The following is a 54,868-nucleotide window of genomic DNA, read 5'->3' on the forward strand; positions in this document are numbered from 1 at the left end:
GCTTGTCGAAGCCGAACTCGCGTTCCAGCTCCTCGATGAATTCCGGTGGCAGGCCGCGGGCGCCCGCGTATTCGCTGTCGCCCACGGTTTCGAGGTCGGAGACGCCCCCGTCGCCCGAGCCCGCGAAGCCCTCGAAGACATCGCCCTGACCCTCGATCTGGGCGATGATCTGCTCGATGGGGCCGCCGGGGACGAACTGGGTGAGCGTGAAGTTGACGATCATGATCCCGAGAAGGGTGGGAATGATCAGCAACAGTCGGCGGAGGATGTAGGCGCCCATATCAGTTGATCACGCCGGCCTCGCGCAGGGCCTCTTCCTTTTCCGGGTTCACCCACCAGTAGCTGAGGTAGCCCAGGTCGTAGGGCGCGACGTCCTCGGGGTGTTCGTACATGTCGTAGTAGGCCACCCAGTGATCGGCGATGTAGCCGGTGGGAATGACGAAGAACTCGTGGCGCAGCGCGCGGTCCAGCGCCTTGAGCGCGACGTCGGTCTCTTCCTGGCTCTCCGCGACGAAGCTGGCCTCGAGGATCGCGTCCACCAGCGGCGAGGCGAGGCCCGCCGGGTTGAAGAGGCTGAACTCGGCCTCGCGCGAGCCGTACATCTGCGTCAGCCCGCCGCCCGTCGACAGGAAGGAGCTGTAGCGGGTGGAATAGAGGATGTCGTAGTCGCGCTCACGCCGGCGCAGGGTGTACTGCGAGGGGTCGACCCGCTCGAAGCTGGCGTTGACGCCGATCTGCTCGAGGTTCTGCACGAAGGTCTCGTGCATGGACTCGACGGTGGGGTCGATGTTCGTGGGGATCAGCATGTTGACGTCGAGCGTCTGGCCGGCCTCGTTGCGGCGTATGCCGTCGTCGCCGACGGCCCAGCCGGCCTCGTCCAGCAGGCGCGAGGCGGCGCGCAGGTTGCGGCGGTCGCCGAGGCGGCTGGCGTCGGAGGAGTGCGTCATGCGCGCGGGCTCGGTCAGCAGTTCCTCGGGGACGACATCGCCCAGCGACTCGAGGAATTCCAGCTCGGCCGCCCGTCGGGCGTGCCCTCGGCCTCGACGTGGGTGCCCTCGACGAAGGAGCTGCGCGACTCGTAGAGGCCGTAGCGCAGGCTCTCGTTGGACCATTCGAAGTTGAAGGCCAGCGCGATCGCCTCGCGCACGCGCTTGTCCTCGAACTGCGGCTTGGCGAGGTTGAAGACGAAGCCGGTGGGGTTCGGCGGGCTGCCGTCGGGGATCTCCTCGGTCACGACGGTGCCGTTCTGGACCTTGGGGAAGTCGTAGGAGGTGGCCCAGAGCCGCGGATCGCTTTCGACGCGGAAGAGGTATTCACCGGCCTTGAAGGCCTCGAAGGAGGCGGTCTGGTCGGCGAAATACTCGACGCGGATCTCGTCGTAGTTGTTGCGGCCGGCGTTGAAGGGCAGGTCGGCGCCCCAGTAGTCCTCGCGCCGGGTGTAGCTGATGCGGCGGTTCACCTCGTAGCTGTCGAGCTTGTAGGGGCCCGAGCCCACGGCGACTTCCATGCGCGGCTCGTCGAGGCGGCGGTTCTCGGGGTCCTCCTCGAACCAGTCCTTGGAGAAGACCGGGGTCGAGCCCACGGTCTCGATCCGCGAGCGCTTGGACTCCTCGGGGTTGAAGGTGAACTTGACGGTGTGCTCGTCGAGCGCCTCGGCGCTGTCGACCATGCGGTCGACGGCCTGCGCGTAGGAGGGCAGGCCCTGCGTGATGAAGAGCGTGTGGGAGTAGACCACGTCCTCGGCCGTCACCGGGGTGCCGTCCCAGAAGGTCGCCTCGGGGCGCATGTGGAAGATCACCCAGTCCTTGCTCTCGGCGTACTCGATGCTTTCGCAGAGGACGCAGTAGTATTCGCCGACCTGGTCCTCGACGGTCTCGATCCGCTGGTCGTACTGCACCGTGGTCAGCGCGCCGGCGCGGCCCTTGCGCGAGTAGGGGTTCAGGCTGTCGAAGGTGCCCGAGGAGGCCACCACGAGACTGCCGCCCTTGGGTGCGTCGGGGTTCACGAAGTCGAAATGCTCGTAGTCGGCCGGGTAGGCGAGTTCGCCGAAGTAGGAATAGCCGTGCGAGGTGATGACCTCTTCGCCCTCGCTGGCCGAGGCCTCGGTCGCGCTCTCCTGCGCCGCGGCGGAGAAGGCCGCGACGCCCAGGCCGAGCGCGGCGAGGGCGGCGATCAGGGGGCCGTGCAGGGCGTGTCGTGTGGCGGCTGCGGTTGTCGTCGCGGCGGCGCGGGGCGTCGTCCGGATCATGTGCTCTCCCCTCATGGTCGGCGTCGTCTGCCGTTGGACGTAAGCTAAGTGGGCCGGTTGACCATGTTCAAGTTGAGATTGCGTGAGGCCCGCGCGATCCGGCCGGGCGCCGCCTGCCGCGCGGGGGGCGGGATGAAAAAAGGGCCGCGGCGTCGTGCCGCGGCCCCTGGTCCGGTTCCCGTGTCGCGACGGCGATCAGCCGTCGAGCGAATCCAGGTAGGCGATGAGGTTCACGCGATCCTCGGCGTCGCGCAGGCCCGCGAAGCTCATGGAGGTTCCCGACGCGAAACCGCTCGGGTTCTCGAGGAAGTGGAAGAGGTTCTCCTGCGACCAGGTATCGGCCGCCTCGCTGAGGGCGCCCGAGTAGCTGAAGCCGTCGACCGCGGCCACGTCGCGTCCGACCACGCCGTCGAGGTGCGGGCCGGTGGCGTTGGTGCCGTCGATCTTGTGGCAGGCGCGGCACTTGCCGAAGACGCGCTCGCCGGCGCCGGCGTCGGCCGATGCCATCAGCGTCTCGAAGTCCTGTTCCGGCTCTTCTTCGCCGCCGCCGCCCTCTTCGACCTCGATCACGTAGGCCGCCACCTCTTCGCCGTGGCCGCCGCCAACGTGGTAGAGCGTTTCGGCGACCCAGCCGCCGAGGAGGTAGATGAGGAAGGCGCCACAGACGCCGCCCACAACCTTTGTCATCGTCATCGTGTCAGGCATTGCTCGCGTGTCCCAAAGATAGCTGTCGGCGGGCTGTCTACGGCTTCCATTGCCTTGTGGCAAGGTATAGAAGCCGCGACCAAACGCCCGCAGGGTGAAAAGAATATGTGAAGATCACGAAAACGGACGGGCACGCGGCCATGACCAATCGCATCGCATTCCAGGGAGAACCCGGTGCCTATTCGCACCAGGCGTGCCACGAGGCGCGCCCCGACATGGAGGCGATGCCCTGCCGGACCTTCGAGGATGCGATCGAGGCGGTGCGTTCGGGCGAGGCGGACCTGGCCATGCTGCCGGTCGAGAATTCGACCTACGGGCGGGTGGCCGACATCCACTCGCTGCTGCCCGAATCCGGCCTGCACATCATCGGCGAGAGCTTCGTGCGGGTGCACATCAACCTGCTGGCGCAGCCGGGCACGACGCTCGACCAGGTCGAGACGGCGATGAGCCACACGGTGCTGCTGGGCCAGTGCCGCGGCTTCCTGACCGAGCACGGCATCCACCGCCGCGTGGGCGCCGACACCGCCGGGTCGGCGCGTTACGTCGCCGAGGTGGGCGAGCCTTCGCTGGCGGCGCTGGCCTCGGAACTCGCGGGCGAGATCTACGGGCTCGAGGTGCTGGCGCGCCACATCGAGGATCACAGCCGCAACACCACGCGCTTCCTGACCATGTCGCGCGAGGCGAATCACGCGCGGCGGGGCGAGCACGGGATGATGACCAGCTTCGTCTTCCAGGTGCGCAACATCCCGGCGGCGCTCTACAAGGCGATGGGTGGCTTCGCGACGAACGGCGTCAACATGACCAAGCTGGAAAGCTACATGGTGGGCGGCTCGTTCACCGCGACGCAGTTCTATGCCGATATCGAGGGCCACCCCGAGGATCCGGCGGTGATGCGGGCGCTGGACGAGCTGGACTACTTCACCGAGAAACTTGAAATCCTGGGCGTCTATCCCCGCGATCCGCGGCGCGACTGACGCCCCCGGCGGGGGCGATATGAGCGAACCAGAAGAACTGATGCGGGCCGGCGCGACGCTGCCCCGCCGCGTGATCGGCACGGGCACCATGGCCGGGCTGGGGCTGCTGCTGCTGTGGCTTGTGATCGACAAGCCGCCCGAGGCGGTGATCTGGCAGGTCTTCCTGATCGTCTTCGGCGCGGGTGCGCTCTGGCTCGCGCAGATCATGTGGCGGGCGACCGGGCGCCAGCTGATCCTGACCGACGCCGCGCTCGAGGACAGCAGCGGCGCGGTGCTGGTCCGGGTCGAGAACGTGGAAAAGGTCGACCGCTCGATGTTCGCGATGAAGCCCTCGAACGGCTTTCTCGTGCTGCTCAAGGAGCCGCAGCCGCGGGCCTGGCAGCCGGGGCTGTGGTGGCGCAGCGGACGCCGGGTCGCCATCGGCGGCGTGACCGCCGCGCGCGACACCAAGCCCATGGCCGACGCGCTGTCGATGCTGGTGATGCGCCACCGCGGCGAGCTGCCGGACATGTCCGACCTGATGGGCACGGCCGATGACGAGACCCCGAAGGACGACACCCGCAAGGAAGAGGCGCCCGGCGACGGTGCCCCGAAGGACGACGGCCACGCGGACGACAGCTCCGGGGACGGCGGCAGGAAGGACTGACCGGACCGCCGGGGCCCGGCCTCTTCGGTCTCAGTCGGCCCAGAGCACCTGCGGCGCGTAGCGCGGGTGGGTGAAGCTGTAGGTCTTGATCTCGAAGGCATCGAGACCGACGCGGAACAGCGGCTTGTAGGCGTCGCTGGTTTCCACCAGCACGGTCTGGCCGTTGTCCTGCATCTCGGGGAGGCGGGTCCTGTAGCCGGTCAGGTCGGCGGTGGTCAGCTCCGGGAAATCGCCGCGCGCGGCCGACCACATCACCTCGTAGCTGTCATTGTCGGCGTCGTGGCTCACCACGGTGATCCGCAGGTCGGCCGGGTACGCCTCCGGCGCCTCGTCGAGGTTGACGTCGGTCCTGGTCAGCAGCCCCAGCAGGCGGAAGGCGTTGTCGACGTAGGTGTCGTCGATCGGATCGGTCTCGCGCGAGACCATGTCGCCGATGGCGTAATTGGCCTTCTGGTTGATCGACTGCTGGTGAAAGACGTCGAAATAGACCCAGGCGGCGGCGAAGATCATCAGCAGCGCGGGCAGGACGATCATCGCCTCGACGGTGATGTAGCCGTCGGTTTCGGTCGCGAAGCGACGCAGGCGGCGCGGGAGGGAGAAAGGTCTCATGGGATCTGTCCTCACAGCGGTTCGGAGACGTAGACGGCGGTCGAGACCAGCGCGGTGTAGCCCTCGGCGTCGGTGGCGAGGTCGCTGCTGAGGTAGCCGGCCGGGCTGATCGGGCGGTACTTGTAGCAGGCGCGCAGCAGCATCAGGTCGTGTTCCTGGCCGAACTCGAAGGCGCGCTGCGGCGTCACGGGCTGGGCGGTGTCGACGCAGTTGGCGTCGTGCGGCGGCTCGGTCCAGTCGCGCGGGTCGAGGCGCAGCATCTCGAGCTGCAGCGTGTTCTCGCAATCGGGCAGCGTTCCGGCGCGCGCGCAGATCTTGCTCTTGAGCAAGGCGTGGTCGTAGGTCGAGCCGGTCGCGAGCTTGATGCCACGCACGCTCTGGTCCAGGGCGCGTTCCAGCACGGTCTGGCGCAGGGTGACCGTGCCCAGCTCGATGGTGGACAGCACGAGGCCGATGAAGAGCGGCGTCCAGAGGGCGAAGGGCACGACCATCGAGCCGTCTTCCCGGTCGCGGAACCGGCACAGGGCCGTCTTGATGAAGCGGATCATTGCGTGAGCCTCAGCTGGTTGAGCGTATGCGCGATGGTCGAGAAGGCATCCTCGATCTCGACCCCTTCGACGCGGAAGAAGTGCGCGGGCGACGAGGCGCAGTTGCGCATCACGTCGGCGCCGTGGTCGGACACCTCGAAGCCGATGCCCCAGACGATGATGCCCTGTTCCTTGGCGGCGTCGCAGATGTTGTCGAGCAGCCGGTCGCCCGTCGATGCGTTGTATTTCTGGTAGTAGAACTGGCTGTGCTGGTACGAATTGACGTAGCGGCGCAGGTAGTACCACAGGTTGTAGCGTTCCCAGTGGGCGTACTCGGACTCGGAGTTGTAGGCCCAGTCCTGGATCCGGTTGGAGCGGTCGTGCTGGCCATCGGTCATCAGGACCACGGTCTTGAGCACCTCCTGGTCGTCGTAGTCGACGGGGCGCCCCTCGAAGACGGCATCCACGGTGCCGTCGGCGATCATCCCGCTGGCGATCTGGCGGGTCGAGGGGTCGAGCAGGGCTGTGGCCCATTTCATGCCCATGAAGATCGAGGTGCCGGCGCGCGGCTGGAACTTCGAGATCTGCGACTTGAGCGCGGTGCCGTCCTGGCTGAAGGCCGTGATGCGCTCGTAGTCGTAGCGCGGGCAGACGGTGTCGGAGCGGTCGTTGCTGTACCCGTTGTAGTTCCACTGGAAGTGCTGCATCTGGTCGTACTCGATCGAGTAGTCCAGCGCGGCCTCGTCGAAGATCGGGTCAGGCATTTCGATGCAATGCGAGTAGCCGTGGCGCCAGTTCACGTCGAGATAGCTCAGGATCTCGGGACCGGCGTTCACATGCTCGGAGTAGGGCACGAGGCTGATCGAGACGAGATCCTCGGTGCTGTCGTTGAGCAGCGTGTCGATGAAGGTGCCGGCGGCGGATTTCAGCCGCGCCATCTTCTGGTTGGACTCCATCGAGCCCGAGATGTCGAGCACCATCGATATCTCGACCTTGTTGAAGCGCTCGGTCGCCTGCGCGAGGCCGTCGGCCTGCAGGGTGTCGACGCCGATCAGTTTCATGAAGTTGGACGGCATGGCCATTCTGCCGTCGGCCGTCACGATGCGGTAGTTGAGGCCCTCGTCGACCGAGACCGAGGTGAGCGAGCCGCCCATGCCCATCTTGTCCATGAAGTCGGTGACGACGCCCTCGGGGTCGAGCTCCTGGTCGAGGTCGGCCGCCGCGAGCACGGCGCGGTCCAGCGTGTTCTGAAGCTTGGTGCGCTCGAGCTCGGTGTGGATCAGGTCGATGCCGATCCCGCCGAAGACCATCATGACGAGCGAACAGGCGACGGCCATGTAGGACATGCTGCCGTCTTCGTCGCGGCCGAAGCGGACGGCCGAGTTCGCGAGAGTGGAGGCGACCGTCGGGGAACGCAGCGAACGGCCATGGCAGTGGCCCGTGTTCTTCCTTTTCATCCCGATTCCTTTCATCCGGAGCAGCCCGGAACACCCCCACGTGACCCACGTTGCAATGCGGCCCTTATCGCGCGATAAAGTGTCCGAAATTGGGCGAATGCGCCGGCATTTCCTGAAAATATGCTTTAAGATCAATTACAAACTGGGGCGTTCGGCCGCTCTGTTTCCGCCACATTTACAATGGCTGCCCGGCCCCGACTCGGTGAGGCGGGGCATTCGTATAAATTCGGGCGAGAAATGGATATCTTCCGGCGCCGACGGGCGTTAACCTCTGCGTTACAGGACGGGCATAAGGGTGAGGCTCCGACAGAGTGCCAGACCCGCGACGCCCGTGGAGGGAGGATTGATGTCAGCCGCACCGGCCAACGAGCCGACGTTCCGCGAGAGCGTCGACCTGATGTTCAACCGCGCCGTGGCGCTGATGGACCTGCCCCCGGGACTCGAGGAAAAGATCCGCGTCTGCAACGCCACCTACACGGTGCGGTTCGGCGTGCGCCTGCGCGGCCAGATCCACACCTTCACCGGCTACCGCTCGGTCCACTCCGAGCACATGGAGCCGGTCAAGGGCGGCATCCGCTTCGCCTCGGCGGTGAACCAGGACGAGGTCGAGGCGCTGGCGGCGCTCATGACCTACAAGTGCGCGCTGGTCGAGACGCCCTTCGGCGGCTCCAAGGGCGGGCTCTGCCTGAACCCGCGCGACTACGACGAATACGAGCTCGAGCAGATCACGCGCCGCTTCGCCTACGAGCTGGCCAAGCGCGACCTGATCCACCCCAGCCAGAACGTGCCGGCGCCCGACATGGGCACTTCCGAGCGCGAGATGGCCTGGATCGCGGACCAGTACGCGCGGATGAACACCACGGACATCAACGCCCGCGCCTGCGTGACCGGCAAACCGCTGAACGCCGGCGGCATCGCCGGCCGGGTCGAGGCGACGGGGCGGGGCGTCCAGTACGCGCTGCGCGAGTTCTTCCGCCACCCCGAGGACGTGGCCGTGGCCGGGCTCTCGGGAGATCTCCAGGGCAAGCGGATCGTGGTGCAGGGGCTGGGCAACGTGGGCTACCACGCCGCCAAGTTCCTGTCGGAGGGCGACGGCGCGAAGATCACCGGCATCATCGAGCGCGACGGCGCGCTCTACGATCCCGACGGCCTGAACGTCGAGAAGGTGCGCGAGTGGCTGATCCGGCACGGCGGGCTCAAGGGCTACCCCGACGCCAACCACACGGCCGAGGGCGGGGCGGTGCTCGAGCACGAGTGCGACATCCTGATCCCCGCCGCGCTGGAAGGGGTCATCAACCTGTCGAACGCCCACAGGATCCAGGCGCCGCTCATCATCGAGGCCGCGAACGGCCCGATCACGGCGGGCGCCGACGATATCCTTCGCGCGGCCGGCAAGGTCATCATCCCCGACCTCTATGCCAACGCGGGCGGTGTCACGGTGTCCTATTTCGAGTGGGTCAAGAACCTGAGCCACATCCGCTTCGGCCGGCTGCAGCGCCGGCAGGAGGAGGCGCGGCACGAGCTGGTCCTGCGCGAGCTGGAGCGGCTGGACGAGGCGCTGGGCGACGCGTGGAACATCGATCCGGGCTTCAAGGAGAAGTACCTCAAGGGCGCCGACGAGCTGGAACTCGTGCGCTCGGGGCTCGACGACACCATGCGCACGGCCTACCAGTCGATGCGCGAGGTCTGGCACGGACGCGAGGACGTGACGGACCTGCGAACGGCCGGTTTCATCGTCGCGATCGACCGTGTCGCGTCGAGCTACCGGGCGAAAGGGCTCTGAGCCGAACCAAATATCGCAAAATTTGAAGACGCCAAGTCTCTAGAATTCTGGAGATATTTTGCGCCTGCCCAAAAGTGGCCGTATTCTCGCGCGAATTCTCCGGATTTTGCCCCTCAGTCGCCCTATTGGGCCGTCATGTTCACCCTGACCGCGAGATTCTCGTGGAATCAGGGAAGTTGAAACATGCGACTACGTAGCCTGCCGGGTCGCCCGGCAACCCGATTTGTGAAAGAGGAAGACGGCAACGTCACGGTCTTTTCCGTGTTCATGCTCGTCCTCATCATCATGATCACCGGGGCCGCCGTCGACATCATGCGGTTCGAGGCCGTCCGCACCTCCATGCAGAACACGATGGACCGCGCGGTGCTGGCGGCCGCCGACCTCGACCAGAAACAGGACCCCACCGAGGTGGTGCGGGACTACCTGCTGAAATCGGGGATCACCAAGGTCAAACCCGGCGTGACCGTCAACGAGGGGTTCAACTACCGCACCGTGAAGGCGAGCGGCGTGTCGGACATCGACACCATCTTCCTGAAGATGTCGGGCTTCGACACGCTCTACGCCCCGGCGCTCAGCGCCGCCGACGAGAAGATCGCCAACGTCGAGATTTCCCTGGTTCTCGATATCTCGGGCTCGATGCGCTGGAACAGCCGGATGGACCGCCTGCGCCCGGCCGCCAAGCATTTCGTCGACAAGGTCATGAACGAGGAAAGCGTCGGCGTGACCACGCTCAACCTCATTCCCTTCGCCGGCCACGTGAACCCCGGCGACATCATGTTCGATTACTTCCGCGGCGAGCGGCCCAACGTGCCGGTGATCGAGCCCGAGGAGCCGGGCGATTTCTTTGCACCCTGGGAGCAGGCGATCTCGAACATCGTCATGTACTTCGACCTCGACGGCGACGAGATCTTCGACCGCGCCCACAAGATCGAGGGGTTCCCGGAAAACGCCCCGCGTGACGCGGACGAGTTCATCGCCGGGGCCGTGGGCTATGTCTCGCAGCACGACAGCCGGATCGATGCGAACGCCACCTTCCTTGGCGCCTCGATCAAGGGCGGGCGGCAGTCGACCCGGTACTTCACGGTCTACGGCGACTCGAACGGACCGGAATCGGACCTTGGTCCGACCAAGAACAGGGGCAAGATCCCCGGCTCGACCTACCAGTACGGCAGCATCGATTTCGAATACTACGCCCAGTACTACACGGGCGGCGGCGACACCGTGACGGACCGCAACGTCAACATGCCGTCGTCTTGCATCGAGATCTACGACGCGGAATTCTCGACCACCGCGCTGCCCTCCTCGGACGACTACGTGCCGCACTTCCACCACTGGGAGATCGACGACGCGGTGATGGATTGGGGCTGGTGCCCCGAGGACGACACGGCGATCCAGTACTACTCGTCGAACGCGACGCAACTGAAGGCCTTCATCGACGACATCCGCCTGCATGACGGCACCGGCGCGCAGTACGGCATGAAATATGCCCTTGCCCTGCTGGACCCCGCCACGCGCGCGGCGGTCAGCCACCTGATCGCCGAGAACGTCATCGACGCGAGCTTCGAGGGCCGCCCGATCGACTGGGACGACTACGAGACCGAGAAATACATCGTCATCATGACCGACGGCATCGTCACCGAGCAGGTGCGCCCGACCGATCCCTATGCCGCCATCAACGGCGAGGTCGTTCTGACCGAGCAGGATGGCAGCGCGCGCTACGAGTTCTCGGCGCGGAACAAGAACGTCACCAACCTCTACAGCCAGTGCGACCTGGCCAAGGAGAAGGGCGTGACGGTGTTCTCGATCGCCTTCGAGACCGACACGGCCTCGGCGCAGGAGATGAAGAACTGCGCCTCCTCGGAGAGCCACTTCTTCCATGTGCAGGGTCAGGAGATCTACGAGGCCTTCGACACGATCGCACGCCAGATCAACAACCTGAGGCTCGTCCAATGATCCGCGCCGTCCTGTCCCGCCTGCGCCGGTTCCGGTCCGATGAAGCCGGTTCGGCCACCGTCGAATTCGCGATCTACGCGACGCTGCTCTTCGTGGTGCTCGCCGTGGGGGTGGAGTTCGCCTACATGAACCTGCGCCACGCCATGCTGGAACGCGCCCTGGACCTCGTGGTGCGCGACATCCGGCTGGGCACCGGCAACGCGCCCAGCTACGAGACCGTGCGCGGCAAGATCTGCAAGGAGACCGCGATCGCCGAGGACTGCGACGGCAACCTGCGGCTCGAGATGATGCAGGTCGATCCGCGCGCCTTCGTCGGGCTGCCGGCCGACGCCGACTGCGCCAACATCGAGGAAGACCCGCGGCCGGTGCGCCACTTCCAGCCCGGCCTCGACAACGACCTGATGCTGATCCGGGCCTGCCTGAAGTTCCAGCCGATGTTCCCGACCACCGGGTTCGGCGGCCAACTCCACAAGGACGCCGAGGGCTACGCCCAGCTTGTCGCGACATCCGCATTCGTCCAGGAGCCACGCTGATGCCAGCCATGATTTCCGCTCTCAGGTCCCGACTGGCCCGCTTCCTGCGGGCCGACGACGGGAACACGACGCTCGAGGTGGTGATCTTCGTCCCCCTCATGCTGACCATCATGGCCGCGACCTTCTCGCTCTACGACGCCTTCCGTTACAAGAGCCTGAACAACAAGGCGGCCTACACGATCTCGGATGCGCTCTCGCGCGAAACCGACCCGGTGGACGACGCCTATCTCGACGGCATGCTGGAGGTGCTGAAGTTCCTCACGCGCTCGGACGGGGTCTACTCGATGCGGGTCTCGATGGTGCGCTACAACGGCACCGACAACGTCTACGAGGCCGAGTGGTCGGCCGTGCGCGGCGGCTTCGACCTGCTGACCAGCGCCGACCTGCCGAACTTTTCCGACCGGTTGCCGCAGTTGCTGCACAACGAGCGCGTGATCGTGGTCGAGACATCGACCATGTACGCGCCGCCTTTCACCTTCGACGCGCTGCCCTCGCAGGAATTCTACAACTTCGTCACGACCCGGCCGCGCTTCGCGCCCAAGCTGGTGCTCGCGGGGACCTGACCGGCGCGCGCCATCAGGTCGCGTGACATCGGGCCGGGGGCGGGCTACATCCCAAGGGACAACCGGATAGGGAGTGACTCGGGTGACGCGCGCAACAGGTTTTCTGCTCATCGCATTGCTGTCGGCCGGAGCGGCCTCGGCGCAATCGACCAAGGAAGAGCGCTGCGAGGCATCGGCCGCCGTCGTGATGGAGGCGGTGCAGGCGCGTCTCGACGGCATGCAGAAGTCGCGCGTCCGGCGGGCCCTGATCCGGGAACTCGACCGCACCGCCGGCGAGATGCTCGCCGACTGGATCTACGGCCTGCCCGAGTCGGAGCTGACCCCTCAGGTGGGCGAGACCTGGAAGGCCCAGTGCCTCTCGCAATGAACTGATCCCGCATCGTCCCGCGCCGCAACCGGCGCGGGTGCTTTCAACCTGTCGACCACGACCGACCGGGCGCTGGACTCGGGGCGGACGCGTGGCGATGATGGAGAGACCATGAGTCTGCCGCCCGGGTTCCTAGACGAGCTGCGCAGCCGCACGAGCCTGTCACAGGTCGTGGGGCGCAAGGTCATGTGGGACAACCGCAAGTCCAACCAGGCCAAGGGCGACATGTGGGCGCCGTGCCCCTTCCACCAGGAAAAGAGCGCCTCGTTCCACGTCGACGACCGCAAGGGGTTCTACTACTGCTTCGGCTGCCAGGCGAAGGGCGACGCGATTTCCTTCGTGAAGGACAGCGAGAACGTGGGCTTCATGGAGGCGGTCGAGATCCTCGCGCGCGAGGCCGGGATGCAGATGCCCGCCCGCGACCCGCAGGCGCAGGAGAAGGCCGACCGCCGCGACGAGCTTGCACAGGTCATGGAGCAGGCGCTGCGCTGGTTCCGCATGCAGTTGCGCACCGGCGCCGCCACCGCGGCGCGGGCCTACCTCGAGCGGCGCGGCCTGAGCGAGCCGGTGCAGGATCGCTTCGAGCTGGGCTTCGCGCCGGAGGGCTGGCAGAACCTGCGCGACCACCTCGCGGGGCAGGGGGTGCGCGACGAGCTGATCATCGGCGCGGGGCTGGCGCGGACCTCGGACAAGGGGCGGGCGCCCTACGATGTCTTCCGCAACCGGATCATCTTTCCCATCCGCGACGGACGCGGCCGGGCCATCGCCTTCGGCGGCCGGGCGATGGACCCGAACGACAACGCGAAATACCTCAACTCGCCCGAGACCGAGCTCTTCGACAAGGGCCGCAACCTCTACAACCACGCACCCGCGCGCGAGGCGGCCGGCAAGGGCCAGCCGCTGATCGTGGCCGAGGGCTACATGGACGTCATCGCGCTCAGCGAGGCGGGGTTCGAGGCCTCGGTCGCGCCGCTGGGCACGGCGGTGACCGAGAACCAGCTCGCGCTGCTGTGGCGCATCGCGGACGAGCCGGTGATCGCGCTCGACGGCGACAAGGCGGGGCTGCGCGCGGCCTACCGGGTGATCGACCTCGCGCTGCCGCTGCTGAGCGCGGGAAAATCGCTGCGCTTCGCGCTGATGCCCGAGGGCAAGGACCCAGACGACCTGCTGCGGGCGCAGGGCGCGCAGGCGGTGCGCAAGGTGGTCGAGCAGGCGCTGCCCATGGTGCGCCTGCTGTGGCGGCGCGAGACCGAGGGCAAGGTCTTCGACAGCCCCGAGCGGAAGGCCGCGCTCGACGCCGCGCTGCGCGAGCACCTGCGCCGCATCCAGGACCCGGGGCTGCGCCGGCACTACGGCGACGAGATCAAGGAGATGCGCTACCAGCTCTTCCGCCCGCAGCGCACGTCCTACCGGAAGGGCCCCCGCCGGCCCTGGGACGCGCCGCCGCCGCCCAGTCCCTCGGCCAAGTCCTCGCTGCTGGTGGCGGCGGGCGACGAGGGGCAGGTGCAACTGCGCGAGGCGGTGATCCTCTCGGTGCTGCTGACCACGCCCGACATCCTGCCCGAGTTCGAGGCGCAGCTCGAGGGTCTGGAGTGCGCCGACCCGCTGCACGCGCGCCTGCGCGACGCGCTGCTGGCCCACATGGAGGCCGGTTCCGAGGCGCTTCGGGAGCATTGTGAGCATGCAACGGGAAAAGAAGCCCTTGAAACCCTGCTCGCGGCACGCCATCTCCGCGTCGTGCCCTGCCTGCGCAATCCGGGCGATACCGAGGCGGCCCGACTGACCGTCGCCGAGGAACTGGCCAAGATCGCCGCGCAGCGCGGGCTGGAGGCCGAGATCGCCGAAGCGGAGGAGGATCTGGCCGATCTCGCGGACGAGGCGCTGACCTGGCGTCTCGGACAGGCGGCGCAGGCCAAGAACCAGGCGGTGCGACGCAAGGACGAGAACGAGACGGAATACGATCTCGGGCCCAACGGGGCCCGAATCGACAGGTCGGAACGCAGCGCGCTCGACGCGTTGATGCAACAGATTCGATTTTCGAAGGGCCAGAGCTAGTCTTCAGGCCGAGGAAAGCGGGATAAAAAGAGGTATGCGGGTGGCCGAATCAATTGATTCCCTCCACGATTCGTCGCAACGAATCATGTGATCGCGCGTACTGGGTCCGATGAGGGCCTTCTCCCAGAGACGGAGCACTTCATGGCAGCCAAAGACAACGACGACGCCAAGCCGGAAACTCAGGAAGACGCGCACAGCCTCGACATGAGCCAGGCCGCGGTCAAGAAGATGATCACGGAGGCGCGTGAACGCGGCTACATCACCTACGATCAGCTCAACCAGGTGCTCCCGCCCGACCAGGTCAGCTCGGACCAGATCGAGGACGTGATGTCGATGCTCTCGGAAATGGGCATCCAGGTCACCGAAGAGGAAGAGACCGAGGAAACGGACGACAACAAGGGCTCGACCGAGCTGGTCGACGCCGCGAAGGGGCGGGGCGACGTCGCCGTCTCCTCGGGCCAGAGCGAGAAGCTCGACCGCACCGACGACCCGGTGCGCATGTACCTGCGCGAGATGGGCTCGGTCGAACTGCTGAGCCGCGAGGGCGAGATCGCCATCGCCAAGCGCATCGAGGCCGGCCGCAACACCATGATCGCGGGCCTCTGCGAGAGCCCGCTGACCTTCCAGGCGATCACGATCTGGCGCGAGGAACTCCTCAGCGAGGAGATCCTGCTGCGCGACGTGATCGACCTCGAGACGACCTTCTCGGGCCAGATGGACGAGGACGGCGAGATCGCCGAGCCGGTCGTCGACACCACCGAGGCCGAGACCGAGAAGAAGGAAACCGAGCAGCCCGAGTACGACGCCGACGGCAACCCCATCGCCAAGGACGACGACGAGGACGAGGACGAGCAGGCCAACATGTCGCTCGCCGCGATGGAGGCCGCTCTCAAGCCGCGCGTGCTCGAGACGCTCGACCGCATCGCGCAGGACTACGAGGAGCTGGCCGCGATGCAGGACGCGCGGATCAGCGCGACCCTGAACGAGGACGCCTCGTTCTCCGAGGCCGACGAGAAGCTCTACCAGAAGCTCCGCTCGGAGATCGTCGAGCTGGTGAACGGGTTGCACCTGCACAACAACCGCATCGAGGCGCTGATCGACCAGCTCTACGGCATCAACCGCCGCATCATGTCGATCGACAGCTCGATGGTGAAGCTCGCCGACCAGGCCCGCATCAACCGGCGCGAGTTCATCGACGAGTATCGCGGCTACGAGCTCGACCCCAACTGGATGGAGCGCATGGCCGGAAAGCCCGGTCGTGGCTGGCAGATGTTCAACGAGCGGTTCGCCGACCGCGTCGAGGGGCTGCGCGCCGACATGGCGCAGGTCGGCCAGTACGTCGGTCTCGACATCAGCGAGTTCCGCCGCATCGTCGGCCAGGTGCAGAAGGGCGAGAAGGAGGCCCGCGCGGCCAAGAAGGAGATGGTCGAGGCGAACCTGCGTCTCGTGATCTCGATCGCCAAGAAGTACACCAACCGCGGCCTGCAGTTCCTGGACCTTATTCAGGAGGGCAACATCGGCCTGATGAAGGCCGTCGACAAGTTCGAGTATCGCCGCGGCTACAAGTTCTCGACCTACGCGACCTGGTGGATCCGCCAGGCGATCACCCGGTCCATCGCGGACCAGGCGCGCACGATCCGCATCCCGGTCCACATGATCGAGACGATCAACAAGCTGGTCCGGACGGGGCGCCAGATGCTGCACGAGATCGGCCGCGAGCCGACCCCGGAAGAGCTGGCGGAAAAGCTGCAGATGCCGCTCGAGAAGGTCCGCAAGGTGATGAAGATCGCCAAGGAGCCGATCTCGCTCGAGACGCCCATCGGCGACGAGGAAGACAGCCAGCTCGGCGATTTCATCGAGGACAAGAACGCCGTGCTGCCGCTCGATGCGGCGATCCAGGACAACCTCAAGGAAACCACGACGCGGGTGCTCTCGTCGCTCACGCCGCGCGAGGAACGCGTGCTGCGGATGCGCTTCGGCATCGGCATGAACACCGACCACACCCTCGAGGAGGTCGGCCAGCAGTTCAGCGTGACCCGCGAGCGGATCCGCCAGATCGAGGCCAAGGCGCTGCGCAAGCTCAAGCACCCCTCGCGGTCGCGCAAGCTGCGGTCCTTCCTCGACCAGTAAGGAGCGCGTCATGTCCTTCCTGAAACGGCTCTTCGGCGGCGGCGGCGGCGGCGAGACCCCCGCGCCCAAGGGCGAGACGATCGAATACAAGGGCTTTCGCATCACGCCCGAGCCCATGCCCGCCGACGGCCAGTTCCGCATCGCGGCGCTGATCGAGGGCGAGGTCGGCGGCGAGACGAAGTCGCACCACCTGATCCGCGCCGACGTGATGCGCGATCACGAGCAGGCGGTCGAAGCCTCGCTGCGCAAGGCCCGGCAGATGATCGACGAGCAGGGCGAGCGGCTTTTCGGCTGAGACCGTCCTGTATTGCGTGCCGAACATGAAAATGCCGCCCTCCAGGGGGCGGCATTTCGCGTTTCCTGCCTTGGCAAGCCGGCTCAGTTCACCGGCATCACGAAAACCTCCCGCACGTTGGCGCGCGGGTCGGCGCCGAGGGCGAAGATGACCGAGCGGGCCACGTCCTCGGGCTTGAGCTTGTCGGGCTTGGCCTCCTCGAAGAAGGGCGTGTCGACCATGCCGGGCGCGATCACGGTGACGCGGGCGCCCCATTCGCGGAACTCCTCGGCGAGGTTGCCGGCGTAGCCGTGCACGAACCACTTGCTCGCCGAATAGACCGAACCCTTGATGTGCGTGCGCCCGGCGGCGGAGCCGGTCAGCAGAAGGTGGCCGCGGTTCTTGACGAAATAGGCCGAGGCCGCCTTGGCCGTCCAGAGCACGCCCATCACGTTGAGCCGGATCATCGCCTCCCATTCCTCGGGGTCGCCCTGGCGGGTGCCGGCGGCGCTGAGCCCCGTGCCCGCGTTGGCGAAGGCCGCGTCCACGTCGCCGAAATGCTCGGCAAGGCGTGCCATCGCGGTTTCCTGGTCCTCGAGCGAGGTGGCATCGCCCGGCAGCGCGAGGGCGTGAGCGCCCAGTTCGTCGCAGAGCGTGGCGAGCTTGTCCTCGGAGCGGGCGAAGAGGCCCACGTTCCAGCCATGCTCGACCGCGGCACGGGCGGTGGCGGCGCCGATGCCTGTCGAGGCGCCGGTGATGAAGAGCGTCTTGCGGGTCATGGGGGTCTCCTTCCTCGGGGTCTTGCGGGTGCCGATGCGCGGCACCTGCTGCGTTCCCGGCAGAGGTAGTGCGCCGGCGGCCCGGGGTAAGGGCGGGAACCGGCCGGGCCGACGCCGCGTTTTGTCGCCAATCGAGGAGAACGGAATGACCCGCCTGATCGCCCTGACCACCGCCGCCGCCTGCGCTGCGGCCGCCGCCTTTGCCGCAACCGAGACGTTGTCGCAGCGTCCCGGTGACGTCATCGAGATCGAGGTCGCACCCGAGCGGCTGGCCGAGTGCCGCGAGACCCTGCAGCAGGTCGCGCAGCGCCCCGCCGTGACCGACGACGGCAGCCCGATCCTCGTGGACACGACCGAGGATCTGCCCGGCGTGGTCTGCGTGGCCGTGCCCGAGGCTTGATGCGCGCCTCGCCGGGCATGGCATCCCGCCGCGCCCGGCGCTATGCATGGGGGTGAGCCCGAGGGGAGGCCGGCCATGCAGACGATCTTCGACATTTCCACCGACGGCGCGGGGCTCTACGAGTTCACCCGCGACGTGAAGGGCTGGCTGCGAGAGGCCGCGTCCGGCGACGGTTTGCTGACGCTCTTCATCCGGCACACCTCTGCCTCGCTGCTGATCCAGGAAAACGCCGACCCCGACGTTCAGATCGACCTCGCGGCCTATTTCCATCGGCTCGTGCCACCCGCGCACGATCCCTCGATGGATTACCTGCGCCACCGGCAGGAAGGCCCCGACGACATGCCCGCGCATATCAAGGCGGCGATGATGCCGGTCTCGCTCTCGATCCCGGTGAGCGAGGGGCGCATGATGCTCGGCACCTGGCAGGGCATCTACGTCTTCGAGCACCGCGACCGTCCGCACCGGCGGCAGGTCGTCGCGCACCTGTCCCGCTGAGCCTGCACCGGAGTCCGCCGCCCATGTCATACGATCGCGCCCTCCTGACCGCCGACGCCCTGATCGCCGCCCGGTCGGACGAGCTGTCGCAATGGTGCGCCACGATCTTCGATTTCGCCGAGCCGGCCTGGCGCGAGTACCGCTCGGCCGCCTGGTACGTCGAGCGGCTGCGCGCCGAGGGCTTCACGGTCGAGGAGGGCTCGGGCGGGATGCCCACGGCCTTCTGCGCCGAGTGGTCCAACGGCGATGGCCCTGCGGTCGGCATGTATGCCGAGTACGACGCGGTGCCGGGCAACAACCAGGCGGCCCGGCCCGAGCGCGCGCTGCGCGAGGGGCTCGGCGCCATGGCGGCGGGGCACACCGATCCGCATTCGGCACTGGGCATCGGCAGCCTCGCGGGGCTGCTGGCGACCAAGGCGGCGATGCAGACGCTGGGCATTCGCGGCCGGCTGCGCTTCACCGGAGAGCCCGCCGAGAAGGTGCGCGGCTCCAAGCCGATCCACGCCGCCAAGGGCTACTACGACGGGCTCGCGGGGATGCTGAGCTTTCATCCCTTCTACATGCTGCCGCTCTGCAACACGGTCCGCTGGGACACGCATTGCGGGGCGGCCTATTCCTTTGTCTATCGCTTCGTCTGCGATGCGCCGCAGGACTGGGGGGCGCGGGACGGGGCGCCGATCCCGCAGTCGCATTCCGACATCCGCGCGCCCGGGGCCAACGACGCGCTGGTGATGATGTACCAGCAAGGGCGGATGCTGCGCGACGCCATGGCGCCGCATCGCGGGGGCTGGTCGATTTCGGAGGCGATCCTGTCGACGGGGCAGGCCACCGCCGACAACCTGCCCGCGCTGCGGGCGGACCTGCAGTACATGATGCGCGTGCCCGACCTGCAGATGGCCGAGCAGGTGACCGCGCAGCTGGACGGGCTGGCCGAGCACTGCGCGGCGATGACCGGCTGCCGGGTGGAAAAGCACTGGGTGTCGAAGTCGCGCCCGGGTCTCGCCAACCTTGCCATGTCAAAGATCGTCTGGCGGGCGCTGGAAGAGGTCGGCCCGCCGGTCTGGGACGACGAAGGCCTGGATCTCGCGCGGCAGGTGCAGCGCGCCTGCGGCGGGACGGGCGAGGGCGATCCGCTGATCCCCGAGTGCCACGCACTCATCGCGCCGGAGCGGGCCGAGGCGATCCTGCGGCAGGACCTGCCGCCCGCGCAGGCCAACAGCACCTCGGACGATTACACCGACATGACCTGGCATGCGCCGACCGCGCGGTTCTACATCGCGCGGCCCGCGCTGCGCGGCGGGCCTTACCCGCCCTGGGCGATGAACGCGCTGGGCGGCATGCCCGCCTGCATCGACCCCACGGTGCGCACCGCCGGCCGCGTGCTGGCGCGCGCGGCGCTGCGGCTGCTCATGGATCCCGCCGCGCGCGAGGCCGCCGCCGAGGAACTGCAGCGCCGCCGTGCCGAGGCCGGGGGCATCCCGCCGCTGGCGGATTACCCGGCGCCGGTGGACCTGCCCTGGCCGGAATACGTCGAGACGCCGCGCGGGCGGGACTGGCACATCCCGGGCTGATCACGGTTTGGGCGCCTGCCTGTGGTCCGCAGGACTCGCATGCGGTCCCCTATGTTGCGGCACGAAATCTACCCTACCCAATCTGTGGCCGCCCGCCTATAGTGGCTGTGGACAAGTGGGGCCGAACCCCACGGCCCGAGGCAGAGACGAACGGATAGGGGGACGGCCATGCGCTGCCCGTTTTGCGGAAACATCGACACGCAGGTCAAGGACTCGCGCCCGGCCGAGGATCACGTCGCGATCCGGCGGCGGCGGTTCTGCCCGGCCTGCGGCGGCCGTTTCACGACCTACGAGCGGGTGCAGCTGCGCGACCTCGTGGTGATCAAGACCAGCGGCCGGCGCGAGGATTTCGACCGCGACAAGCTGGAACGCTCGATCCGCATCGCGCTGCAGAAGCGCCCGATCGACCCCGAGCGCGTCGACCAGATGATCTCGGGGATCGTGCGGCGGCTCGAGAGCATGGGCGAGACCGACATTCCCTCGAAGCAGATCGGCGAGATCGTCATGGAGACGCTGGCGCGGATCGACACCGTGGCCTACGTGCGCTTCGCCTCGGTCTACAAGAATTTCCAGGCCGCGGACGACTTCGACCGGTTCGTGAGCGAGCTGCGTCCCGAAGGCGCTCCGGCCGAGAAGTGAGCGGGACGGACGCAGGCCACATGGCCCACGCCCTGCGGCTGGGCCGGCGGGGCGATGGGGCGGTGGCTGGCCGAACCCCGCCGTCCGGCTGCGTGATCGTGAAGGACGGCCGCGTCGTCGGCCGCGGGCGCACGCAGGACGGCGGCCGCCCCCATGCCGAGGTCGTGGCGCTGGCCGAGGCCGGCAAGGCCGCCTTCGGCGCCACCGCCTATGTCACGCTGGAACCCTGTGCCCATCACGGCAAGACCCCGCCCTGCGCCGAGGCGCTGGTCCGGGCCGGCGTGGCGCGCGTGGTGGCGCCCATGCCCGACCCCGACACCCGCGTTGCGGGCAAGGGGTTCGACCGGCTGCGCAAGGCCGGGATCGAGGTCACGACCGGCGTTCTGGCCGAGGAGGCGGCGCGCGATCACGCGGGCTTCGTCCTTCGGGTCACCAAAGGCCGCCCCATGGTGACGCTGAAGCTCGCGTCGAGCTTCGACGGGCGCATCGCCACGGCGACGGGCGAGAGCCAGTGGATCACCGGCCCCGAGGCGCGCCGCGCGGTGCACGGGCTGCGCGCGTGCCACGACGCCGTCATGGTCGGCGCGGGAACGGCACGGGCCGATGATCCCTCGCTGACCGTGCGCGGCTGGGGCGATGTCCCGCAGCCGGTGCGCGTCGTGGTCTCGCGGCTGATCGACGTGCCGCTGATGAGCAAGCTCGCCTCGAGCGCGCGCGAGGTTCCGGTCTGGGTCGTGCATGGCTCGGACGCCGCGCCCACGATCCGCAAGGCCTGGGACAGCTGCGGTGCGCGGTTGGTGCCGGGCACGGTCAAGGGCGGGCGCATCGAGCCCGAGACCATGCTGGCGCGCCTCGGCGAGGCCGGGCTCACGCGGGTCTTCTGCGAGGGGGGCGGGCAGCTGGCCGCCTCGCTGCTTGCGGCGGATCTCGTGGACGAGCTGGTGGGCTTTACCGCCGGCATGGCGCTGGGCGCCGAGGGACGGCCGGGGATCGGGGCCATGGGCGTCGACAGTCTTGCCGAGGCGCCGCGCTTCGAGCTCGTGGAGGCGCGGCCGGTGGGCGGTGACGTCATGCACCGCTGGCGCCGGACCTGATCCCGCGGAGCGCGCCTGCGGCGCGCGCAGGTCGGATTGCGTTCGGGCCACGCGGGCCCCGGGGGAAATCCCCCGGACCCCCTTTGCGTATTTTTGAACAAGAAGAAGAGACCTGGGGTCAGCGGCGCCAGAGGTGGGCCTGCGTGGCGAAGAGGCCCTGGAGCTTCGACAGCGTGCGGTTGAGCGGGCCGGGCGCCGGTATGGGGCCGGTTTCCAGACGGTCGAGGATGACCTCGACGGGGCAGGGCAGGCCGCTGACCGGGTCGCGGTAGCGGGGGTAGGCAATGAGCGTGGCGTGGACGAGGCCCTCGAGCGTGGGTCTCGGGCCTTTCAGGCGCCGGTCGGGGACGGGGCCGAGGTCGCGCGTGAGGCCCCAGCCGGCGTAGAAGGGCGCGCCGAGCGTGGTGACGGGCACGCCGCGCAGCAGCGCCTCGAAGCCCGCGAGGGATGTGAGCGTCCAGACCTCCTGCACCTCGGGCAGCAGCGCGCCGATGTCGGTCCGGCTGAGCGTGGCGTCGGCCCATCGCTCGGGGGTCTCGACCGCGCCGGGGCGCAGGCCGGCCTCGACGTCCGGGTGCGGCTTCCAGAGGATCGTGGCACCGGGGTTCTCGGCGCGGGTGCGTTCGAGAAGTCCCGCGTTGGTGCGGATCTCGGGGCTGCCGAGGCGGATGGAGGCGTCATCCTCGACCTGGCCCGGCACGAGGATGCGATGCCCGGGGGGGAGCGCGGGGGGCGGGCGGCCGGTGTTGTACTTGGAGATGCCGCCCTGCGCGATCCGCTCGACCAGGCGCCGGGCGCGCGCGGCCTGGCCGGGGCGGAGATCGGTGGAGGCGGCGATGAGCCGTTCCAGCCGCGACGGCCCGGTCGGGTCGTAGTAGATGCCGAGATCGTCCAGCACCAGCGAGAGGGGCGGCACCAGCTCGGCGCCGAGCCCGCGCGAGCGCAGGAAGCCGTCCTCGACGCGGCAGGCTGCATCGCCGGGCGTCGCCTTGCCGGCCCAGATCATGCGGCGGCGGCCCGAGCGTGCGGCGCGTTTGCGGGCGGTATCGGGGGCCGGGGCGAAGATGACTGGGCGATGCCCGCCAAAGAAGCCCTGCAGGGGCCGGCGTTTCCAAAGCCGCATGCCCTCGGCCACCCAGCCGTGGCGGTCCTCGCGCCAGGCGCGGACCTGCGCCTCGAAGGCCGCGAGCGCGTCCTCGAAGGGGCAAAGCCGGTCGCGGCAGGGATCGTACCAGGTGGGGTAGAGGATCATTGCCGCTGCGAAGAGCTGCGCGCGGGTCAGGTTGCGGGTGCGGCGGGGCAGGGAATGCTCGTCCGTGGTGAGGCCCCAGCCCGCGTAGAAGGGCGTGCCGAAGACGCGCGGGCGGTGGCCGGCGAGGATGGCCTCGAAGCCCATCTGCGAGGAGACCGTGTAGACCGCCGTGGCGCCCTCGAGCAGGGCCTGCGGCGCGATGTCCGCGTCGCAGATCGCGATGCGGCCCTGCGCGTCGGCCGCGGTGAAATGGCCCGGGCGGTGGCCCGCGCGGGTCTCGGGGTGGGTGCGGAGCAGGACGCGCTGGCCCGGGTTCTCTTCCTGTGCCCAGTAGAGCATCTCGAGGAAGCGGTTGCGGTCGGCGCCCGAGGCGCGGACCGAGGCGTCGCCGGCGGTCTGGTCGACCACGAGGACATAGCCCGGCTCGGGCAGGGGGGCATCCGGGTCGTGGGCGGCGTATTTCGACAGCCGCGCCTCCGTGATGCGGGCCATGCCCTCGCGGGCGCGCTCGAGCAGGGCGTGATCGTCAAGCGGATGGCTGGCGAGCAGCGTCTCGAGGTCGGAGGGTGTCCGCGCGTCGAAATGCACGCCGCTGCGGTCGAGCAGCAGCCCCAGCGGCGGCTCGCCTGCGCGGCCCGGGTGCAGCGAGCGCAGGAAGGCGTCCTCGACACGCAGCAGGCCGGCTCCGGTTCGGGCGGCCAGCGCCTCGCCCCGGTGCGCGTAGGGCGACTGGCCCCAGACCCCCACGGTGTCCTGCGCGCCGGGCCGGCCGAGCGATACGCGCCAGCCCGCCAGCGCCAGGATGCGTCGCAACCGGGGCTCTCGCAGGAAGCCGGCGGTGCGGACGTAAAGACGCCGGGAGCTTTCACTCCCGGCGCCACCCTGTCCCTCGTTATGGTTATTCAGGGTTACTCTCCGCTGACCGCCGTGGCCGTCGTGGCCAGCGTGCTCACAGCCCCCAGCGAGCCGGTCAGGGCGGAGATGGTCTTGCTCCACTGAGCGTAGGGTGCCTCGGTGACGTAGAGCGTGTCCTGGTCGCGGACGACGAAGTCGCGCGCCATGAACATGCCGTTGGGCTGCGTCAGGTCGAGGACGTAGACCATGCGCTGTGCGCCGATCAGGTCGGTGCGTCCGAGGACCTGGTTGGCGATCTCGGCGGGTTCGTTGCGGAAGACGAAGACGCCGGTCGGGTCCGAGGCGGTGGGCACGAGCCCGCCGACCTGGGCGATGGCCTCGACCGCGCTCAGCGTCTGGGTCTCGAAGGGGACGCGGGCCTGGGTGCCGGTGGCACCCAGCGAGGTGAAGGCGCGGGTGTCCTGCTCGACGAGGATCCGGTCGCCGCCACGCAGCGCGATGTCATAGGAGGGATTGTCGTAGAGGTCCTGGAACCAGATCTCGCCCTGGTGGCCGCCGCGCAGCACCTTGACCTGCGCCACCTCGGGCGGGATCGTGATGCCGCCGGCGCGGGCCAGCATGGCCGAGAGCGTGCGCGTGGGCCGCTCGATGGCATAGACGCCCTGGCCGCCCACGGCGCCCACGAGGCTGACGGTCGAGCCGTCGCCGGCGAGGCGGCGCACCTCGACCTGCGGGTCGGGGGTCTGTTCCTCGAGGCGGTCGGTGATGATGCGGCGCACGGCCTCGGGCGAGTTGCCGGCGGCGCGGATGCGGCCTGCGTAGGGCACGAAGATGAAGCCCGAGCCGTCGACCTGCACCTCTTCGAGGCGGGTGGCGTTCGCCTCGCTCGCGGCGAGCAGGCCGTCGTCGACGTTTTCCCAGACGGTCAGGCCCAGCGTGTCGCCGGGATTGATCGTGTCCGAGCCCAGCACGCCGGCGCTCTGGAACTGTTCGGAAAAGCCGAGCGCGGGCACGACGGCGGTGGCGCGGGTGACGCGGTCGTTCACGGCGACGACGAAGGCGTCGCCCTCCTGCATGACCGAGCCGGAAAAGATTTCGCGTTTGTTGGGGCCCATGCGCGGCAGGCCGCAGGACGCCATGAGCGACACGGCCGCGAGAACCGCGACGGTGCGGACCCATCGCTTGCGGGGATAAATCACTGCTCGGTCTCCTCGACCTGTTCTTGTTCTGCCTCAGCTTTTTTGTCCAAGGTACCGGAATCCCGGCAATTGCGCCAGTCCCGCGGCCCCGGGGACCTAGTGGACGAGGCGCAACTGTTGCCTTGGGGCCGCGGTGCCGTGACGCAGGGCGTCGTAGGGATCGTCGGGAGAGAGCATCATGTCGACCACCAGCCGCAGCAGCTGGCGGCGCCCGCGGGCCGAGTAGAAGCCGCCCGGCACCTGGCTGGTTTCCAGCAGGTAGCGGCGGTAATCCTTGTAGGCGCGCATGTCGGGCCGGTCGGGCTGGGCAAAGAAGGCGTCGAGCGGCTGGGTCGAGACGAACTCGGGCTTGGCGTAGACCGCGGCACCGAAGACGCGCAGGGGCAGGCCCCGCCAGAGCACCTGCTGCGCCGCCGTCGAATTGACCGTCACCGCGCTGCGCGCGTCGTCGAGCAGCCGGGCGAGCTTGCCGCCCCGGACGTAGTGCACGCGATCCTCGACGCCGTGGCGCGTGGCCAGCTCGCGGATCGTGCGGCGCAGCGGCACGCGGCCGTTCTCCAGCGGGTGCGCCTTGAAGACGAGGTGGTGGTGCCCGGGCGCGCCGCGGGCAAACCCCTCGACCACCACCTCGAGGAACGCGCGCATGGAGGAAAACGGCGAGTGCTGGCGAAAGCTCGCGTCGTGCTCGAGCTGCAGCAGCGCGAGGTGGTAGGGAAAGCCGCCCAACCGGATGCGCTGGGTGGCCACCAGGCGCTCGGCCCGGTGCAGGGGCATGAGCAGCAGGCGTTGCAGGTAGAGGCGGAACTCGCGCGCGACGGTCAGGTCGCGGTGCGGGCGGAAGTTGCGGTAGGCGCTGTTCCGGAACATCACGAACCAGTGGTAGAGCGCGCCGTAGAAGATGTGATGGCGCATGTCGCCCCAGTGACCGGGCGGCAGCGGCGCCTCGAGGTCGGACTGCGCGAGGGCGGCGCGCATCCGCGCGATGTCCATCTCCATGAGCCGCGAATGCCCGTTCGCGCCGCCGCGCTCGTAGGTGACCCAGTAGGGACGCATGTAGCCTTCCTCGAAGACATGCACCGCGATGCCCCGCGCGCGGGCCTCGGTGACGGCATCGGCGTGGATCGGTCGCGTGTCGCCGTAGAGGACGATGTCGGTGACGCCCTTCTCCTCGACCAGGCAGCGCAGCCTGGCGGGCCAGTCCTCGGGCCTGCCGGCGTAGGGGATGTAGCTTGCCGGGTGGAACCAGAAGGCGCGGTCACCCGCGTTGAACCCCACGCGCCAGACCTCTGCTCCCGCCCGGCGCAGCATGGCGCCGAGGCGATGGAAGAAGGGCCCGTGCGGCCCCTGCAGGAAGAGGAAGACCCGTTGCTTGCTCATGCCGGTCCGGTGGTGGATAGTCCGGCAGAAGCGATAGCGCGCATTTGCGTCGAAAATAAGGCCCCGGACCCCGGGCGGAAGGAGTGAGCCCATGTTCACAGGCATCGTCACCGACGTCGGAGAGGTGCGCGCGCTGCGCGAGGCGGGCGACCTGACGGCGCGTATCGGCACCGCTTACGACACCGGCGGGATCGAGATCGGCGCCTCGATCGCCTGCGACGGGGTCTGCCTGACGGTGGTGGACCTCGGGCCGGACTGGTTCGACGTGACGATCAGCGCCGAGACGGTCTCCAAGACAAACCTCGACGCCTGGTCCGAAGGCCGCCGCGTCAACCTGGAACGCGCGCTCAAGGTCGGTGACGAGCTGGGCGGGCACATCGTCTCGGGGCACGTCGACGGCGTGGCCGAGGTCGTGGAACTGCGCGACGAAGGCGACAGTACCCGCGTGACCCTGCGCGCGCCCGAGGCGCTGGCGCGCTTCATCGCGCCCAAGGGATCGGTGGCGCTGAACGGCACCTCGCTCACGGTGAACGAGGTTTCGGGCCGTGATTTCGGCATCAACTTCATCCCGCACACCAAGGAGGTAACGACCTGGGGCGCGGTGCGGACAGGCGACCGGGTCAACCTCGAGATCGACACGCTGGCCCGCTACGTGGCACGGCTGCAGGAGATGTCCTGACCCGGCGCGGCGCCGCCGGCCGCTTGTGCGTATTTCAGGGAAAGATGAAGGCACGGGAGACCGGCTACAGCAGGCCTCTTCATCTTTCTCCAAATACGCAAAAGCGGTTTCGGGGCCGCGCACGGCCGGAATGGAGTCATTCCGCCGGCTGGAACCCGACGATGAGCTGCCGCAGGCCGAGGGCGGCGCCGGCGAAGATCGCGGCCATGGTCACGGGCGCCGAGATGGCCAGGACGGAAAAGGCCGAGAGGCCCTGGCCAATGGTGCAGCCCATGGCCAGCACCGCGCCCGCGCCCATCAGTACGGCGCCGAGGATCTGGCGGCGCAGCTCGCGCGGGTCCTCGCAGGCTTCCCAGCGGAAGTGCCCCTTGATGAGCGAGCCGAGGAAGGCGCCCGTCCAGACGCCGGCGACCGAGCCCACGGCGAATGAGATCGGCCGCGCCGAGCCGGTCATCCACCACAGGATGCTGTCGCCGAGCGGCGCCGCGAAGCTGTGCGAGACCACGGGGATCGGCTCGAACCCGGTGCGGGCCACCCAGGAGGTGCCGGCCCAGGCCAGCACGATGCCGACGCCCACCAGCGCGGCCCAGCCCACCTGGAGCGGGCGCGCGCGCAGCGACCGCCCGGAGAGTGCCAGGGCAAGGATCGCCGCGCCGAGCGCGATGCCGAGGGGCGCCACCGGCAGGCCGGTCCTCGTGCCGATCCAGTGGGCGATGCCGGGCAACTCGACGCCGGTCACCGGCCGCTGGGGAAAGAGCGCGTCGCGCAGCGGGGCGACCGGCCCCGAGAGCACGACGAAGGTCGAGACCCCCATGACCAGCACGATGACGAAGCTGCGCAGGTCGCCGCCGCCCAGCCGTGCCACCGCGCCGTAGCCGCAGTTGCCGGCCAGCGCCATGCCGTAGCCGAAGAGCAGGCCGCCGGCGATCGAGGCCAGCGGCATCCAGCGGATCGAGAGGTAATAGGTGTCCGCGCCCTCCAGCAGACCCGCGCCGATCAGGCCGAAGGCGCCCATGACGGCCACGCCGATGGCCACGCCCCACATGCGCAGCCGCATGTCGGAGCCGCCGTAGAGCGCGTCCTCGATCGCGCCCAGGGTGCAGAACCGCCCCAGCCGCGCCGCGAGGCCCAGCAGCAGGCCGCTGCCCAGGCCGATCAACGCGACGAGGTGATATTCGCTCAGAGAGCTCAGCATGACCGGATCTCCTCCCCTGCCAGTCGTGGGCTCAGGGGAGAGAGTATGCGGTCACATTCGGGAACATGCAAATGAAACGCTTCGGAAGCGCCTCAGCCGTCGTCCTTGCAGAACAGCTCGTAGACGCATTCCAGCATCTTCTTGGGCCGCTCGTCGGCCAGGCGGTAGTAGATTGCCTTGCCCTCGCGGCGCGGCACGACCAGCCCCTCGAGGCGCAGCCGCGAGAGCTGCTGCGAGACCGCCGCCTGCCGGGCCGAGAGCAGGTCCTCGAGCTCGGTGACGGATTTCTCGCCGGTGACGAGGTGGCACAGGATCATAAGCCGGCCCTCGTGGCTGATCGCCTTGAGGAAGGCCGAGGCCTGTGTCGCCTTGTCCGCGATGCGGTCCAGCTCGTCATCCGTCAGATCGTCGTGAAGGACCGGAAGCGCCATGTTCATCATCCACCGTCCAGTTGTCCCCGGGTCGCGCCATCGACCGTCGCGTCGTCGTAGTCCGTGTGCTGCTCGAGCATCTGCCCCAGAAGCGGCCAGAAGAAGTCCTCGCCCGGATAGCCTTCCATCCGGGCCAGTTCCGCGCCATCTTCTATCAGCACGAATGTGGGTGTGAATACCACCTTTCGATCGTACTCGATGCCCTCGGGCGGTCCCTCGCGCAGTTGCGCCCGCAAAAGCGGCGCGAAGCGGCCCTCGTCGGTCTTGGGGTAGGCGGGCGCGACCTCGGCATCCCAGGCGGCGCAGTAGGCGCAGCCGGGCTGCTCGACCATGACGAGCCGCACGTCGGCGAAGGCCGCGGTGGCCGCCAGCAGCGTCGCCGTGGCGGTGGCAAAAAAGGTCTTGCGCATCATTGCATCATCCCGATTGTCGGGGCATTATCGGACAACATAATCTGAATATGTGAATTGATCAAGGCGATCGGAGGCCCATTGCTGGACATATCCTTTGCCGGAGCCGCACTTGCCGGTTTGTTGAGCTTCTTCACACCCTGCGTCCTGCCCATGGTGCCGTTCTACCTATGCTACATGGCCGGAATTTCCATGTCCGAGCTGCGCGACGATTCCGGCATCGAGGCAGGGGCGCAACGCCGGCTGGTGCTGTCCTCGGTCTTCTTCGCCGCCGGGGTTACGACGATCTTCGTGCTGCTGGGCATGGGGGCCACGGCGGTGGGGCAGGCCTTTGCCGACTGGCGGCAGCCGCTGTCCTATGTCGCCGCCGCCGTGCTGGCGGTCTTCGGGCTGCATTTCCTGGGCGTGATCCGGGTGCCGCTGCTCTACCGCGAGGCGCGGATGGAAAGCGCGGCCGAGCCCACGACCGTCTTCGGTGCCTATGTCATGGGCCTTGCCTTCGGTTTCGGCTGGACGCCCTGCGTGGGCCCGGCGCTGGCCTCGATCCTGATGATCGCCAGCGGCATGGGCGATATCGGACGCGGCGGGCTGCTGCTGCTGGTCTACGGCGTGGGCATGACGGCGCCCTTCGTGGTGGCGGCGCTCTTCTCGGGGCCGTTCCTGACATGGACCGCGCGGCACCGGTCCAAGCTGCAGTACGCCGAAAAAGTGATGGGTGCGATGCTCATCGTCTTTGCTATCCTGATCGCGACGGACACGGTGAACGTGATTGCCCAGTGGATGATCGACGTCTTCCCGGGCTGGACGTCGCTGAGCTGAGTTGGGTTCCGAGACATGGGAGGGAGACCATGAAGACCTGGATTGCCGCCGCCTTCGCCGCGGCCCTCGCGTTGCCCGCATGGGGCGCGCAGATGGGCGACGACGGGCTCTACAAGGAGCCCTGGATGCGCGACACCTTCAAGGACCTGCGCGAGGATCTCGCCGAGGCCAATGCCGAGGGCAAGCGCCTCGTGCTCTTCGTCGAGCAGCGCGGGTGCGTCTACTGCCACAAGATGCACGAGGAGGTCTTCTCGGACCCCGAGGTGAGCGACTACATCGGCGAGAACTACTTCGTGGTGCAGATCAACCTGCACGGCGACACCGAGATCACCGACCTCGACGGGGAATCGCTGTCCGAGAAGGCGGCCACCCAGAAATGGCGCGTGCTCTTCACGCCGAACATCATCTTCCTGCCGGAAGAGGTGCCCGAGGACACCAGCGCGATCGAGGCTTCGGTTGCCGTCATGCCGGGCGCTTTTGCCAAGGGAACGACCATCGACATGTTCACCTGGGTCAACGAAAAGCGCTACCTGCTTGACAACGGTGAGGATTTCCAGCGCTATCACGCAAGACGCATCCGTGAACGCGACGACGGGAACACCGACTGACACCTCCGGTGCAGAAGGATAACAATTCATATCCGTGAATTTGTTGTTGCGTGAGACGAGCACGGTGCACTACGCTATACACCAGTCCAGCGACGCGCGGCCCCGGGAGAGGGTCGACGGCAAGGCCAAGGGAGGAAACATGAGGTTCACTGGGATGACACTGGCTGCGGCGGTTCTGGCCGCAGGCGCGGCCTACGCCGAAACGGCTCCTGACGACGTGCAGTTCGGCGAATACGGGGCGGTCGAGGCCTCGCTCACCGGGCAGGAGGGCGACCCCGAGAAGGGCCGCGAGATCTTCTCGACCAAGTCCATGGGCAACTGCGTGTCCTGCCACGCGGTGAGCGTGCTCGAGGACGTGCCCTTCCAGGGCGAGGTGGGCCCGGTGCTCGACGGCATCGGCGAGTATCGCACCACCGAGGAGCTGCGCGGCATCGTCGCCAACGCCAAGATGACCTTCGAGGGCACGGTGATGCCGGCCTTCTACAAGACCAGCGGGTTCATCCGTCCGGGCGACGGCTACACCGGCAAGGCGGCCGAGCCGCCGATCGAACCGATCCTGGCGGCCCAGGACATCGAGGACCTGGTCGCGTTCCTGACGACGCTCAAGGACGAGTGATCGGACGCGATCCCGAGACATCTGAGGAGAAAGCAATGGATTTCACACGACGCGAGACCATGGCCATCGGCGGGGCTGCCCTGCTGGTCGCCTCGCTGCCCCGCGGCGCACAGGCCGCGACGGTCGACGAGCTGATCGCGGAATTCACCGGCGGAGCCGACGTGGCCGACAGCGGCGTCGAGCTGACCGCGCCCGAGATCGCCGAGAACGGCAACACCGTTCCGATCGAGGTGAGCGCCGAGTCCGCCGAGGCCATCATGGTCCTCGCCGCCGGCAACCCCACGCCGCCGGTCGCGACCTTCACCTTCGGCCCGCTTGCCGCGTCGCACTACGCCTCGACGCGCATCCGCCTGGCCGGGACGCAGGATGTCATCGCGGTGGCGAAGCTGTCCGACGGCACCTTCGCCCGCACGTCCAAGAACGTGAAGGTCACCATCGGCGGCTGCGGCGGCTGATCCGGCGCACCCCCACAGATTTCAAGGAGACGAGACTATGGCAGAAGGTGTCAGACCCCGCGTTAAGGTCCCCAGAAGCGCCTCGGCCGGTGATGCGATCACGATCAAGACGCTCATCAGCCACCCGATGGAGTCGGGTCAGCGCAAGGACAGCGACGGCAACACGATCCCGCGTTCGATCATCAACCGCTTCACCTGCGAGTTCAACGGCGAGTCCGTCGTCGACGTGAAGATGGAGCCGGCGATTTCGACCAACCCCTACTTCGAGTTCGAGGCGACCGTCCCGGAAGCCGGCGAGTTCAAGTTCACCTGGTACGACGACGACGGTTCCGTCTACGAAGAGACCAAGGCGATCGAGGTCGGCTGACCATCGCTGCCCTGTCCCGCAGAGGTGCGGGGCAGGGTCGTTCAAGGGAGGGAACCTAAATGAAAACGAGAACGATGACGGTCGCCGCCGCACTGTTCGCGCTGTCGGCCCCCGCGCTGACGGCGGGCGGCGCCGACGACGATAATCTCACCATCAACGGCAACATCGAGATGACGACCAAGGCGGAACCGGCCGCGCATCTCGACGGTGCACTGCCCGAGGTCATTTCCGGCTGGCATTTCCGCTCCGACGAGACGCAGGAGCTGGAGATGGACGACTTCGACAACCCGGGCATGATCTTCGTCGACCAGGCACGCGAGGCCTGGAACACCGCCGAAGGCTCCGAGGGCAAGTCCTGCGCGGACTGCCACAACGAGCCCGAGAGCATGGCGGGCGTCCGCACGGTCTATCCGAAGTGGAACGAAGAGGCCGGCGAGGTCCGCACGATCCAGATGCAGATGAACGACTGCCGCGAGAACCGCATGGGTGCGGAGCCGTGGAAGTACGATGCATCGGCCGCGATCAACATGGAGGCCCTGATCTCCTCGGTGTCGCGCGGCATGCCGATGGACGTGGCCACCGACGGTCCGGCCCAGGAGACCTGGGAGCAGGGCAAGGAAATCTACTACACGCGCTACGGCAAGCTCGAACTGGCCTGCGCGTCCTGCCACGAGCTCAACTACGGCAACTACATCCGTGCCGACCACCTGAGCCAGGGCCACACCAACGGTTTCCCGACCTACCGCCTGAAGAACGCCAAGCTCAACGGCCAGCACTCGCGCTTCAAGGGCTGCGTGCGCGACACCCGCGCCGAGACCTTCTCGCCGGGCTCGCCCGAGTTCGTGGCGCTCGAGCTCTACGTCGCCTCGCGCGGCAACGGCCTGTCGGTCGAGGGGCCCTCGGTCCGCAACTGATCCACGTCCCCGCGCGAGCGATCGCGCGGGGTTTCCCCGGCTTAATCCATTCACACATGCGCATGTGTGTCGCGAGAAACACGGAAAGTTCCCTCCCATGATCTCAAGACGCGATTTCCTTCAGGTGTCCATGGCGGCCTCGGCGGCGCTGGGCGCCAGCGGTTTCGGCAACTGGGCGCGGCTCGCCGCGCAGCAGGCGCTGACGCAGGACCAGCTGTTGCAGTTCGACACCTTCGGGAACGTCTCGCTGATCCACGTGACCGACATCCACGCGCAGCTGAAGCCGATCTACTTCCGCGAGCCCTCGGTCAACATCGGCGTGGGCCCGAACCGGGGCGAGGTGCCCCATGTGACCGGCGCCGACTTCCGCAAGCTCTACGGCATCGACGACGGCTCGCCCTCGCACTACGCGCTCAGCTCGGGCGACTTCTCGGCGCTGGCGCAGGAATACGGCAAGGTGGGCGGCATGGACCGCGTGGCGACCGTCATCAACGCGATCCGCGCCGACCGCCCCGACGCGATCCTGCTCGATGGCGGCGACACCTGGCACGGCTCCATGACCTGCCTGCGCACGCAGGGGCAGGACATGGTCAACGTGATGAACGCGCTCAAGCCCGACGCGATGACCTTCCACTGGGAGTTCACCCTGGGCAGCGAGCGCGTGCACGAGATCGTCGAGGGCCTGCCCTTCGCCGCGCTGGGCCAGAACATCTTCGACAAGATGTGGGACGAGCCGGCCGAAAGCTTCAAGCCCTACGAGTTCTTCGAGCGCGGCGGCGTCAAGGTCGCCGTCATCGGCCAGGCCTTCCCCTACATGCCGATCGCCAACCCGGGCTGGATGTTCCCGGAATACAGCTTCGGCATCCGCGACGAGCACATGCAGGAGATGGTCGACGAGGTCCGCGCGCAGGGCGCCGGGCTGGTGGTCTGCCTGTCGCACAACGGCTTCGACGTGGACAAGAAGATGGCCGGCGTGGTCAGCGGCATCGACGTGATCCTCACCGGGCACACCCACGACGCGCTGCCCGAGCCGGTGATGGTGGGCGACACGATCCTCATCGCGTCGGGCTCCAACGGCAAGTTCGTGAGCCGCGTCGACCTCGACGTGCGCGACGGCCGGATGATGGGCTTCCGTCACAAGCTGATCCCGATCTTCTCGGACGTGATCGAGCCCGACAAGGAGGTCGCCGCGCTCATCGACGAGCAGCGGGCGCCCTTCAAGGAAGAGCTGGAAGAGGTGATCGGCCAGACCGACTCGCTGCTCTATCGCCGGGGCAACTTCAACGGCTCCTGGGACGACCTGATCTGCGACGCGCTCCTCTCCGAGCGCGACGCCGAGATCGCCATGTCGCCGGGCGTGCGCTGGGGTCCCTCGCTGATCCCGGGCGATCCGATCACCCGCGAGGACATCTTCAACGTCACCTCGATGACCTACGGCGAGGCCTACCGCACCGAGATGACCGGCGAGTTCATCAAGGTCGTACTCGAGGACGTGGCCGACAACATCTTCAACCCCGACCCCTACTACCAGCAGGGCGGAGACATGGTGCGCATCGGCGGCATGGGCTACCGCATCGATGTCACCAAGCCGCAGGGCGAGCGCATCTCGGAGATGACGCTGCTCAAGTCCGGCGAGCCGATCGATCCGTCGCGCAACTACGTCGTCTCGGGCTGGGCCAGCGTCAACGAGGGCACCGAGGGGCCGCAGATCTGGGACGTGGTCGAAAGCCACATCCGCAAGATGGGCACCGTGACCGTCGGGGAAAACGACAACGTCGAGGTGGTGGGCGCATAGGCGCCCGCTGCCCCGGCAGCGACTTTTTTTCGCCTGATCCATGCACATAGGCGAATAGGATGATCCGAGAGGAGGCTGACATGGCAGAGGACACCGGCCGCGGCGCGAGCCGCCGGGCCTTTCTGAAGGGGAGCGTCGCCGCGGGCGGCGCGCTGCTGGGCGCCGGCGCGGCCCGCGCGGCCGAACCCGATCCGCTCATCACCGAGGTGCAGCCCTGGGCGAGCGGCCTGGGCGAGGGGGTGGACGCCACGCCCTACGGCCTGCCGATCCGCTTCGAGGACGACGTGATCCGCCGCAACGTCGAGTGGCTGACCGCCGACACGATCAGCTCGATCAACTTCACCCCGATCCATGCCCTCGACGGCACGATCACCCCCGCGGGCTGCGCCTTCGAGCGTCACCACTCGGGCGCGATCGAGCTGAAGAAGGAAGACTACCGGCTTATGATCAACGGCCTCGTCGATACGCCGCTGGTCTTCACCTACGCCGACCTCGAGCGCTTCCCGCGCGAGAACCACACCTATTTCCTCGAATGCGCGGCCAACACCGGCATGGAGTGGGCCGGCGCACAGCTCAACGGCGCGCAGTTCACGCACGGCATGATCCACAACATGGAATATTCCGGCATCCCGCTGCGCACGCTTCTGCACGAGGCGGGCTATTCCGGCGAGACCGAGGGCAAGTGGGTCTACGTCGAGGGCGCCGACGCCTCCTCGAACGGCCGCTCGATACCGATGGAGAAGGCGCTGGACGACTGCCTCGTGGCGATCAAGGCCAACGGCGAGGCCCTGCGCAAGGAGCACGGCTATCCCGCGCGCCTCGTGGTGCCGGGCTGGGAAGGCAACATGTGGATCAAGTGGATCCGCCGCATCGAGGTCATGGACGGCCCCGTCGAGAGCCGCGAGGAAACCTCGAAATACACCGACACGCTGGCCGACGGCACCTCGCGCAAGTGGACCTGGGTCATGGACGCCAAGTCGGTCGTCACCTCGCCCAGCCCGCAGTCGCCCATCACGCACGGTCACGGGCCGCTGGTCATCACCGGCATGGCCTGGTCGGGCCACGGCCGCATCACCCGCGTCGACGTCTCGAAGGACGGCGGCAAGACCTGGGAGACGGCGCGCCTCGCCAAGCAGGGCGAGAACAAGGCGCTCACGCGGTTCTACCTCGAGACCGAGTGGAACGGCGAGGAGATGTTCCTGCAATCGCGTGCCATGGACGAGACAGGCTACGTTCAGCCGACCAAGGCGCAGCTGCGCGAGGTGCGCGGCGAGAACTCGATCTATCACAACAACTGCATCCAGACCTGGTGGGTGAAGGAAAACGGGGAGGCGGAAAATGTCGAAGTCTCTTAAGCTGATCGGCGGCACGGCCGTCGGCGTCGGCGGCCTGCTGGTGCTGGCCGTCAATTTCGCCGACCGCAACATCACGCAGCTGCCGCCCGCGCCCGAGCGTCCGAAGCAGGTCGCCTCGGTCGCGCCCAGCCAGCCGCCGGCCGCGCCGGCGGAGGCGCCGGCGGAAGGCGTGCTCGTCGCTGCGGCCACCGCGGCCGAGGAGGGCGGCTCGACCTTCGGCATCGGCCGCCCGGCGCTGCCCGAGGAGATCGCCGCCTGGGACCTCGACGTGAGCCCCGACGGCACCGGCCTGCCCGAGGGCTCGGGCGACGTCTGGGAAGGCGAGGCGGCCTTCGAGGAAAGCTGCGCCGCCTGCCACGGCTCCTTCGCCGAGGGCGTGGGCAACTGGCCCAAGCTCGCGGGCGGGCAGGGCACGCTCGACGACAAGGACCCGGTCAAGACCGTGGGCTCCTACTGGCCCTACCTCTCGACCGTCTGGGACTACGTCCACCGCTCCATGCCCTTCGGCAACGCGCAGTCGCTCTCGAACGACGAGGTCTACGCGATCACGGCCTACATCCTCTACTCGAACGGTCTCGTGGAGGACGACTTCGTCCTCGACCGCGAGACCTTCGACGAGGTGGTGATGCCCAACGCCGACGGCTTCATCGTCGATGACCGGCCCGAGACCGAATACACCAAGTGGCGGACCGAGCCCTGCATGGAAGACTGCAAGGAGACGGTCGAGATCACCATGCGTGCCTCGGTGCTCGACGTGACGCCCGGCGAAGAAGGCGGCGACGACGGCGGCGAGCAGGCCAGCACCAGCGAGACCGAAAGCGCCCCCGAAGAGGTCACCGTGACGGCCGACGAGAGCGCGACCGAGGACAGCACCGCCGAGGCCGGCGGCGCGACCGAGGTTGCCGCCATCGACCAGGATCTCGCCGACGCCGGCGAGCGGGTCTTCCGCAAGTGCAAGGCCTGTCACCAGGTGGGCGAGGGCGCCAAGAACCGCACCGGCCCGCAGCTCAACGGCGTGGTCGGCCGTGAGATCGGCGGGCTCGATGGCTTCAAGTACTCGAACAGCATGTCCGACATGGAAGGCGCCTGGGACGCCGAGGCGCTGCACGGCTTCCTCGCCGATCCGCGCGGCTACGTGAAGGGCACCCGCATGGCCTTTGCCGGCCTGCGTGACGAGGGCGATATCGACGCCGTCGTCGAGTATCTGCGCACCTTCGAGTAGGCCGCGCGCGTCGGCGCGCTGCGCCGTTGCCGCAAGACCGGGCCCGATGCGGACCACCGTGTCGGGCCCTTTCGCGTCGGGGCCACGGCTGCCGCAGGCGGGGCGGGGGCGGCCCTGCGTCGCGGGAGCGCTCCCTTGACCTTTGGCGGGGCGAGGCCCTCTCATTCCCGCATGAGCGGACATCACCACCACCATCATCACCACGTCGATCCCGAGGCAGGCGACGCGCGCCTTGCGGGCGCCGTCGCGGTCAACCTAGCGCTGACGGTGGCGCAGGTCCTGGGGGGCATATTCTCGGGCAGCCTCGCGATGATCGCGGATGCGCTGCACAACTTCTCGGACGCGATCTCGCTGGTGATCGCCGCCGTGGCGCGGCGCATCGCGCGGCGGCCTGCGGATGCCGAGATGTCCTTCGGCTATGCCCGGGCCGAGGTGGTGGCCGCGCTCATCAACTACACCACGCTGATCGTGATCGGTCTCTACCTGCTCTACGAGGCCGTGATGCGGCTGATCGCGCCCGAGCCGGTCGAGGGCTGGCTGGTGGTCATCATCGCGGGCGTCGCGCTGGTCGTGGACCTCGTGACCGCGCTGCTGACCTGGAAGATGTCCAAGACCAGCGTGAACATCCGCGCGGCCTTCCTGCACAACCTCGCCGACGCCATGGGCTCGGTCGCGGTGATCCTCGCCGGGACGCTGATCCTGCTCTTCGGCTGGACCTGGATCGACCCGGTCGTGACGCTGGGCATCGCCGGCTACATCCTCTGGATGGCCTTTGCCGAGATCGGCGGCGTGATCCGCATCCTGATGCTTGGCAGCCCGCCGGCGCTGGCCCCGGCCGAGGTGCTGGATGCCGCGCGCGGCGTCGAGGGCGTCGAGGGCATGCACCACGCGCACCTGTGGCAGATCGACGAGCACCGCTCGGCCCTGCAGGCGCATGTCGTGGTCCGCGAGGGCGCCTGGAGCCGCGCCGACGGCATCAAGGCGGCGGTGAAGCAGCGGCTCGGGGAGCGCTACGGCATCGAGCACGTGACGCTCGAGATGGAGTGCGCCCGGCACGCCTGCGCCAGGCCCAGCGACTGGGGCGAGGCCTGAGTTGGCACAGCCGATTTGACCGGTCGCCCTTGCAGCCCCCCAAGCCCGATACTAAGACTCCGGTAACATCGACACGATAGGCACATCGGACACGAGGCAGCAGGCGGACATGCAAGACCCCATCGATCACTACATGAACAATCTCGTTCCCATGGTCGTCGAACAGACCAGCCGCGGGGAACGCGCTTACGACATCTTCTCGCGCCTGCTGAAGGAACGGATCATCTTCGTTTCGGGCCCCGTGCACGACGGCATGTCGAGCCTGATCGTCGCGCAGCTCCTGCACCTCGAGGCAGAGAACCCGTCGAAGGAAATCTCGATGTACATCAACTCGCCCGGCGGCGTGGTGACATCGGGCCTGTCGATCTACGACACGATGCAGTACATCAAGCCCAAGGTCAGCACGCTCGTGATCGGGCAGGCGGCCTCGATGGGCTCGCTCCTGCTCACCGGCGGCGCCAAGGGCATGCGCTTTGCCCTGCCCAACGCCGAGGTGATGGTCCACCAGCCCTCGGGCGGCTACCAGGGCCAGGCGACCGACATCCTGATTCACGCCAAGCACACCGAGCGTCTCAAGGAGCGGCTGAACCAGATCTACGTGCAGCACACCGGCCAGCCCTACGAAAAGGTGGTCGATGCGCTGGAACGCGACAACTTCATGACGGCCGAGGAAGCCAAGGACTGGGGTCTCATCGACGAGATCGTCACCAGCCGCGATACCGGCGAAGACGACAAGTCCTGACACCCGGGTCACGGAAACGGGACAGCGCATTTTTGACGTTGTAGAGCGCGAAACGCTGTCCTAAGCTTTCCCGAACCGGCGAAAACGAACGGCCTCGGCGGGGCAAACGGCCCCGCCCACGCGATGACCAGGCCCGGAAAGGTGCGATATGGCGACGAATTCTGGCGGCGACAGCAAGAACACCCTGTACTGCAGCTTCTGCGGCAAGAGCCAGCACGAAGTGCGGAAGCTGATCGCAGGGCCGACCGTCTTCATCTGCGACGAGTGCGTCGAACTCTGCATGGATATCATCCGTGAAGAGACCAAGGGCGCCGGGCTGAAAAGCTCGGAAGGCGTGCCCACCCCGCGCGAGATCTGCGATGTCCTGGACGACTACGTGATCGGCCAGGCGATCGCCAAGCGCGTGCTCTCGGTGGCGGTGCACAACCACTACAAGCGCCTCAACCACTCGCAGAAGTCCTCGGACATCGAGCTTGCGAAGTCGAACATCCTGCTGATCGGCCCCACCGGCTGCGGCAAGACGCTGCTGGCGCAGACGCTGGCGCGCATCCTCGACGTGCCGTTCACCATGGCGGACGCGACCACGCTGACCGAAGCGGGCTACGTGGGCGAGGATGTCGAGAACATCATCCTCAAGCTGCTTCAGTCGAGCGAGTACAACGTCGAGCGGGCGCAGCGCGGCATCGTCTACATCGACGAGGTCGACAAGATCACCCGCAAGTCCGAGAACCCCTCGATCACCCGCGACGTCTCGGGCGAGGGCGTGCAGCAGGCGCTGCTCAAGCTGATGGAGGGCACCGTGGCCTCCGTGCCGCCACAGGGCGGTCGGAAGCATCCGCAGCAGGAGTTCCTGCAGGTGGACACGACCAATATCCTCTTCATCTGCGGCGGCGCCTTCGCGGGCCTCGACAAGATCATCGCGCAGCGCGGCAAGGGCAGTGCCATGGGCTTCGGCGCCGACGTGCGCGACCCGGACGCGCGCGGCACCGGCGAGATCTTCCACGAGCTCGAGCCCGAGGACCTGCTGAAATTCGGCCTGATCCCCGAATTCGTCGGCCGTCTGCCCGTCGTGGCGACGCTCGAGGACCTTGACGAGGAAGCACTGGTCACCATCCTGACCCAGCCCAAGAACGCGCTGGTCAAGCAGTACCAGCGGCTCTTCGAGATGGAGGACACGCAGCTGACCTTCACCGACGACGCGCTGTCGGCGATCGCCCTCAAGGCCATTGCCCGCAAGACCGGCGCGCGGGGCCTGCGCTCGATCCTCGAGGGCATCCTGCTCGACACCATGTTCGAACTGCCGGGCATGACCGAAGTGGTCGAGGTCGTCGTGAACGAGGAAGCGGTCAACGCGGACGCCAAGCCGCTGATGATCTACGCCGACCAGAAGAAAGAGCCGGCCTCGGCCGGCTGAGGACGGCAGCGAAAGACTTTTGGGGCGGGGCCAGGGGCCTCGCCCTTTTCGTATCGGGGGCAGGGGCGCACCTGCGGCGCGGCCGCCACTGGACCTCGGGCACGCAATTCGTCATAAGCGGAACAGAGAGTTATCCGGGAGTCGTCATGGGCCTTCTCAACAGCCTTCTAAAAGCCGTCACCTGGTGGCACGGCGCCACGCTGAACACGCTTCTCTGGACCCGCCGCCACGGCACCCCCGTGGGCGAGGACGAGCAGGGCAACACCTTCTACCAGTCCAAGGACGGCAAGCGGCGCTGGGTGATCTACAACGGCGAAGCCGAGGCAAGCCGCGTCAGCCCCGCCTGGCACGGCTGGCTGCACCACACCTTCGACGAGCGTCCCTCGGACAAGCCACTGCAGCACAAGTCCTGGGAAAAGCCGCATATCGAGAACCTGACCGGCACGGCGCTGGCCTATGCGCCGCCGGGCTCGATCCGGCAGCCGAAGCCCAAGCCGCAGCAGGACTACGAGGCCTGGAGCCCGGAATAACCCCATGTCGAGTTCCGCCACAGAGGTGCTGGCGGGCGCGGCCGTGCTGGCCGCGGCCGTGGCCTTCGGCGCCTATGCCGTCACGACCACCGGCTTTTCGGTGCGCGACACCGGCTACCCGCTGAGCGCCAGCTTCCGCTCGCTCGAGGGGGTGACCGTGGGCACCGACGTGCGGCTCGCGGGCGTCAAGGTGGGCACCGTGTCGGACATCGGCCTCAACGCCGAGACCTACCGCGCGGACATGGCCATCACCATGAGCGAGGGCATCCAGATCCCCGATGACAGCGCCATCGTCATCGCCTCCGAGGGCCTGCTGGGCGGCAACTACGTCGAGATCAGCCCGGGCGGCTCGCCCTTCTACTACGAGGCCGGGGACGAGATCCTCGACACCCAGGGCTCGGTCAGCCTGATCTCGCTGCTGCTGAAATACGTCTCGGGCGGGGGATCGGAATGAGGGCGATGCTCGCACTCTGCATCTGCCTTGCCGGCGCGGGCGCCGTGGCCCAGGTGGCGACGAGCCAGGGCAACGGCGCGGTTCTGCGCGGGCTCGACAAGCTCACAGGCAAGGCCACCGACCTCGAGATCCGCGACGGAGAGATGGCAAGCTTCGGCAGCGTCGAGGTCACCGTGCACGAATGCCGCTACCCGCAGGGCGACCCGGCCGGCGATGCCTTTGCCTTTCTCACGGTGCGCGAGGCGGACGAGGAAGAGCCCGCCTTTCGCGGCTGGATGATCGCCTCTTCCCCGGCGCTGAACGCCATGGAGCACCAGCGCTACGACGTCTGGGTGCTGCGCTGCACCACCTCCTGACCTGACCGCGCAAGCGGCGTGCCGGCAATGTCGGCGCTGCCCTGAACCGCCTCGGCCAGCCGCGCGCGGTAGGCCGCGCGCGAAATCTCGACCCCGCCCATCGACGCCAGGTGATCGGTCAGGAACTGCGTGTCGAACAGCACGACCCCGGCGCGGCGCAACACGTCCATGAGCCAGGCCAGCGCAATCTTGGAGCCGTCGCGGCGGCGCGAGAACATCGATTCGCCGCAGAAGGCCGCCCCGACCGACAGGCCGTAGATCCCGCCTGCCAGCTCGCCCTCCATCCAGACCTCGAGCGAATGGGCCTGCCCGCGGCGGTGCAGCTCGACGAAGAGCGTGCGGATCTCCTGGTTGATCCAGGTCTCGCGCCGCTGGGCGCAGGCGTCGATCACCGCCTCGAAGGCCTGGTCCATGGTCACGCTGTAGTCGTCGCGTTTCAGCCGCTTGGCAAAGCTGCGCGAGATGTGCAGGCCGCTCATGGGGATGATGCCACGCCGCCGCGGATCGACCCAGAAGATCTCCGGGTCGTCGCGGTGCTCCGCCATGGGGAAGACCCCGGCGGCATAGGCCTGCATCAGAAGTTCGGGCGTGACGCTCATGCGGGGCGCCCGTGATCCGGCCCCCTTCCCAACCCTCCCCCCGGCGGGGGGAGGGCGCGCGCGGCGCGGGATGGCGACGGGCGGTGCATCACGCCGGGGTCAGGGGGTCCTTGGCCAGCCACTTTTCCAGCCAGTGGATGTTGTAGGTGCCGCCCAGGACGTCCGGCTCCTGCAGGAGCGCGTGGAACAGCGGGATCGTCGTGTCGACGCCGTCGACGATCAGCTCGGCCAGCGCGCGGTTGAGTCGCGAGAGCGCCTCGGTCCGGTCGCGGCCGTGCACGATGAGCTTGCCGATCAGGCTGTCGTAGTAGGGCGGGATCACGTAGCCGTCGTAGAGCGCGGAATCGATCCGCACGCCAAGACCGCCGGGAGCGTGGTACTGCGTGATCCGGCCCGGCGAGGGCGAGAAGCTGGGCAGTTTCTCGGCATTGATCCGCACCTCGATGGCGTGGCCGTTGATCTGCAGGTCCTCCTGGCTGAAGGACAGCGGATAGCCCTCGGCAACGCGGATCTGCTCGCGCACGAGGTCCACGCCGAAGATCGCCTCGGTCACCGGGTGCTCCACCTGCAGGCGGGTGTTCATCTCGATGAAGTAGAACTCGCCGTCCTCGTAGAGGAACTCGATGGTGCCGGCGCCGGCGTAGTTGATCTCGGCCACCGCGCGGGCGCAGATCTCGCCGATGCGCTGGCGCTCTTCCTCGGTGATGACGGGGCCGGGGGCCTCCTCGAAGACCTTCTGGTGACGCCGCTGGAGCGAGCAGTCGCGCTCGCCCAGGTGCACGGCGTTGCCCTTGCCGTCGCCGAAGATCTGGATCTCGATGTGGCGCGGCTTCTGAAGGTACTTCTCGATGTAGACCTCGTCGTTGCCGAAGGCGGCCTTGCCCTCGGCCCGCGCGGTCTGGAAGGCGCGTTCCATGTCCTGCGCCGTCTCGGCGACCTTCATGCCGCGCCCGCCGCCGCCGGCGGTGGCCTTGACGATGACGGGGTAGCCGATCTCGGCCCCCAGCCGCTGCGCGGTCTCGAGGTCGGGCACGCCGCCCTCCGAGCCCGGCACGCAGGGCACGCCGAGCGCCTTCATCGTGTCCTTGGCGGTGATCTTGTCACCCATGACGCGGATGTGCTCGGCGGTGGGGCCGATGAAGGTGATGGCGTGGTCCTCGAGCATCTGCACGAAGCGCGCGTTCTCGGAGAGGAAGCCGTAGCCGGGGTGGATCGCCTGCGCGCCGGTCACCTCGCAGGCCGACAGGATGGCCAGCGGCGAGAGGTAGCTCTCGGTCGAGGAGGCAGGGCCGATGCAGATGGTCTCGTCGGCCATGCGCACGTGCATGGCGTCGGCGTCGGCGGTCGAGTGCACCGCGACGCTGGCGATGCCCATCTCGCGGCAGGCGCGGATCACGCGCAGGGCGATTTCGCCGCGGTTGGCGATCAGGATCTTGTCGAACATCGCGCGCCCCTTATTCGAGGATCACGAGCGGGGCGCCGTATTCCACGGGTGCGCCATCCTCCACGAGGATGCGCTTCACGGTGCCCGCGCGCGGGGCCGGGATGTGGTTCATGGTCTTCATCGCCTCGACGATGACCAGCGTGTCGCCCTCCTCGACCTGGGCGCCGACGCTGATGAACGAGGGCGCGCCCGGCTCGGGCTGCATGTAGACGGTGCCGACCATGGGCGAGGCCACGGCGCCGGGATGCGCGGCGGGATCCTCGGGGACGTCGGCTTCGGGCGCGGCGGCCGGTGCCGGGGCCGGGGCGGCCGCGGGCTGCGCGGGGGCCGGATGGCTGGCGGCGGTCACGACCGGCGCCTGCGGGTGCATGCGGCTGACCCGCACGTTGAGGCTGTCGTCCTCGCCGTAGTCGCGCTTGACCTGCAGTTCGGTCAGATCGTTCTCGCGGAGCATCTCCGCCAGGGCCTTGATGAAGGCCACGTCGGATTCATGCGTGTCTTTGCTCATTCCGTCCTCGCCGGTGTCCTGCCGGCCCGAGCGTCCCCGGGCCCTTGATTGCGCGCTTATAGGGCAAGCGGCGATGCATGAAAAGCGACCCGGCGGGGAAATGCATGGCCGCGACGTGTGGTTTTGTCCGGGGCAGGGGCCGGTTCAGCCCGGCGAGGCCCGCGCGTCGCCGGGTTGGGTTTCGGCGGTGTCGGGGGCCGTGCCCCTGAGCGCCTCGGCCTGTTCCTCCAGCATCGCGGTGATCTTGATCTGCATGATCGAGGGCGGCGCGCTGTGCGGCTCCGGGTCCGGATCGCCGGAGGCGTCACGCCGGGCGGCGCCGGGTGGCTGACCGCCAGTGCCTGGATTGTTGTCTGCCGCGGCCTCGCGCGCGGCGGGCTGGACCCTTGTGGCGGGGGAGGTACGCTCCTGCGTGGCGGGCAGTCCCAGCGGGTGCCCGGTTGCCAGAGGTGCCACCGCCAAGGAAACACCTGGATATTGCATAGACTGGCTCCGTCGTTCGGCGCCCCCACGCCACGATCCTATCACAAACGTTAAGCGAAGGCTTCGGACGGATCGAATTGTCCCGATTTTCCCGCGGCTCGGTTAACACCGGCAAAAGAAAAGCCCCCGCACTGCGGGGGCTTTCCGAACCGTCATGTCACCGGCCGTCAGGTGTTCATGCGGTTGTCGATGAGGTCGTCGACGACGGAGGGATCGGCGAGGGTGGAGGTGTCGCCGAGGGCGCCGTAGTCGTTCTCGGCGATCTTGCGCAGGATGCGGCGCATGATCTTGCCCGAGCGGGTCTTGGGCAGGCCCGGGGCCCACTGGATGAGGTCGGGCGAGGCGATGGGGCCGATCTCGGTGCGCACCCAGCTGCGCAGCTCCTTGACCAGCTCGTCGCTGGGCTCGATCCCGTTCATCAGCGTGACGTAGCAGTAGATGCCCTGGCCCTTGACCGGGTGCGGGTAGCCCACGACCGCCGCCTCGGCGACCTTGGAATGGGCCACCAGCGCCGATTCGACCTCGGCCGTGCCCATGCGGTGGCCCGAGACGTTGATCACGTCGTCGACGCGCCCGGTGATCCAGTAGTCGCCGTCCGCGTCCACCCGGCAGCCGTCGCCGGAGAAGTAGTGGCCCTTGTACTGCTGGAAGTAGGTGCTCTCGAAACGCTCGTGGTCGCCCCAGACGGTGCGCATCTGCCCCGGCCAGCTGTCCTTGAGCGCGAGCACCCCCTCGCAGGGCCGCTCGGTGATCTCCTCGCCGCTGGTGGGGTCGAGCACCACCGGCTCCACGCCGAAGAAGGGCTTCATCGCCGCGCCCGGCTTGGTCGCATGCGCCCCCGGCAGCGGCGTCATCAGGTGCCCGCCGGTTTCGGTCTGCCACCAGGTGTCGACGATCGGGCAGCGGCCCTGGCCGACCTTCTCGTTATACCAGTTCCACGCCTCCGGGTTGATCGGTTCGCCCACGGTGCCCAGCACCTTGAGCGAGGATAGATCGCATTTCGTTACGAATTCGTCACCCTGGCCCATGAGCGCGCGGATCGCCGTCGGCGCGGTGTAGAACTGGTTGACCTTGTGCTTCTCGCAGACCTGCCAGAAGCGGGAGGCGTCGGGGTAGGTGGGCACGCCCTCGAACATCAGCGTGGTCGCCCCCAGCGCGAGGGGCCCGTAGACGATGTAGCTGTGCCCGGTGACCCAGCCCACGTCGGCGGTGCACCAGTAGACGTCGCCTTCGTGGTAATCGAAGGTGATCTCGGTCGTCATGGCGGCGTAAACCAGATATCCACCACTGCTGTGTACGACCCCCTTGGGCTTGCCGGTCGAGCCCGAGGTATACAGGATGAAAAGGGGATCCTCGGCGCCCATGGGGCGGGGCGGACACTCGGGCGCGGCATGCGCCATGAGGTATTTGACGTCGACATCGCGGCCGTCGATCCAGGTGGTCTGGTCGCCGGTGTGCTTGACCACGAGGCAGCGCACCTTGTCCGAGCAGTGCAGCAGCGCGGCGTCGGCGTTGGACTTGAGCGCGGTCTTGCGGCCGCCGCGGGGCGCGGTGTCGGCGGTGATGACGATCTTGGCGCCGCAGTCGTTGATGCGGTTGGCCAGCGCGTCGGGCGAGAAGCCGGCGAAGACGATGGAGTGGATGGCCCCGATGCGCGCGCAGGCCAGCATGGCATAGGCGGCCTCGGGGATCATCGGCAGGTAGATGACCACGCGGTCGCCGCGCATGACGCCCTGGCTGAGCAGGACGTTGGCCATGCGGTTCACCTTGTCCGACAGTTCGGCATAGGTGATGTGCTGCGCCGGGTCCTCGGGGTTGTCGGGCTCGAAGATGATGGCGGTCTGGTCGGCGCGGTCCTTCAGGTGCCGGTCGATGCAGTTGTAGGCGACGTTGAGCACGCCGTCCTCGAACCACTTGATGTCGACCTTGCCGAAGTCGAAACAGGTGTTCTTGATGGTCCTGGGCGCCTCGACCCAGTCGAGCCGCTGCGCCTGCTCGGCCCAGAACCCCTCGGGGTCCGAGATCGAGCGCGCGTACATCTCGTCATACCGCGCCGCATCGACGTGCGCGGTCGACACGAAGTCGGACGATGGTGGATAGGTGGTGGTCTCGGTCATGATATGCTCCTCCACATGTCGGGGGCAGGGAAACGCGCCCGGCCCCCTTATGCAAGACCACTTGGTCCGGTCGGCGGCCGGGTCGACCCTCAGATGGCCAGATATTCCGCCCGCAGGCTTTCGTTTTCAAGCACTTCCGCGGCGGTCCCGTCGAAGACGATGGACCCGGTGTCGAGGATGATCGCGCGGTCCGCCAGCTGCAGCGCGCGCACGGCGTTCTGCTCGACCAGGATCGTTGTCATCCCCTGTTCCTTGATGTGGCGCAGGGTCTTCTCGATCTCGTCCACGATCACCGGGGCAAGGCCCTCGTAGGGCTCGTCGAGCAGCAGCAGCTTGATGTCGCGCGCCAGCGCCCGGGCGATGGCCAGCATCTGCTGTTCGCCGCCCGAGAGCGTCACGCCCTCCTGCCGGCGGCGCTCGCCGAGGCGCGGGAACAGCTCGTAGAGCCGCTCGATCGACCAGCCGACGGGCGGGGCGATCTGCGCCAGCTGCAGGTTCTCCTCGACCGTGAGGCCGGGGATGATCCGCCGGTCCTCGGGCACGAGGCCAAGCCCCGCCGTCGCCGCCTCGTGCGAGGCCATGCGGTGCAGCGGCTTGTGGTCCAGCCAGATCTCGCCGCGCTGGACCTGCGGCGAGTCGAGCCGCGCGATCGAGCGCAGCGTCGTGGTCTTTCCCGCGCCGTTGCGGCCCAGCAGCGCCACGATCTCGCCCTCGTGCACGTTGAAGCTCACGCCCTGCACGATGTAGCTCTCGCCGTAGTAGGAATGCATGTCCCAGACGGAGAGGAAGGCCGGCGCCGTCTCGGCCATGTTGGCGTTCTTGGAAAAATCCGGTCTGACGTTCATGATCCTGGCTCCTTACGCCGCTTCGCCCAGGTAGGCTTCCTGCACCTTGGGGTGGCCCTTGATGTTCTCGGGCACGTCCTCGACCAGCGGGGTCCCCTGCGCCAGCACGGTGATCCGGTCGGCGAGGCTGAAGACCACATGCATGTCGTGCTCGATGATGCACATGGTGATGTCGCGCTTGGTTTTGATCTCCTTGAGCAGGTCGATGGTGTTGTTGGTGTCGGCGCGCGCCATGCCCGCCGTCGGCTCGTCGAGCAGCAGCAGTCGCGGCTCCTGCACCAGGCACATCGCCATCTCGAGCCGCCGCTTGTCGCCGCGCGACATCGAGGCCGAGTGCATGTTGCGCTTGTCGAGCATGTTCACGTCGTCGAGCATCCGCTCGGCCTGCTCGCGCAGGCCGCGCTCGGAGGAGACCGACTCGATGGCGTGCAGCCGGAAGACCCCGTCGCGCTTGGCGAAGAGCGGGATCATCATGTTCTCCATCACCGTGAGATCGCCGAAGATCTCCGGCGTCTGGAAGACGCGGGAAATGCCCATCTGGTTGATCTCGTAGGGCTTGCGGCCCAGCACCGACTGCCCGTCGAACATGACCGAGCCGGTGTCGGGGATCAGCTTGCCCACGAGGCAGTTGAGCAGCGTCGACTTGCCCGCGCCGTTCGGCCCGATGATCGCGTGCACGGTGTTCTCGCTCACCGAGAGGTTCACGTCCGACAGCGCCTTCAGCCCGCCGAACCGCTTGTTCACGTCCTTGACGTCAAGAATGCCCATGGCTCGCGCTCCTCATTCCGCGGGTTCTGTGCTGGCCGACTTGCCGTCGTCCGTGGATTTGCGCCGCCGCAGGCTGCGCGCGATGCGCTGTCCGCCCTCGACCAGCCCGCCGGGCAGGAAGATCACGATCAGCATGAACATCAGGCCCAGCGTCAGGTGCCAGCCCTTGCCCACGAAGGGATGGATCAGCGCCACGACGAGATCCTCGAGCCCGTCGGGCAGCCAGGCGACCCAGCCGTGCAGGATCTGGTCGTTGATCTTGGAGAAGATGTTCTCGAAGTACTTGATGAAGCCCGCGCCCAGCACCGGGCCGATCAGCGTGCCCGCGCCGCCGAGGATGGTCATCAGCACCACCTCGCCGCTCGCCGTCCACTGCATCCGCTCGGCGCCCGCAAGCGGGTCCATCGAGGCCATCAGCCCGCCCGCGAGCCCGGCGTACATCCCCGAGATCACGAAGGCCGCGAGCGTGTAGGGCCGCGCGTTGAGGCCGGTGTAGAACATCCGCTGCTGGTTCGATTTCACCGCCCGCAGCATCATCCCGAAGGGCGAGCGGAAGATGCGGATCGCGAGGTAGAACGAGATCAGCATGATGATCGCGCAGAGGTAGTAGCCCACCGAGAACTGGAACTGCCAGGGCCCGAGCTCCAGCGTCGTGAAGTGGCGCATCTCCAGCCCGAAGAGGTTGGTCACCGGGATGCCGCCGTCGGCGGTGGCCGTCTGGCCCAGCACGCGCGGGTCGTCCAGCGTGACCTGCAGGCCGGTCTCGCCGTTGGTGATCGGCGTCAGCACCGAGTAGGCGAGGTTGTAGCTCATCTGCGCGAAGGCCAGCGTCAGGATCGAGAAGTAGATCCCCGAGCGCCGCAGGCTGACGTAGCCGATCACCACCGCGAAGAGCCCGGCCACGATCATCGACAGCAGGATCGCCGGGATCACGTTCATCGACAGCAGCTTGAACATCCAAACCGCCGAGTAGGAGCCCGCGCCCAGGAAGGCCGCGTGCCCGAAGCTCAGGTAGCCGGTCAGGCCGAACAGGATGTTGAAGCCGATGGCGAAGATCCCGAAGATCACGAAGCGCTGCATCAGGTCGGGATAGCCCGCGTTGAACTGCGCCAGCGAGCTGCCCGCCGGGAAGGGGTTGAGGATGAAGGGTGCGAACAGCGCCAGCACCGCGACAACCGCGAAGAGGGTGATGTCTTTCTTGCCGAGTCCGAGCATGGCTTAGTCCTCCATCACGCCCTTGCGGCCCATGAGGCCCCTCGGACGGGTCAGCAGAATGATGATGGCGACGAGGTAGATGATGATCTGGTCGATGCCGGGAAGGATGGCCTTGACCTCGTTCATCGAGGCGAAGCTCTCGAGCACCCCCAGCAGGAAGCCGGCGGCAACGGCGCCCGGAAGGGACCCCATGCCGCCGACCACCACCACCACGAAACTCAGCACCAGAAAATCCATGCCCATGTGGTAGTTGGGAGAGTTGATGGGCGCGTACATGACGCCCGCGAGGCCGGCCACCGCGGCCGCGAGGCCGAACATGATGGTGAACTTCCGGTCGATGTTGATGCCCAGCAGGCCCACCGTCTCGCGGTCGGCCATGCCCGCGCGCACGACCATGCCGAAGGTGGTGAACTGCAGGAAGGCGAAGACCGCGCCGATGATCACGGCCGCGAAGGCGAAGTAGATCAGCCGCCAGTAGGGGTAGATCACCGCGTTGGGATCGAAGCCCAGCAACACGCCGAAGTCGAACGAGCCGGTGAAGGCGTCGGGCGCGGGCGTCGGGATCGGGTTGGCGCCGTAGATCTGCTTGATGATCTCCTGCAGCACGATCGCCAGGCCGAAGGTCACGAGGATCTGGTCCGCGTGCGGGCGGCGGTAGAAGTGCTTGATCAGCCCGCGTTCCATGATGACGCCGATCAGGATCATCACCGGGATCGAGAACAGGATCGCCAGCGGCACCGACCAGTCGATGATGGCCGAGCCGGTCGCCTCGCCGAAGATGTCGTTGACGTAGGGCACGTCGACCTTGAGCGGGTTGCCGAGAAAGTCTTTCTGCGTCTCGTCCACCACCTGGTGCGAGAGCGACAGCAGGCGGTTGAGCGTGACGGCGCAGAAGGCGCCGATCATGAACAGGGCGCCGTGGGCGAAGTTCACGACACCGAGCGTGCCGAAGATGAGCGTGAGCCCGAGCGCGATCAGCGCATAGGCCGAGCCCTTGTCGAGCCCGTTGAGAATCTGAAGGATGACTGCGTCCATGATCCCAGCCTTCGAGGTCTGAAGAAACCGGAGAGGTCCCGGCACTGGGCCGGGACACCGAGGGCCCGGCCGCGCGGGTCACGCACGGCCGGGAACTGCAAGATGCGGGTCAGGCGCCCGAGTTGCAGGAGCCCAGCGAGCCGCCCGAGAACATCGGGTGATCGGGGGCGTATTCCACCTGCGAGCGCGGGGTGATCTCGACCACCTCGAGCAGGTCGAACTCCGAGGTCGGGTTCTCCTTGCCGCGCACGACCAGCACGTCCTTGAAGCACTGGTGATCCTCGGCACGGTAGAGCGTCGGGCCGTTGCCCAGCCCGTCGAACTCGTAGCCCTCGAGCGCCTCGGCGACGGCGCAGGGATCGAAGGAGCCGGCGCGCTGCACGGCGTCCGCGTAAAGCAGCGTCTGCACGTAGCAGGTGTGCGCGGCCTGGCTCGGCGGGAAGCCGTACTTGGTGCCGAAGCTCTGCACGAAGGCCTTGGAGCCCTCGTCCTGCAGCGACCAGTGCCAGTTGGTGGAACCCAGGATGCCCTTGATCGACTCGCCCGCACCGCGCGCCATCAGGCGCGAGAAGAGGGGCACGACGATCTCGAAGTTCTTGCCGTTGGCCTGTTTCTCGCGCAGGCCGAACTGCACGGCGTTGGTCAGCGAGTTGACCATGTCCCCGCCGTAGTGGTTCAGCACGAGGATGTCGGCGCCCGAGTTCAGCACCGGCGCGATGTAGGACGAGAAGTCGCCCGCGCCGACCGGCGTCTTGACGGTCTCGACGGTCTCCCAGCCCAGCGACTCGGTCGCGGCCTTGATCGATTCCTCCTGGGTCCAGCCCCAGGTGTAGTCGGCGGTCAGGTGATAGGCCTTGCGGTCCTCGCCGTACTCCTTGGCCAGCACCGGGGCCAGCGCCGCGCCGGACATGTAGGCGTTGAAGAAGTGGCGGAAGCCGTTGGCCTTCTTGTCCTTGCCGGTGGTGTCGTTCGAGTGGGTGAGGCCCGCCATGAAGATGACGCCCGCCTCCTGGCAGAGGCCCTGCACCGCGATCGCCACGCCCGAGGACGAGCCGCCGGTGATCATGACCGCGCGGTCCTTCTCGATCATCGACTTGGCGCTGGCGCGGGCCGCGTCCGACTTGGTCTGCGTGTCGCCGGTGACGTATTCGACCTTCTTGCCCATGATGCCGGAGCCGTCCAGCACCTGCGACGAGAAGGTGCTCAGCATGCCGCCGTCGCCGCCGCCGTTCAGGTGCTCGACCGCCAGCTCGTAGGCGCGCAGCTCGTCGGCGCCCTCGTCGGCGTAGGCGCCGGTCTGCGGCACGTTGAAGCCCAGGGTGACGGTGTCGCCGGTGGGCTCGTTGGTGAAGGCCCGCGCCGACGAGGCGGTAAAGATCGTGGGCAGCGCCACGCCGGCGCCGGCCACGGCACCGGTACGCAGCACGCCGCGGCGTGTCACATTGCTCTTGGACATTGAATCCTCCCAAATTTTGCTGATCGCACCTGCAGGCTCCTCTTCCTGCCGGTGCGGGCACTGTGTCGTGCAAAGCCAGTATCGGACGGTGAAAGAAAATCACGCAACAACCGCCTTGCCTGAAACAATTTTTTTGTCAAAGACTGAACAGTATGCCATGATAAACCGTAAAGAAATTTATGTCGCGCCGCAGAAAGGCGTTGAAACGACAGGGAAAGCGGCATGCCACGCGACACGCTGACCGGCTCCCGCATTCGCGAGCGGCGGATCATTCTGGGTCTCAAGCAGGCCGACCTTGCCCGCGATGCCGGAATCTCGGCCTCCTACCTCAACCTGATCGAGCACAACCGCCGCAGAATCGGCGGCAAGCTGCTGCTCGACATCGCGGGCCTGCTGGGCGTCGAGCCCGCGATCCTGACCGAGGGCGCCGAGGCCGCGCTCATCGCCGCCCTGCGCGAGGCGGCGGGGCAGGTCCGCGACAGCGGTGCCGAGCTCGACCGCGTCGACGAGTTCGCGGGCCGTTTTCCCGGCTGGGCGCGGCTCCTGGCCGACGCCCGCGCGCGCATCGACCGGCTCGAACGCACGGTCGAGACGCTCTCCGACCGTCTCGCGCACGACCCCCATCTCGCCGACGCGCTGCACGAGATCCTCTCGACCGTGACCGCGATCCGCTCGACCGCCTCGATCCTCGTCGAACCCGGCGGCGTCGATCCCGACTGGCAGCGCCGCTTCCACCGCAACATCCACGAGGACAGCGCGCGCCTGGCCGACAGCAGCCGCAGCCTCGTTGCCTACCTCGAGGCCGAGGGCAAGGCCGCCGCCGAGAGCGGCACGCCGCAGGAGGAGGTGGACGCCGTCTTCGAGGCCCACGACCACCACCTGCCGGCGCTCGAGGCGGGGGCCGATCCCGCCGAGGTGGCGACCGAGCTGGGCGCCGCGCTCACCCCCATCGGGCAGGTCCTGCTGGGCCGCACCCTGCGCCGCTACGCCGAGGACGCCCGCGCCCTGCCGCTGGGCGCCGTGCTCGAGGCCGTGGCAGAGACCGGCCCCGACCCGCTGGCGCTGGTGCAGCGCTTCGGCACCGATCCCGCCCGCGCCATGCGCCGCCTCGCCACGCTGCCGCCCGACGCGCCCTGCGGCGTGGTCGGGCTCGCGGTCTGCGACGCCTCGGGCGCGCTCACCTTCCGCAAGCCGCTGCCGGATTTCCCCATTCCGCGCTTCGGCGCCGACTGCCCGCTCTGGCCGCTCTTCCCGGCGCTGAGCCGGCCCATGACCGTGCTCTCGCGCCGCCTGCGCTCGGCCGGGCGCGAGACGGGCGCGGTGCGCGCCTACGCCGTGGCCCAGCCCGCCACCCCGCCCGAGGCCAACCGCGACCCGGTCTTCGAGGCGCACATGATGATCGCCCCCGAACACGGCACCCGGTCCGGCGAGCCGGCCGAGGAGGTGGGCGTCGCCTGCCGCATCTGCCCGCGCACCCGCTGCCCCGCCCGGCGCGAACCCTCGCTGCTGGGCGGCCCGGTCGGGGAAGAGGGCTTTTGACAGGGCAGGTAACATTCGCGATAACAGATGGATCGGGGGAGGAACGCCGCGACGGGGCCGGGGAGGATCGGCGCCGACGGTGAGGGGATTTTCATGTCGAAGCACGTTCTGCTGATCGAGGATGAGCCGAATATCATCGAGGCGATCAGCTTCATCCTGACCCGCGAGGGTCTGAGGGTGGAGACGCATACGGACGGGACGACGGCGAACGCGCGCCTGCGCGAGCGGCAGCCCGACCTGCTGATCCTCGACGTCATGCTGCCGGGCAAGAGCGGCTACGACATCCTGCGCGAGCTGCGCGAGGAAGCCGCCACCGCCAACCTGCCGGTGCTCATGCTCACCGCGCGCGGCCAGACCCGCGACCGCGAGATGGCCGAGCGTGCGGGCGTGAGCGCCTTCATGTCCAAGCCCTTCTCCAACGCCGAGATGCTGGAGATGGTGCGCAGCCTCGTGACCTCGCGGGCATGAGCGACCAGGTCGACGCGCCGCGCAAGCCGTCGGTGTTCCTCGAACGCCAGTCCTACCGCCGCCGCCGGATCATCGACGCCGCCCGCGTGCTGCCGCTGCTGGGCCTGCTGCTCTGGCTGATCCCGCTGCTTTGGACCGACGAGGGCGTCGCGGGCGTGCGCTCCTCGACCGCGATCGTCTATCTCTTCTCGGTCTGGCTGGTGCTGGTGGTCCTGTCCTGCGTGGTCTCGACCGCGCTCGCCTTCCGCGACGGCCCGCAGTCCCCGCCGCACGATGACGAGGCGGCGCAATGAGCATGCTCAACACGCTGATCGCGGTCTGCGCGGCCTATGCGCTCTTCCTCTTCGCCATCGCCTTCGCCGCCGAGCGCGTGGCCCTGCGCGGGCGCACCGGCTGGCTGCGCTCTCCGGTGGTCTACACGCTCTCGCTCTCGATCTACTGCACCGCATGGA

General features: G+C 67.9%; 57 protein-coding genes and 1 pseudogene (2 of these 58 running past the window's edge). 35 read left to right on the forward strand and 23 right to left on the reverse strand.

Going from position 1 to position 54,868, the window contains the following annotated elements; genetic code table 11:
• From SALMUC_RS02745 to SALMUC_RS02755, 3 genes and pseudogenes are all read right to left on the reverse strand, one after another.
• A protein-coding gene (locus tag SALMUC_RS02745) for a microcin C ABC transporter permease YejB (protein WP_020038917.1) crosses the window boundary here: on the reverse strand, positions 1–280 show its beginning. 809 nt of this gene lie to the left of the window's left edge; only the first 280 of its 1,089 coding nucleotides appear in the window; it begins with the start codon at positions 278–280; its stop codon lies off the left edge, out of view.
• 1 nt (position 281) lies between these two features.
• Positions 282–2,248 (reverse strand): annotated as a pseudogene (locus SALMUC_RS02750) (extracellular solute-binding protein).
• Between the two features lie 195 nt (positions 2,249–2,443).
• Positions 2,444–2,953, reverse strand: a complete 510-nt coding sequence (locus SALMUC_RS02755; RefSeq protein WP_037370980.1) for a c-type cytochrome — start codon at positions 2,951–2,953, stop codon at positions 2,444–2,446.
• A 140-nt stretch (positions 2,954–3,093) separates the two neighbouring features.
• Between SALMUC_RS02755 and SALMUC_RS02760 the strand changes: the two genes are divergently transcribed.
• Positions 3,094–3,927 carry a prephenate dehydratase gene (locus tag SALMUC_RS02760; protein WP_037371088.1) on the forward strand — a complete coding sequence of 278 codons (834 nt, stop codon included), beginning with the start codon at positions 3,094–3,096 and terminating at the stop codon, positions 3,925–3,927.
• Positions 3,928–3,946: 19 nt separating this feature from the next.
• Positions 3,947–4,573: a hypothetical protein gene (locus tag SALMUC_RS02765; protein ID WP_021119751.1), complete on the forward strand. Its 627-nt coding sequence runs from the start codon at positions 3,947–3,949 to the stop codon at positions 4,571–4,573.
• A 30-nt stretch (positions 4,574–4,603) separates the two neighbouring features.
• Here SALMUC_RS02765 and SALMUC_RS02770 read toward each other — a convergent pair whose 3' ends face one another.
• Genes SALMUC_RS02770 through SALMUC_RS02780 form a run of 3 tightly spaced genes read right to left on the reverse strand, consistent with a single transcriptional unit; the run spans position 4,604 to position 7,166 of the window.
• Positions 4,604–5,182: a TadE/TadG family type IV pilus assembly protein gene (locus SALMUC_RS02770; protein WP_020038921.1), complete on the reverse strand. Its 579-nt coding sequence runs from the start codon at positions 5,180–5,182 to the stop codon at positions 4,604–4,606.
• Positions 5,183–5,193: 11 nt separating this feature from the next.
• Positions 5,194–5,730 carry a TadE/TadG family type IV pilus assembly protein gene (locus SALMUC_RS02775; RefSeq protein WP_020038922.1) on the reverse strand — a complete coding sequence of 179 codons (537 nt, stop codon included), beginning with the start codon at positions 5,728–5,730 and terminating at the stop codon, positions 5,194–5,196.
• Positions 5,727–7,166, reverse strand: coding sequence for a TadE/TadG family type IV pilus assembly protein (locus tag SALMUC_RS02780; RefSeq protein WP_020038923.1), 1,440 nt, complete (start codon positions 7,164–7,166; stop codon positions 5,727–5,729). The genes SALMUC_RS02775 and SALMUC_RS02780 overlap by 4 nt, the downstream gene beginning before the upstream one ends.
• A gap of 346 nt (positions 7,167–7,512) precedes the next feature.
• Between SALMUC_RS02780 and SALMUC_RS02785 the strand changes: the two genes are divergently transcribed.
• The 8 genes from SALMUC_RS02785 to SALMUC_RS02825 all read left to right on the forward strand — a co-directional run bounded on the left by SALMUC_RS02785 (position 7,513) and on the right by SALMUC_RS02825 (position 16,845).
• The gene (locus SALMUC_RS02785; protein ID WP_020038924.1) at positions 7,513–8,949 is read left to right on the forward strand and encodes a Glu/Leu/Phe/Val family dehydrogenase; all 1,437 of its coding nucleotides are present in this window, start codon (positions 7,513–7,515) and stop codon (positions 8,947–8,949) included.
• A gap of 183 nt (positions 8,950–9,132) precedes the next feature.
• Complete coding sequence (locus SALMUC_RS27910; RefSeq protein WP_084513874.1) at positions 9,133–10,902, forward strand: TadE/TadG family type IV pilus assembly protein; 1,770 nt, start codon at positions 9,133–9,135, stop codon at positions 10,900–10,902.
• Complete coding sequence (locus SALMUC_RS02800) at positions 10,899–11,435, forward strand: TadE/TadG family type IV pilus assembly protein (protein ID WP_020038925.1); 537 nt, start codon at positions 10,899–10,901, stop codon at positions 11,433–11,435. Before SALMUC_RS27910 ends, SALMUC_RS02800 begins: the two co-directional genes overlap by 4 nt.
• Entirely contained in the window at positions 11,435–11,998 is a 564-nt protein-coding gene (locus tag SALMUC_RS02805) for a TadE/TadG family type IV pilus assembly protein (protein WP_020038926.1), read from the forward strand. Before SALMUC_RS02800 ends, SALMUC_RS02805 begins: the two co-directional genes overlap by 1 nt.
• A gap of 82 nt (positions 11,999–12,080) precedes the next feature.
• Positions 12,081–12,365 (forward strand): hypothetical protein, encoded by a 285-nt coding sequence (locus SALMUC_RS02810; protein WP_020038927.1) that lies wholly within the window; start codon positions 12,081–12,083, stop codon positions 12,363–12,365.
• 111 nt (positions 12,366–12,476) lie between these two features.
• Positions 12,477–14,420 carry a DNA primase gene (gene dnaG / locus SALMUC_RS02815; RefSeq protein ID WP_020038928.1) on the forward strand — a complete coding sequence of 648 codons (1,944 nt, stop codon included), beginning with the start codon at positions 12,477–12,479 and terminating at the stop codon, positions 14,418–14,420.
• A 141-nt stretch (positions 14,421–14,561) separates the two neighbouring features.
• Positions 14,562–16,550 (forward strand): RNA polymerase sigma factor RpoD, encoded by a 1,989-nt coding sequence (rpoD, locus tag SALMUC_RS02820; RefSeq protein ID WP_020038929.1) that lies wholly within the window; start codon positions 14,562–14,564, stop codon positions 16,548–16,550.
• A 10-nt stretch (positions 16,551–16,560) separates the two neighbouring features.
• Positions 16,561–16,845 (forward strand): HlyU family transcriptional regulator, encoded by a 285-nt coding sequence (locus SALMUC_RS02825; RefSeq protein ID WP_020038930.1) that lies wholly within the window; start codon positions 16,561–16,563, stop codon positions 16,843–16,845.
• Positions 16,846–16,928: 83 nt separating this feature from the next.
• On the opposite strand, the gene SALMUC_RS02830 is transcribed toward SALMUC_RS02825, so the two are convergent.
• Positions 16,929–17,603 carry an SDR family oxidoreductase gene (locus SALMUC_RS02830; protein ID WP_020038931.1) on the reverse strand — a complete coding sequence of 225 codons (675 nt, stop codon included), beginning with the start codon at positions 17,601–17,603 and terminating at the stop codon, positions 16,929–16,931.
• Positions 17,604–17,748: 145 nt separating this feature from the next.
• Here SALMUC_RS02830 and SALMUC_RS02835 point away from each other — a divergent pair, with 145 nt between their 5' ends.
• The 5 genes from SALMUC_RS02835 (at position 17,749) to ribD (ending at position 21,802) form a co-directional block, all read left to right on the forward strand.
• A complete protein-coding gene (locus SALMUC_RS02835; protein WP_020038932.1) occupies positions 17,749–18,003 on the forward strand; it encodes a hypothetical protein in 255 nt (84 codons plus the stop codon).
• 75 nt (positions 18,004–18,078) lie between these two features.
• Positions 18,079–18,498: a secondary thiamine-phosphate synthase enzyme YjbQ gene (locus SALMUC_RS02840; RefSeq protein ID WP_020038933.1), complete on the forward strand. Its 420-nt coding sequence runs from the start codon at positions 18,079–18,081 to the stop codon at positions 18,496–18,498.
• Between the two features lie 23 nt (positions 18,499–18,521).
• Positions 18,522–20,069 (forward strand): zinc-binding metallopeptidase family protein, encoded by a 1,548-nt coding sequence (locus SALMUC_RS02845; RefSeq protein WP_020038934.1) that lies wholly within the window; start codon positions 18,522–18,524, stop codon positions 20,067–20,069.
• A 168-nt stretch (positions 20,070–20,237) separates the two neighbouring features.
• Complete coding sequence (gene nrdR / locus SALMUC_RS02850) at positions 20,238–20,708, forward strand: transcriptional regulator NrdR (RefSeq protein ID WP_020038935.1); 471 nt, start codon at positions 20,238–20,240, stop codon at positions 20,706–20,708.
• 20 nt (positions 20,709–20,728) lie between these two features.
• Positions 20,729–21,802 (forward strand): bifunctional diaminohydroxyphosphoribosylaminopyrimidine deaminase/5-amino-6-(5-phosphoribosylamino)uracil reductase RibD, encoded by a 1,074-nt coding sequence (ribD, locus tag SALMUC_RS02855; protein ID WP_020038936.1) that lies wholly within the window; start codon positions 20,729–20,731, stop codon positions 21,800–21,802.
• 118 nt (positions 21,803–21,920) lie between these two features.
• Here the strand turns inward: ribD and SALMUC_RS02860 are convergent, their stop codons facing one another.
• The 3 genes from SALMUC_RS02860 to SALMUC_RS02870 all read right to left on the reverse strand — a co-directional run bounded on the left by SALMUC_RS02860 (position 21,921) and on the right by SALMUC_RS02870 (position 26,485).
• Positions 21,921–23,960: a capsular polysaccharide biosynthesis protein gene (locus tag SALMUC_RS02860; protein WP_037371097.1), complete on the reverse strand. Its 2,040-nt coding sequence runs from the start codon at positions 23,958–23,960 to the stop codon at positions 21,921–21,923.
• Positions 23,961–23,962: 2 nt separating this feature from the next.
• Positions 23,963–25,048: a polysaccharide biosynthesis/export family protein gene (locus tag SALMUC_RS02865; protein WP_051155873.1), complete on the reverse strand. Its 1,086-nt coding sequence runs from the start codon at positions 25,046–25,048 to the stop codon at positions 23,963–23,965.
• A gap of 156 nt (positions 25,049–25,204) precedes the next feature.
• The gene (locus SALMUC_RS02870) at positions 25,205–26,485 is read right to left on the reverse strand and encodes a capsule biosynthesis protein (protein ID WP_020038939.1); all 1,281 of its coding nucleotides are present in this window, start codon (positions 26,483–26,485) and stop codon (positions 25,205–25,207) included.
• 91 nt (positions 26,486–26,576) lie between these two features.
• Here SALMUC_RS02870 and SALMUC_RS02875 point away from each other — a divergent pair, with 91 nt between their 5' ends.
• On the forward strand, positions 26,577–27,164 hold the full coding sequence (locus SALMUC_RS02875; RefSeq protein ID WP_020038940.1) for a riboflavin synthase: 588 nt from the start codon (positions 26,577–26,579) through the stop codon (positions 27,162–27,164).
• 136 nt (positions 27,165–27,300) lie between these two features.
• Here SALMUC_RS02875 and SALMUC_RS02880 read toward each other — a convergent pair whose 3' ends face one another.
• From SALMUC_RS02880 to SALMUC_RS02890, 3 genes are all read right to left on the reverse strand, one after another.
• Complete coding sequence (locus SALMUC_RS02880; protein ID WP_020038941.1) at positions 27,301–28,359, reverse strand: YeeE/YedE family protein; 1,059 nt, start codon at positions 28,357–28,359, stop codon at positions 27,301–27,303.
• A gap of 92 nt (positions 28,360–28,451) precedes the next feature.
• Positions 28,452–28,790, reverse strand: coding sequence for an ArsR/SmtB family transcription factor (locus SALMUC_RS02885; RefSeq protein ID WP_037371099.1), 339 nt, complete (start codon positions 28,788–28,790; stop codon positions 28,452–28,454).
• Positions 28,791–28,795: 5 nt separating this feature from the next.
• Positions 28,796–29,203, reverse strand: coding sequence for a thioredoxin domain-containing protein (locus SALMUC_RS02890; protein ID WP_020038943.1), 408 nt, complete (start codon positions 29,201–29,203; stop codon positions 28,796–28,798).
• 78 nt (positions 29,204–29,281) lie between these two features.
• Here SALMUC_RS02890 and SALMUC_RS02895 point away from each other — a divergent pair, with 78 nt between their 5' ends.
• The 15 genes from SALMUC_RS02895 (at position 29,282) to SALMUC_RS02965 (ending at position 41,939) form a co-directional block, all read left to right on the forward strand.
• Positions 29,282–30,019 (forward strand): cytochrome c biogenesis CcdA family protein, encoded by a 738-nt coding sequence (locus tag SALMUC_RS02895; protein ID WP_021119754.1) that lies wholly within the window; start codon positions 29,282–29,284, stop codon positions 30,017–30,019.
• A 29-nt stretch (positions 30,020–30,048) separates the two neighbouring features.
• The gene (locus tag SALMUC_RS02900) at positions 30,049–30,627 is read left to right on the forward strand and encodes a thioredoxin family protein (protein ID WP_020038945.1); all 579 of its coding nucleotides are present in this window, start codon (positions 30,049–30,051) and stop codon (positions 30,625–30,627) included.
• A gap of 139 nt (positions 30,628–30,766) precedes the next feature.
• Positions 30,767–31,243, forward strand: coding sequence for a sulfur oxidation c-type cytochrome SoxX (gene soxX / locus SALMUC_RS02905; RefSeq protein WP_021119755.1), 477 nt, complete (start codon positions 30,767–30,769; stop codon positions 31,241–31,243).
• Between the two features lie 35 nt (positions 31,244–31,278).
• On the forward strand, positions 31,279–31,698 hold the full coding sequence (gene soxY / locus SALMUC_RS02910; protein ID WP_020038947.1) for a thiosulfate oxidation carrier protein SoxY: 420 nt from the start codon (positions 31,279–31,281) through the stop codon (positions 31,696–31,698).
• 37 nt (positions 31,699–31,735) lie between these two features.
• Positions 31,736–32,065 (forward strand): thiosulfate oxidation carrier complex protein SoxZ, encoded by a 330-nt coding sequence (gene soxZ, locus SALMUC_RS02915; RefSeq protein ID WP_020038948.1) that lies wholly within the window; start codon positions 31,736–31,738, stop codon positions 32,063–32,065.
• Positions 32,066–32,124: 59 nt separating this feature from the next.
• On the forward strand, positions 32,125–32,979 hold the full coding sequence (gene soxA, locus SALMUC_RS02920; RefSeq protein ID WP_021119757.1) for a sulfur oxidation c-type cytochrome SoxA: 855 nt from the start codon (positions 32,125–32,127) through the stop codon (positions 32,977–32,979).
• A 97-nt stretch (positions 32,980–33,076) separates the two neighbouring features.
• A complete protein-coding gene (soxB, locus tag SALMUC_RS02925) occupies positions 33,077–34,774 on the forward strand; it encodes a thiosulfohydrolase SoxB (RefSeq protein ID WP_020038950.1) in 1,698 nt (565 codons plus the stop codon).
• Positions 34,775–34,854: 80 nt separating this feature from the next.
• Positions 34,855–36,129: a sulfite dehydrogenase gene (soxC, locus tag SALMUC_RS02930; protein ID WP_020038951.1), complete on the forward strand. Its 1,275-nt coding sequence runs from the start codon at positions 34,855–34,857 to the stop codon at positions 36,127–36,129.
• On the forward strand, positions 36,113–37,351 hold the full coding sequence (locus SALMUC_RS02935) for a c-type cytochrome (RefSeq protein WP_020038952.1): 1,239 nt from the start codon (positions 36,113–36,115) through the stop codon (positions 37,349–37,351). The genes soxC and SALMUC_RS02935 overlap by 17 nt, the downstream gene beginning before the upstream one ends.
• 171 nt (positions 37,352–37,522) lie before the next feature.
• Complete coding sequence (locus SALMUC_RS02940; RefSeq protein ID WP_020038953.1) at positions 37,523–38,443, forward strand: cation diffusion facilitator family transporter; 921 nt, start codon at positions 37,523–37,525, stop codon at positions 38,441–38,443.
• 109 nt (positions 38,444–38,552) lie between these two features.
• Positions 38,553–39,185 carry an ATP-dependent Clp protease proteolytic subunit gene (locus SALMUC_RS02945; protein WP_020038954.1) on the forward strand — a complete coding sequence of 211 codons (633 nt, stop codon included), beginning with the start codon at positions 38,553–38,555 and terminating at the stop codon, positions 39,183–39,185.
• Between the two features lie 148 nt (positions 39,186–39,333).
• On the forward strand, positions 39,334–40,599 hold the full coding sequence (gene clpX / locus SALMUC_RS02950; RefSeq protein WP_020038955.1) for an ATP-dependent Clp protease ATP-binding subunit ClpX: 1,266 nt from the start codon (positions 39,334–39,336) through the stop codon (positions 40,597–40,599).
• 146 nt (positions 40,600–40,745) lie between these two features.
• Positions 40,746–41,129, forward strand: a complete 384-nt coding sequence (locus tag SALMUC_RS02955; RefSeq protein WP_020038956.1) for an NADH:ubiquinone oxidoreductase subunit NDUFA12 — start codon at positions 40,746–40,748, stop codon at positions 41,127–41,129.
• Between the two features lie 4 nt (positions 41,130–41,133).
• Positions 41,134–41,583: an outer membrane lipid asymmetry maintenance protein MlaD gene (gene mlaD / locus SALMUC_RS02960; RefSeq protein ID WP_020038957.1), complete on the forward strand. Its 450-nt coding sequence runs from the start codon at positions 41,134–41,136 to the stop codon at positions 41,581–41,583.
• Between the two features lie 5 nt (positions 41,584–41,588).
• Positions 41,589–41,939: a DUF2155 domain-containing protein gene (locus SALMUC_RS02965; protein WP_020038958.1), complete on the forward strand. Its 351-nt coding sequence runs from the start codon at positions 41,589–41,591 to the stop codon at positions 41,937–41,939.
• Here the strand turns inward: SALMUC_RS02965 and aat are convergent.
• From aat to SALMUC_RS03010, 10 genes are all read right to left on the reverse strand, one after another.
• The gene (gene aat / locus SALMUC_RS02970; RefSeq protein WP_020038959.1) at positions 41,903–42,538 is read right to left on the reverse strand and encodes a leucyl/phenylalanyl-tRNA--protein transferase; all 636 of its coding nucleotides are present in this window, start codon (positions 42,536–42,538) and stop codon (positions 41,903–41,905) included. The two genes, SALMUC_RS02965 and aat, sit on opposite strands and share 37 nt — an antisense overlap.
• Positions 42,539–42,626: 88 nt before the next feature.
• Positions 42,627–43,982: an acetyl-CoA carboxylase biotin carboxylase subunit gene (gene accC, locus SALMUC_RS02975; protein WP_020038960.1), complete on the reverse strand. Its 1,356-nt coding sequence runs from the start codon at positions 43,980–43,982 to the stop codon at positions 42,627–42,629.
• Positions 43,983–43,992: 10 nt separating this feature from the next.
• Positions 43,993–44,490: an acetyl-CoA carboxylase biotin carboxyl carrier protein gene (accB, locus tag SALMUC_RS02980; protein WP_020038961.1), complete on the reverse strand. Its 498-nt coding sequence runs from the start codon at positions 44,488–44,490 to the stop codon at positions 43,993–43,995.
• Positions 44,491–44,634: 144 nt separating this feature from the next.
• On the reverse strand, positions 44,635–44,952 hold the full coding sequence (locus SALMUC_RS29450; RefSeq protein ID WP_021119759.1) for a hypothetical protein: 318 nt from the start codon (positions 44,950–44,952) through the stop codon (positions 44,635–44,637).
• Positions 44,953–45,140: 188 nt separating this feature from the next.
• Positions 45,141–47,090: an acetate--CoA ligase gene (gene acs, locus SALMUC_RS02985; RefSeq protein WP_021119760.1), complete on the reverse strand. Its 1,950-nt coding sequence runs from the start codon at positions 47,088–47,090 to the stop codon at positions 45,141–45,143.
• An 89-nt stretch (positions 47,091–47,179) separates the two neighbouring features.
• Positions 47,180–47,935, reverse strand: a complete 756-nt coding sequence (locus SALMUC_RS02990) for an ABC transporter ATP-binding protein (protein WP_020039542.1) — start codon at positions 47,933–47,935, stop codon at positions 47,180–47,182.
• Positions 47,936–47,947: 12 nt separating this feature from the next.
• The gene (locus SALMUC_RS02995; protein ID WP_020039543.1) at positions 47,948–48,703 is read right to left on the reverse strand and encodes an ABC transporter ATP-binding protein; all 756 of its coding nucleotides are present in this window, start codon (positions 48,701–48,703) and stop codon (positions 47,948–47,950) included.
• 12 nt (positions 48,704–48,715) lie between these two features.
• Positions 48,716–49,918, reverse strand: a complete 1,203-nt coding sequence (locus SALMUC_RS03000) for a branched-chain amino acid ABC transporter permease (RefSeq protein WP_020039544.1) — start codon at positions 49,916–49,918, stop codon at positions 48,716–48,718.
• Positions 49,919–49,921: 3 nt separating this feature from the next.
• On the reverse strand, positions 49,922–50,953 hold the full coding sequence (locus SALMUC_RS03005) for a branched-chain amino acid ABC transporter permease (RefSeq protein WP_020039545.1): 1,032 nt from the start codon (positions 50,951–50,953) through the stop codon (positions 49,922–49,924).
• 109 nt (positions 50,954–51,062) lie between these two features.
• Positions 51,063–52,409, reverse strand: a complete 1,347-nt coding sequence (locus tag SALMUC_RS03010) for a substrate-binding protein (protein ID WP_020039546.1) — start codon at positions 52,407–52,409, stop codon at positions 51,063–51,065.
• A gap of 222 nt (positions 52,410–52,631) precedes the next feature.
• Here SALMUC_RS03010 and SALMUC_RS03015 point away from each other — a divergent pair, with 222 nt between their 5' ends.
• The 4 genes from SALMUC_RS03015 to SALMUC_RS03030 form a co-directional block, all read left to right on the forward strand.
• Positions 52,632–53,948 carry a helix-turn-helix transcriptional regulator gene (locus SALMUC_RS03015; RefSeq protein ID WP_020039547.1) on the forward strand — a complete coding sequence of 439 codons (1,317 nt, stop codon included), beginning with the start codon at positions 52,632–52,634 and terminating at the stop codon, positions 53,946–53,948.
• A 93-nt stretch (positions 53,949–54,041) separates the two neighbouring features.
• Positions 54,042–54,416, forward strand: a complete 375-nt coding sequence (locus SALMUC_RS03020) for a response regulator transcription factor (protein ID WP_020039548.1) — start codon at positions 54,042–54,044, stop codon at positions 54,414–54,416.
• Positions 54,413–54,709, forward strand: coding sequence for a hypothetical protein (locus SALMUC_RS03025; protein WP_020039549.1), 297 nt, complete (start codon positions 54,413–54,415; stop codon positions 54,707–54,709). Before SALMUC_RS03020 ends, SALMUC_RS03025 begins: the two co-directional genes overlap by 4 nt.
• A protein-coding gene (locus SALMUC_RS03030; protein ID WP_020039550.1) for an ATP-binding protein crosses the window boundary here: on the forward strand, positions 54,706–54,868 show its beginning. Its footprint extends 2,519 nt past the window's final position; 163 of the gene's 2,682 nt are visible here — the first part of the coding sequence; it begins with the start codon at positions 54,706–54,708; the stop codon falls past the right edge of the window. Before SALMUC_RS03025 ends, SALMUC_RS03030 begins: the two co-directional genes overlap by 4 nt.

Origin of the sequence: Salipiger mucosus DSM 16094 (genome assembly GCF_000442255.1) — a bacterium.
GTDB classification, from domain to species: domain Bacteria; phylum Pseudomonadota; class Alphaproteobacteria; order Rhodobacterales; family Rhodobacteraceae; genus Salipiger; species Salipiger mucosus.

Coding starts and splice junctions, on each gene's coding strand:
- SALMUC_RS02965 (WP_020038958.1), top strand. CDS start 41,589: ATGCTCGCACTCTGCATCTGCCTTGCCGGCGCGGGCGCCGTGGCCCAG.
- accC (WP_020038960.1), bottom strand. CDS start 43,982: ATGTTCGACAAGATCCTGATCGCCAACCGCGGCGAAATCGCCCTGCGC.
- SALMUC_RS02805 (WP_020038926.1), top strand. CDS start 11,435: ATGCCAGCCATGATTTCCGCTCTCAGGTCCCGACTGGCCCGCTTCCTG.
- soxB (WP_020038950.1), top strand. CDS start 33,077: ATGATCTCAAGACGCGATTTCCTTCAGGTGTCCATGGCGGCCTCGGCG.
- soxA (WP_021119757.1), top strand. CDS start 32,125: ATGAAAACGAGAACGATGACGGTCGCCGCCGCACTGTTCGCGCTGTCG.
- soxX (WP_021119755.1), top strand. CDS start 30,767: ATGAGGTTCACTGGGATGACACTGGCTGCGGCGGTTCTGGCCGCAGGC.
- SALMUC_RS03015 (WP_020039547.1), top strand. CDS start 52,632: ATGCCACGCGACACGCTGACCGGCTCCCGCATTCGCGAGCGGCGGATC.
- clpX (WP_020038955.1), top strand. CDS start 39,334: ATGGCGACGAATTCTGGCGGCGACAGCAAGAACACCCTGTACTGCAGC.
- SALMUC_RS02875 (WP_020038940.1), top strand. CDS start 26,577: ATGTTCACAGGCATCGTCACCGACGTCGGAGAGGTGCGCGCGCTGCGC.
- SALMUC_RS02755 (WP_037370980.1), bottom strand. CDS start 2,953: ATGCCTGACACGATGACGATGACAAAGGTTGTGGGCGGCGTCTGTGGC.
- ribD (WP_020038936.1), top strand. CDS start 20,729: ATGGCCCACGCCCTGCGGCTGGGCCGGCGGGGCGATGGGGCGGTGGCT.
- SALMUC_RS02880 (WP_020038941.1), bottom strand. CDS start 28,359: ATGCTGAGCTCTCTGAGCGAATATCACCTCGTCGCGTTGATCGGCCTG.
- soxZ (WP_020038948.1), top strand. CDS start 31,736: ATGGCAGAAGGTGTCAGACCCCGCGTTAAGGTCCCCAGAAGCGCCTCG.
- accB (WP_020038961.1), bottom strand. CDS start 44,490: ATGAGCAAAGACACGCATGAATCCGACGTGGCCTTCATCAAGGCCCTG.
- acs (WP_021119760.1), bottom strand. CDS start 47,090: ATGACCGAGACCACCACCTATCCACCATCGTCCGACTTCGTGTCGACC.
- SALMUC_RS02765 (WP_021119751.1), top strand. CDS start 3,947: ATGAGCGAACCAGAAGAACTGATGCGGGCCGGCGCGACGCTGCCCCGC.
- SALMUC_RS02835 (WP_020038932.1), top strand. CDS start 17,749: ATGACCCGCCTGATCGCCCTGACCACCGCCGCCGCCTGCGCTGCGGCC.
- SALMUC_RS02955 (WP_020038956.1), top strand. CDS start 40,746: ATGGGCCTTCTCAACAGCCTTCTAAAAGCCGTCACCTGGTGGCACGGC.
- SALMUC_RS03020 (WP_020039548.1), top strand. CDS start 54,042: ATGTCGAAGCACGTTCTGCTGATCGAGGATGAGCCGAATATCATCGAG.
- SALMUC_RS03010 (WP_020039546.1), bottom strand. CDS start 52,409: ATGTCCAAGAGCAATGTGACACGCCGCGGCGTGCTGCGTACCGGTGCC.
- SALMUC_RS02995 (WP_020039543.1), bottom strand. CDS start 48,703: ATGGGCATTCTTGACGTCAAGGACGTGAACAAGCGGTTCGGCGGGCTG.
- SALMUC_RS02865 (WP_051155873.1), bottom strand. CDS start 25,048: ATGGCGTCCTGCGGCCTGCCGCGCATGGGCCCCAACAAACGCGAAATC.
- aat (WP_020038959.1), bottom strand. CDS start 42,538: ATGAGCGTCACGCCCGAACTTCTGATGCAGGCCTATGCCGCCGGGGTC.
- SALMUC_RS02840 (WP_020038933.1), top strand. CDS start 18,079: ATGCAGACGATCTTCGACATTTCCACCGACGGCGCGGGGCTCTACGAG.
- SALMUC_RS02945 (WP_020038954.1), top strand. CDS start 38,553: ATGCAAGACCCCATCGATCACTACATGAACAATCTCGTTCCCATGGTC.
- nrdR (WP_020038935.1), top strand. CDS start 20,238: ATGCGCTGCCCGTTTTGCGGAAACATCGACACGCAGGTCAAGGACTCG.
- SALMUC_RS02785 (WP_020038924.1), top strand. CDS start 7,513: ATGTCAGCCGCACCGGCCAACGAGCCGACGTTCCGCGAGAGCGTCGAC.
- soxY (WP_020038947.1), top strand. CDS start 31,279: ATGGATTTCACACGACGCGAGACCATGGCCATCGGCGGGGCTGCCCTG.
- SALMUC_RS02885 (WP_037371099.1), bottom strand. CDS start 28,790: ATGGCGCTTCCGGTCCTTCACGACGATCTGACGGATGACGAGCTGGAC.
- SALMUC_RS02775 (WP_020038922.1), bottom strand. CDS start 5,730: ATGATCCGCTTCATCAAGACGGCCCTGTGCCGGTTCCGCGACCGGGAA.
- SALMUC_RS03025 (WP_020039549.1), top strand. CDS start 54,413: ATGAGCGACCAGGTCGACGCGCCGCGCAAGCCGTCGGTGTTCCTCGAA.
- SALMUC_RS02770 (WP_020038921.1), bottom strand. CDS start 5,182: ATGAGACCTTTCTCCCTCCCGCGCCGCCTGCGTCGCTTCGCGACCGAA.
- SALMUC_RS02870 (WP_020038939.1), bottom strand. CDS start 26,485: ATGAGCAAGCAACGGGTCTTCCTCTTCCTGCAGGGGCCGCACGGGCCC.
- SALMUC_RS03000 (WP_020039544.1), bottom strand. CDS start 49,918: ATGCTCGGACTCGGCAAGAAAGACATCACCCTCTTCGCGGTTGTCGCG.
- SALMUC_RS02935 (WP_020038952.1), top strand. CDS start 36,113: ATGTCGAAGTCTCTTAAGCTGATCGGCGGCACGGCCGTCGGCGTCGGC.
- SALMUC_RS02800 (WP_020038925.1), top strand. CDS start 10,899: ATGATCCGCGCCGTCCTGTCCCGCCTGCGCCGGTTCCGGTCCGATGAA.
- mlaD (WP_020038957.1), top strand. CDS start 41,134: ATGTCGAGTTCCGCCACAGAGGTGCTGGCGGGCGCGGCCGTGCTGGCC.
- SALMUC_RS02940 (WP_020038953.1), top strand. CDS start 37,523: ATGAGCGGACATCACCACCACCATCATCACCACGTCGATCCCGAGGCA.
- dnaG (WP_020038928.1), top strand. CDS start 12,477: ATGAGTCTGCCGCCCGGGTTCCTAGACGAGCTGCGCAGCCGCACGAGC.
- SALMUC_RS02890 (WP_020038943.1), bottom strand. CDS start 29,203: ATGATGCGCAAGACCTTTTTTGCCACCGCCACGGCGACGCTGCTGGCG.
- SALMUC_RS02760 (WP_037371088.1), top strand. CDS start 3,094: ATGACCAATCGCATCGCATTCCAGGGAGAACCCGGTGCCTATTCGCAC.
- SALMUC_RS02845 (WP_020038934.1), top strand. CDS start 18,522: ATGTCATACGATCGCGCCCTCCTGACCGCCGACGCCCTGATCGCCGCC.
- SALMUC_RS03005 (WP_020039545.1), bottom strand. CDS start 50,953: ATGGACGCAGTCATCCTTCAGATTCTCAACGGGCTCGACAAGGGCTCG.
- SALMUC_RS02830 (WP_020038931.1), bottom strand. CDS start 17,603: ATGACCCGCAAGACGCTCTTCATCACCGGCGCCTCGACAGGCATCGGC.
- SALMUC_RS02825 (WP_020038930.1), top strand. CDS start 16,561: ATGTCCTTCCTGAAACGGCTCTTCGGCGGCGGCGGCGGCGGCGAGACC.
- SALMUC_RS27910 (WP_084513874.1), top strand. CDS start 9,133: ATGCGACTACGTAGCCTGCCGGGTCGCCCGGCAACCCGATTTGTGAAA.
- SALMUC_RS02900 (WP_020038945.1), top strand. CDS start 30,049: ATGAAGACCTGGATTGCCGCCGCCTTCGCCGCGGCCCTCGCGTTGCCC.
- soxC (WP_020038951.1), top strand. CDS start 34,855: ATGGCAGAGGACACCGGCCGCGGCGCGAGCCGCCGGGCCTTTCTGAAG.
- SALMUC_RS02990 (WP_020039542.1), bottom strand. CDS start 47,935: ATGAACGTCAGACCGGATTTTTCCAAGAACGCCAACATGGCCGAGACG.
- SALMUC_RS02780 (WP_020038923.1), bottom strand. CDS start 7,166: ATGAAAAGGAAGAACACGGGCCACTGCCATGGCCGTTCGCTGCGTTCC.
- rpoD (WP_020038929.1), top strand. CDS start 14,562: ATGGCAGCCAAAGACAACGACGACGCCAAGCCGGAAACTCAGGAAGAC.